At 69.9% G+C, this 57,671-nt stretch carries 47 protein-coding genes, 1 tRNA gene and 2 pseudogenes (2 of these 50 cut by a window edge); 28 read left to right on the top strand and 22 right to left on the bottom strand.

Features of this window, described 5'->3' with window-relative positions; translation table 11 throughout:
* From ABZ354_RS14095 to ssd, 6 genes are all read right to left on the bottom strand, one after another.
* A protein-coding gene (locus tag ABZ354_RS14095; protein ID WP_358656404.1) for a TadE family type IV pilus minor pilin crosses the window boundary here: on the bottom strand, window positions 1-42 show its start. The gene continues 393 nt to the left of window position 1, outside the view; the window shows 42 of its 435 coding nt (coding positions 1-42); the start codon lies at window positions 40-42; its stop codon lies beyond the left edge, outside the window.
* Between the two features lie 40 nt (window positions 43-82).
* A complete protein-coding gene (locus tag ABZ354_RS14090) occupies window positions 83-304 on the bottom strand; it encodes a DUF4244 domain-containing protein (RefSeq protein WP_358656402.1) in 222 nt (73 codons plus the stop codon).
* A 96-nt stretch (window positions 305-400) separates the two neighbouring features.
* Entirely contained in the window at window positions 401-1,189 is a 789-nt protein-coding gene (locus ABZ354_RS14085) for a type II secretion system F family protein (RefSeq protein WP_358656400.1), read from the bottom strand.
* Window positions 1,186-1,998 (bottom strand): type II secretion system F family protein, encoded by an 813-nt coding sequence (locus tag ABZ354_RS14080; protein ID WP_358656578.1) that lies wholly within the window; start codon window positions 1,996-1,998, stop codon window positions 1,186-1,188. The genes ABZ354_RS14085 and ABZ354_RS14080 overlap by 4 nt, the downstream gene beginning before the upstream one ends.
* Window positions 1,999-2,057: 59 nt before the next feature.
* Complete coding sequence (locus ABZ354_RS14075) at window positions 2,058-3,212, bottom strand: TadA family conjugal transfer-associated ATPase (protein ID WP_358656576.1); 1,155 nt, start codon at window positions 3,210-3,212, stop codon at window positions 2,058-2,060.
* A 176-nt stretch (window positions 3,213-3,388) separates the two neighbouring features.
* Window positions 3,389-4,486 carry a septum site-determining protein Ssd gene (gene ssd, locus ABZ354_RS14070; protein ID WP_358656398.1) on the bottom strand — a complete coding sequence of 366 codons (1,098 nt, stop codon included), beginning with the start codon at window positions 4,484-4,486 and terminating at the stop codon, window positions 3,389-3,391.
* A gap of 592 nt (window positions 4,487-5,078) precedes the next feature.
* On the opposite strand from ssd, the gene ABZ354_RS14065 reads away from it, so the two are divergent.
* Window positions 5,079-5,939, top strand: coding sequence for an HAD-IB family hydrolase (locus ABZ354_RS14065; protein ID WP_358656396.1), 861 nt, complete (start codon window positions 5,079-5,081; stop codon window positions 5,937-5,939).
* Between the two features lie 469 nt (window positions 5,940-6,408).
* Here the strand turns inward: ABZ354_RS14065 and ABZ354_RS14060 are convergent, their stop codons facing one another.
* Window positions 6,409-7,233 (bottom strand): oxidoreductase, encoded by an 825-nt coding sequence (locus ABZ354_RS14060; RefSeq protein WP_358656394.1) that lies wholly within the window; start codon window positions 7,231-7,233, stop codon window positions 6,409-6,411.
* Window positions 7,234-7,334: 101 nt separating this feature from the next.
* Between ABZ354_RS14060 and ABZ354_RS14055 the strand changes: the two genes are divergently transcribed.
* Window positions 7,335-8,315, top strand: a complete 981-nt coding sequence (locus tag ABZ354_RS14055) for an ATP-binding protein (RefSeq protein WP_358656392.1) — start codon at window positions 7,335-7,337, stop codon at window positions 8,313-8,315.
* A gap of 3 nt (window positions 8,316-8,318) precedes the next feature.
* On the opposite strand, the gene ABZ354_RS14050 is transcribed toward ABZ354_RS14055, so the two are convergent.
* Window positions 8,319-9,602 (bottom strand): hypothetical protein, encoded by a 1,284-nt coding sequence (locus ABZ354_RS14050; protein ID WP_358656390.1) that lies wholly within the window; start codon window positions 9,600-9,602, stop codon window positions 8,319-8,321.
* 332 nt (window positions 9,603-9,934) lie between these two features.
* On the opposite strand from ABZ354_RS14050, the gene ABZ354_RS14045 reads away from it, so the two are divergent.
* The 6 genes from ABZ354_RS14045 (at window position 9,935) to ABZ354_RS14020 (ending at window position 18,833) form a co-directional block, all read left to right on the top strand.
* Window positions 9,935-12,361: a SulP family inorganic anion transporter gene (locus ABZ354_RS14045; protein WP_358656388.1), complete on the top strand. Its 2,427-nt coding sequence runs from the start codon at window positions 9,935-9,937 to the stop codon at window positions 12,359-12,361.
* A gap of 699 nt (window positions 12,362-13,060) precedes the next feature.
* The gene (gene acs, locus ABZ354_RS14040) at window positions 13,061-15,019 is read left to right on the top strand and encodes an acetate--CoA ligase (RefSeq protein WP_358656387.1); all 1,959 of its coding nucleotides are present in this window, start codon (window positions 13,061-13,063) and stop codon (window positions 15,017-15,019) included.
* A gap of 390 nt (window positions 15,020-15,409) precedes the next feature.
* The gene (gene nhaA / locus ABZ354_RS14035; protein ID WP_358656385.1) at window positions 15,410-16,870 is read left to right on the top strand and encodes a Na+/H+ antiporter NhaA; all 1,461 of its coding nucleotides are present in this window, start codon (window positions 15,410-15,412) and stop codon (window positions 16,868-16,870) included.
* A 183-nt stretch (window positions 16,871-17,053) separates the two neighbouring features.
* Window positions 17,054-17,539, top strand: coding sequence for a phage holin family protein (locus tag ABZ354_RS14030; RefSeq protein ID WP_358656383.1), 486 nt, complete (start codon window positions 17,054-17,056; stop codon window positions 17,537-17,539).
* A complete protein-coding gene (locus tag ABZ354_RS14025; protein WP_358656381.1) occupies window positions 17,536-18,486 on the top strand; it encodes an alpha/beta hydrolase in 951 nt (316 codons plus the stop codon). Before ABZ354_RS14030 ends, ABZ354_RS14025 begins: the two co-directional genes overlap by 4 nt.
* 167 nt (window positions 18,487-18,653) lie before the next feature.
* Window positions 18,654-18,833, top strand: a complete 180-nt coding sequence (locus ABZ354_RS14020) for a hypothetical protein (RefSeq protein WP_358656379.1) — start codon at window positions 18,654-18,656, stop codon at window positions 18,831-18,833.
* Between the two features lie 45 nt (window positions 18,834-18,878).
* Here ABZ354_RS14020 and ABZ354_RS14015 read toward each other — a convergent pair whose 3' ends face one another.
* The 3 genes from ABZ354_RS14015 to nth all read right to left on the bottom strand — a co-directional run bounded on the left by ABZ354_RS14015 (window position 18,879) and on the right by nth (window position 21,733).
* On the bottom strand, window positions 18,879-20,078 hold the full coding sequence (locus ABZ354_RS14015) for a MarP family serine protease (protein WP_358656377.1): 1,200 nt from the start codon (window positions 20,076-20,078) through the stop codon (window positions 18,879-18,881).
* A gap of 13 nt (window positions 20,079-20,091) precedes the next feature.
* Entirely contained in the window at window positions 20,092-20,787 is a 696-nt protein-coding gene (locus ABZ354_RS14010; protein ID WP_358656375.1) for a CoA pyrophosphatase, read from the bottom strand.
* Window positions 20,788-20,851: 64 nt separating this feature from the next.
* The gene (gene nth, locus ABZ354_RS14005) at window positions 20,852-21,733 is read right to left on the bottom strand and encodes an endonuclease III (RefSeq protein WP_358656574.1); all 882 of its coding nucleotides are present in this window, start codon (window positions 21,731-21,733) and stop codon (window positions 20,852-20,854) included.
* 478 nt (window positions 21,734-22,211) lie between these two features.
* Between nth and ABZ354_RS14000 the strand changes: the two genes are divergently transcribed.
* Window positions 22,212-22,886 carry a Crp/Fnr family transcriptional regulator gene (locus ABZ354_RS14000; RefSeq protein ID WP_358656373.1) on the top strand — a complete coding sequence of 225 codons (675 nt, stop codon included), beginning with the start codon at window positions 22,212-22,214 and terminating at the stop codon, window positions 22,884-22,886.
* A gap of 106 nt (window positions 22,887-22,992) precedes the next feature.
* Here ABZ354_RS14000 and ABZ354_RS13995 read toward each other — a convergent pair whose 3' ends face one another.
* The 4 genes from ABZ354_RS13995 to ABZ354_RS13980 all read right to left on the bottom strand — a co-directional run bounded on the left by ABZ354_RS13995 (window position 22,993) and on the right by ABZ354_RS13980 (window position 25,450).
* Window positions 22,993-23,823 (bottom strand): MBL fold metallo-hydrolase, encoded by an 831-nt coding sequence (locus ABZ354_RS13995; RefSeq protein WP_358656371.1) that lies wholly within the window; start codon window positions 23,821-23,823, stop codon window positions 22,993-22,995.
* Window positions 23,820-24,689 carry an NUDIX hydrolase gene (locus ABZ354_RS13990; RefSeq protein ID WP_358656369.1) on the bottom strand — a complete coding sequence of 290 codons (870 nt, stop codon included), beginning with the start codon at window positions 24,687-24,689 and terminating at the stop codon, window positions 23,820-23,822. Before ABZ354_RS13990 ends, ABZ354_RS13995 begins: the two co-directional genes overlap by 4 nt.
* 135 nt (window positions 24,690-24,824) lie before the next feature.
* Complete coding sequence (locus ABZ354_RS13985; protein ID WP_358656367.1) at window positions 24,825-25,292, bottom strand: RidA family protein; 468 nt, start codon at window positions 25,290-25,292, stop codon at window positions 24,825-24,827.
* Window positions 25,289-25,450 (bottom strand): DUF4177 domain-containing protein, encoded by a 162-nt coding sequence (locus tag ABZ354_RS13980; RefSeq protein ID WP_003975360.1) that lies wholly within the window; start codon window positions 25,448-25,450, stop codon window positions 25,289-25,291. Before ABZ354_RS13980 ends, ABZ354_RS13985 begins: the two co-directional genes overlap by 4 nt.
* A 139-nt stretch (window positions 25,451-25,589) precedes the next feature.
* Between ABZ354_RS13980 and ABZ354_RS13975 the strand changes: the two genes are divergently transcribed.
* Both ABZ354_RS13975 and ABZ354_RS13970 read left to right on the top strand, forming a co-directional pair.
* Window positions 25,590-26,567, top strand: a complete 978-nt coding sequence (locus ABZ354_RS13975) for an ArsA-related P-loop ATPase (RefSeq protein ID WP_358656365.1) — start codon at window positions 25,590-25,592, stop codon at window positions 26,565-26,567.
* A 47-nt stretch (window positions 26,568-26,614) separates the two neighbouring features.
* The gene (locus ABZ354_RS13970) at window positions 26,615-28,015 is read left to right on the top strand and encodes an ArsA family ATPase (protein ID WP_358656363.1); all 1,401 of its coding nucleotides are present in this window, start codon (window positions 26,615-26,617) and stop codon (window positions 28,013-28,015) included.
* A gap of 194 nt (window positions 28,016-28,209) precedes the next feature.
* On the opposite strand, the gene wblA is transcribed toward ABZ354_RS13970, so the two are convergent.
* Window positions 28,210-28,548, bottom strand: coding sequence for a transcriptional regulator WblA (wblA, locus tag ABZ354_RS13965; protein WP_279549312.1), 339 nt, complete (start codon window positions 28,546-28,548; stop codon window positions 28,210-28,212).
* 548 nt (window positions 28,549-29,096) lie between these two features.
* Between wblA and ABZ354_RS13960 the strand changes: the two genes are divergently transcribed.
* The gene (locus ABZ354_RS13960; RefSeq protein WP_358656361.1) at window positions 29,097-31,358 is read left to right on the top strand and encodes a transglycosylase domain-containing protein; all 2,262 of its coding nucleotides are present in this window, start codon (window positions 29,097-29,099) and stop codon (window positions 31,356-31,358) included.
* A gap of 129 nt (window positions 31,359-31,487) precedes the next feature.
* On the opposite strand, the gene ABZ354_RS13955 is transcribed toward ABZ354_RS13960, so the two are convergent.
* Complete coding sequence (locus ABZ354_RS13955) at window positions 31,488-31,952, bottom strand: GatB/YqeY domain-containing protein (protein ID WP_358656359.1); 465 nt, start codon at window positions 31,950-31,952, stop codon at window positions 31,488-31,490.
* A 188-nt stretch (window positions 31,953-32,140) separates the two neighbouring features.
* Between ABZ354_RS13955 and ABZ354_RS13950 the strand changes: the two genes are divergently transcribed.
* Complete coding sequence (locus ABZ354_RS13950; protein ID WP_358656357.1) at window positions 32,141-33,067, top strand: metallophosphoesterase; 927 nt, start codon at window positions 32,141-32,143, stop codon at window positions 33,065-33,067.
* A gap of 128 nt (window positions 33,068-33,195) precedes the next feature.
* Window positions 33,196-33,269: transfer RNA gene (locus ABZ354_RS13945), tRNA-Pro, on the top strand.
* A 106-nt stretch (window positions 33,270-33,375) separates the two neighbouring features.
* On the opposite strand, the pseudogene ABZ354_RS13940 reads toward ABZ354_RS13945, so the two are convergent.
* Both ABZ354_RS13940 and ABZ354_RS13935 read right to left on the bottom strand, forming a co-directional pair.
* Window positions 33,376-33,801 (bottom strand): annotated as a pseudogene (locus ABZ354_RS13940) (tyrosine-type recombinase/integrase); the annotation flags it as partial.
* Window positions 33,802-34,010: 209 nt separating this feature from the next.
* A pseudogene (locus ABZ354_RS13935) lies at window positions 34,011-34,676 on the bottom strand (helix-turn-helix domain-containing protein); the annotation flags it as partial.
* Window positions 34,677-35,078: 402 nt separating this feature from the next.
* Here ABZ354_RS13935 and ABZ354_RS13930 point away from each other — a divergent pair.
* Window positions 35,079-36,266 carry a type II toxin-antitoxin system death-on-curing family toxin gene (locus tag ABZ354_RS13930; RefSeq protein WP_358656572.1) on the top strand — a complete coding sequence of 396 codons (1,188 nt, stop codon included), beginning with the start codon at window positions 35,079-35,081 and terminating at the stop codon, window positions 36,264-36,266.
* 697 nt (window positions 36,267-36,963) lie between these two features.
* On the opposite strand, the gene ABZ354_RS13925 is transcribed toward ABZ354_RS13930, so the two are convergent.
* Window positions 36,964-38,043, bottom strand: coding sequence for a ferritin-like protein (locus tag ABZ354_RS13925; protein WP_358656355.1), 1,080 nt, complete (start codon window positions 38,041-38,043; stop codon window positions 36,964-36,966).
* A 422-nt stretch (window positions 38,044-38,465) separates the two neighbouring features.
* Between ABZ354_RS13925 and ABZ354_RS13920 the strand changes: the two genes are divergently transcribed.
* Window positions 38,466-39,149, top strand: a complete 684-nt coding sequence (locus tag ABZ354_RS13920) for a hypothetical protein (RefSeq protein ID WP_358656353.1) — start codon at window positions 38,466-38,468, stop codon at window positions 39,147-39,149.
* A gap of 12 nt (window positions 39,150-39,161) precedes the next feature.
* Here ABZ354_RS13920 and ABZ354_RS13915 read toward each other — a convergent pair whose 3' ends face one another.
* Complete coding sequence (locus tag ABZ354_RS13915) at window positions 39,162-40,088, bottom strand: hypothetical protein (RefSeq protein WP_358656351.1); 927 nt, start codon at window positions 40,086-40,088, stop codon at window positions 39,162-39,164.
* 199 nt (window positions 40,089-40,287) lie between these two features.
* Window positions 40,288-43,698, bottom strand: coding sequence for an ATP-binding protein (locus ABZ354_RS13910; RefSeq protein WP_358656349.1), 3,411 nt, complete (start codon window positions 43,696-43,698; stop codon window positions 40,288-40,290).
* Window positions 43,699-44,881: 1,183 nt separating this feature from the next.
* On the opposite strand from ABZ354_RS13910, the gene ABZ354_RS13905 reads away from it, so the two are divergent.
* The 12 genes from ABZ354_RS13905 to ABZ354_RS13850 all read left to right on the top strand — a co-directional run.
* Window positions 44,882-46,813, top strand: a complete 1,932-nt coding sequence (locus tag ABZ354_RS13905) for a GMC family oxidoreductase (RefSeq protein WP_358656347.1) — start codon at window positions 44,882-44,884, stop codon at window positions 46,811-46,813.
* Window positions 46,810-47,916 (top strand): ferritin-like protein, encoded by a 1,107-nt coding sequence (locus ABZ354_RS13900; protein WP_358656345.1) that lies wholly within the window; start codon window positions 46,810-46,812, stop codon window positions 47,914-47,916. Before ABZ354_RS13905 ends, ABZ354_RS13900 begins: the two co-directional genes overlap by 4 nt.
* Window positions 47,913-48,437: a hypothetical protein gene (locus ABZ354_RS13895; protein ID WP_358656343.1), complete on the top strand. Its 525-nt coding sequence runs from the start codon at window positions 47,913-47,915 to the stop codon at window positions 48,435-48,437. The genes ABZ354_RS13900 and ABZ354_RS13895 overlap by 4 nt, the downstream gene beginning before the upstream one ends.
* Window positions 48,434-49,348, top strand: a complete 915-nt coding sequence (gene iolE, locus ABZ354_RS13890; RefSeq protein ID WP_358656341.1) for a myo-inosose-2 dehydratase — start codon at window positions 48,434-48,436, stop codon at window positions 49,346-49,348. The genes ABZ354_RS13895 and iolE overlap by 4 nt, the downstream gene beginning before the upstream one ends.
* A 2-nt stretch (window positions 49,349-49,350) precedes the next feature.
* Window positions 49,351-50,346, top strand: coding sequence for a TIM barrel protein (locus tag ABZ354_RS13885; protein WP_358656339.1), 996 nt, complete (start codon window positions 49,351-49,353; stop codon window positions 50,344-50,346).
* 17 nt (window positions 50,347-50,363) lie between these two features.
* Window positions 50,364-51,191, top strand: coding sequence for an MBL fold metallo-hydrolase (locus tag ABZ354_RS13880; protein ID WP_358656337.1), 828 nt, complete (start codon window positions 50,364-50,366; stop codon window positions 51,189-51,191).
* Between the two features lie 19 nt (window positions 51,192-51,210).
* Window positions 51,211-52,866, top strand: coding sequence for a thiamine pyrophosphate-dependent enzyme (locus ABZ354_RS13875; RefSeq protein ID WP_358656335.1), 1,656 nt, complete (start codon window positions 51,211-51,213; stop codon window positions 52,864-52,866).
* A gap of 20 nt (window positions 52,867-52,886) precedes the next feature.
* The gene (locus tag ABZ354_RS13870; protein WP_358656333.1) at window positions 52,887-54,725 is read left to right on the top strand and encodes a glycoside hydrolase family 15 protein; all 1,839 of its coding nucleotides are present in this window, start codon (window positions 52,887-52,889) and stop codon (window positions 54,723-54,725) included.
* 406 nt (window positions 54,726-55,131) lie between these two features.
* On the top strand, window positions 55,132-55,647 hold the full coding sequence (locus ABZ354_RS13865; RefSeq protein WP_358656331.1) for a hypothetical protein: 516 nt from the start codon (window positions 55,132-55,134) through the stop codon (window positions 55,645-55,647).
* A gap of 90 nt (window positions 55,648-55,737) precedes the next feature.
* Complete coding sequence (locus tag ABZ354_RS13860; RefSeq protein ID WP_358656329.1) at window positions 55,738-56,583, top strand: DUF4097 family beta strand repeat-containing protein; 846 nt, start codon at window positions 55,738-55,740, stop codon at window positions 56,581-56,583.
* Between the two features lie 68 nt (window positions 56,584-56,651).
* Complete coding sequence (locus tag ABZ354_RS13855; RefSeq protein WP_358656327.1) at window positions 56,652-57,647, top strand: ATP-binding cassette domain-containing protein; 996 nt, start codon at window positions 56,652-56,654, stop codon at window positions 57,645-57,647.
* On the top strand, window positions 57,644-57,671 hold the 5' end (the start) of the coding sequence (locus ABZ354_RS13850) for an ABC transporter permease (RefSeq protein WP_358656325.1). Its footprint extends 764 nt past the window's final position; the window shows 28 of its 792 coding nt (coding positions 1-28); the start codon lies at window positions 57,644-57,646; its stop codon lies beyond the right edge, outside the window. Before ABZ354_RS13855 ends, ABZ354_RS13850 begins: the two co-directional genes overlap by 4 nt.

Genomic DNA, 57,671 nt, shown 5'->3' with positions numbered 1-57,671 from the left:
CGTCAGCAGCACGGGCAGCGCCAAGGCCGCCTCCGCCGTCACGAACCCACCGTCCGCGTCCCGCCTCCCCGGCGGTCGCTTCTCACACCCGCGCATGGAGCGCTCGCTCGACAAGGTCCTGCAGTTCCGCGGTGACGGCCCCGCTCGTCACCACCTGGTGGAGCACGATCGCGAAGCCCACGGCCGCCACGATCCCCATCGCATATTCGGAAGTGACCATTCCGCTATCACTCCATGCGCCTTTGCGCGCCGTAAGCACCCCGCACACCAGGGCACGCATCCGTGCCCGCATCACCTGAGACATCACAACCCCCGTGCATCGTCATCGCTGTTCGGCTGGTTCGGTTCGAATCTGCCGTCGGCCGTCCGTGCCGGCGGCCTTCGCCCAAGTGGTCCGGCATCACCCCCCGGCTCCACGCAGCACACCGCCGGCGAGCCCGAGGACGACCGGCAGGATGCCCACCGCGATGAACGCGGGCAGGAAACAGAGCCCCACGGGCGCGGTGACCAGGACGGCAGCCCGCCGGGCGCGTGCCGTCGCCGTGCGTGCCCAGTCGGCGCGGGCTTCCGCGGCCACCCACGCGACCGGTCCGGCCGCCGGAAGACCGGACACACCGGCCTGCTCCAGCAGCCGCGCCAGCGGTACGGCACCCGGCACGGTGGCGAGCCCGCGCCACGCGTCGCCCGGTTCGCCACCGAGCCGCACCTCGGCCGCGCCGCGCGCCAGACCGTCACCCACGGGGCCGCCGAGGGCCTCTCCGACGGCCTCCGCGGCGATTACGGGCCCCGCGCCCGCCGCGATACAGGCCGCCAGCAGATCGGCCGCGAGGGGCAGTTGCCGGGCCGCCTCGGCCGCATCCCGTTCCCTCGCCGCCGTACCCGCCGCCTCCTGTCGCAGCCGCCACCGCCACAACCCGCCCGCGGCGACCAGTCCCACGGCCGCACCCGCGATCCCGCCGATCAGCAGCCATCCGGCGCACACCGCGCCCGCGAGGGGCAACCCGCGCCGTAGGACGTCCCGCGCCGGAAGCCGCCGTTCCGTGCGGCTCGTGCCGAGGGCCGGCAGGACCGCCAGGCGCCGCCGCAGCCGCCTCGCGCTCCGCATCACCGACAGCCGTCGCACGACCCATACGGCAGCCAGTGCCGTCCCCGAGGCCACCCCCAGCCTGTGGACAAAGTCCGCGCTCATGCCGCCTCCGCTCCCCGGACGATCCGCATCGCCCACCACAGTCCAAGGCCCTCCAGCACGCCGCCCACGACCAGGCAGCCGAGTCCCGCGCCGGTGTGCAGCAGCACGTGCAGCGGATCCGTACCGAGCGCGGCACCGAGCAGCAGTCCGAGCACGGGCAGCCCCGCGAGCATCGCGGCAGTGGCCCGCGCACCCGCCAACTGGGCGCGTAGATCCGCGCGTCGGTCCCTCTCGGCGCGCAGCGCCGCCTCCAGCCGGTCGAGCCCGGCGGCCAGGCCCGCCCCCTGGTCCACGGCCACCCGCCAGCAGGCGGCCAGCCCCAGCAGCCCGCCGGCGCCCGGTTGCCGCGCCGCCGACGTAAGCGCTCCCGGTACGTCACCGCCGAACCGCGCCGCCGCCAGCACCGCCGCCCGCGCGTCCCCCAGCCCGCCGGTTTCGCGGGCGGCCCGCAGCAGCGCCTCACCCGGCTGCCGCCCCGCCCGCACCTCACCGGCGAGCGCGCCGCACAGCGCGATCACCGCGTCACCCCGGCGCTCCCGGCCCCGCCCGGCCCGAGCCGCGAGCCGCAGCCGCCGTACGAGGGGCACCCCGGCCACCCCCACGACGACCGGCAGTAGCGACGCTCCCAGCAACCCCAGGACCAGCCCTGCCACCACCGCGCACCACTCGACGCGCAGCCGCCCGCGGAGCCCTCGTACGCCCTCGGCCAGCTCCCGCCAGCCCGGCGGTCCGATGTCCACCGCGCCGCCCCCGGCCAGCAGCAGCCGGGCCCGCCGGGTTCCCGGATGCCATCCGTTCGTCGAGCACATCACGGCCGCCGCGCACGCCACCGCCATGCCCGTCGTCGTCGCCCCCGCCGTCCCCGTCATCACCGTCGCCCTCCCCTTTCGCAACCGTCGCTCCGCAGGAGCCCGCAGAGCCGCTCCCAGCCCCGCTCGTACGTGAAGGCCTCCGCGCCCCAGCGCAGCGCCGGTACCGTCCGCACCAGGCCCGACGGGTCCCGCTCCAGCACGTGCACCTCGGCGATCCGCCGCCGCCCGGCCCGGTCACGCACGAGGTGCAGGACGACCGACAGGGCTGCCGCCAATTGGCTGTGCAGGGCCGCCCGGTCGAGCCCCGCCGCCGTCCCGAGCGCCTCCAGACGGGCGGGCACATCGGCGGCGGCGTTGGCGTGCACGGTGCCGCCGCCTTCATGACCTGTGTTGAGGGCGGCCAGGAGGTGGACGACCTCGGCGCCGCGCACCTCGCCCACCACCAGCCGGTCCGGCCGCATCCGCAGCGCCTGCCGCACCAGGTCCTCGAGCGTGACCAGCCCCGCGCCCTCCTGGTTGGCGGGTCTGGCCTCCAGCCGCACGACGTGCGGATGGTCGGGACGCAGCTCCGACGAGTCCTCGGCGAGCACGATCCGCTCCCCCGGTCCGACCAGCCCCAGCAACGCGCTGAGCAGCGTCGTCTTCCCGCTGCCTGTACCGCCGCTGATGAGGAACGACAGCCGGGAGTCCAGCAGCGCCCGCAGCACGCGGTCCCCGCCGGGCGGCACCGTGCCCGCCGCGACGAGTTCGTCGAGCGTGAAGGCACGCGGCCGTACGACCCGCAGTGACAGGCAGGTGCACTGGACGGCCACCGGCGGCAGCACGGCGTGCAGCCGGGTGCCGTCCGGAAGCCTCGCGTCGACCCAGGGCCGCGCATCGTCCAGGCGGCGTCCGGCCACGGCGGCCAGGCGCTGCGCGAGCCGTCGTACGGCTGCCGCGTCCGGGAAGACGACGGACGTCAGCTCCAGCCCGCCGCCCCGGTCCACCCACACCCGGTCGGGCGCCGACACCAGTACGTCGGTGACGCGCGGGTCGGTGAGCAGCGGCTCCAGCGGCCCGCTTCCCACCAGCTCGGACCGCAGCCGATCAGCCGTCCGGAGGACCTCGGCGTCGCCGAGCACCCGTCCCTGCTCCCGCAGGGCCTGTGCCACCCGCGCCGGGGTCGGCTCGGCCCCGCTCTCGGCAAGCCGTCGCCGGACAGCATCGAGCAGGTCTACGGGAATCCCGCCGCCGGCACCGCCCACGAGCCCGGCGGAAGCCCCGGCGCTCCGGCCCGCCACGATCCCGTCGGCGCCGGCGACTCCTCCGGCCCACCGCGGCCCACTCGCCCTCGGACCCGCCCCCGGGTTCGGCCTCACCGCCTGCCGCACGACTGCGCCTCCGCCCCTCACGCCGCCCCCGCCTCCATCAGCGCCCGCTCCCAGAACTGGCCGCAGAACCGCGCGAGCGGATCCCGTGCCACCGCTCCCGGTGGGCGCCGGCTGCCCTGCGGGCGGAGCAGGCCGGGCTCGACGGGGACCTCGCCCGCCAGCGGCAGTCCGAGGAGCCGGGCCACCTCTCGGGCGTCCAGTCCCGGCGCGTACGGCCCGCGTACCGCCACCCGCAGGTCGCGCAGGACCATGCCGACGGCGGACGCCACCCGCCCGGCCGCCGCGACCGCCCGCAGTTCGGCGGGGACCACGAGGAGCCCGACGTCTAGCTGGGTGAGCACCTCGGCGGCCCCGTCGTCCACACGGCGGGGCAGGTCGACCACGACCGTGCCGCCCCTGCGCCGGGCCGCGGCGAGCACCGCCCGGACGGCCTGCGGCGGTACGGCGACGCAGTCGCCGCGGTCCCAGCTGAGGACCCGCAGCGAGTGCATTTCGGGCAGCGACTCCTCCAGGGCGCCGCCGCCGACCCGCCCGCGCGAGGCGGCGAACGCCGGCCACCGCAAACCCTCGGCCGTCTCACCGCCGAGGAGGACGTCGAGCCCTCCGCCGAGCGGGTCGGCGTCCACCAGCAGGGTGCGCAGCCCCTCACGCGCGGAGGTGACGGCGAGGGCGCACGCGAGCGTGGAGGCTCCGGCCCCGCCCCGGCCGCCGATCACTCCGACGGTGACGGCGGGCCGCCCGACGCCTTCGGTGACGTCGGCGATGCGGTCGACCAGCCACTGCTCCCCGTCGGGCAGCATCAGGACGTGGTCGGCGCCGATCTCGACGGCGCGGCGCCAGACCCCGGAGTCGTCCTGGTCGCGGCCGACCAGCACCACCCCTCGCCGGCGGGCTGCCCCGCGGACCCGTCGGACGGCGTCGTCGCCGACCAGGACGAGCGGCGCGGCCTCCCAGCCGCCGCGCTCCGGCACCCCGTGGTGGACCTCGGGTGTGGCACCGGCGGCCGCGCACAGGCGCAGCAGGTCGTCGAGGAGTGCGGCGTCCTCGGTGATGATCAGTGGTCCGCCTTGTCGCCCTCCTGCGGGCGGCGGATCATGCGTAACGGATCCGGGCATGAAGAAGCTCCCCCTGTCGCTGCGTCTCGGGTCTGACGCGGGACCTTCTCGGGCCCCGTGTTTCCCGGTCTTGCGGAGAACCGACAAGCGGTCTCCTTATGTGCGGCCGACGGAAACCGGCCGAACGCGCCCGACAAACGGAACCGGCCGTGAACTGGCCGCGAGCGGGTCGCGCTGGAATCACGATGCAGCGATCCCGGAAATCTTGTGGATCTTGGTCGATAACTGTGGACAACTCGGTGCCTGTGAATATCGCCGTCACCCATACCGGTGAGCTCCGCGCAGTCCGGCGCACGCCATCCACAGGGAAACGCGGCAACTACCCAGCGTCACCGATCATGGAGTTGCGCCACATCGGGGCCGATCGCCCCGGACCACGGCCCGGTCTCCGTACGGAGGTCGGAAAACCCATCCGGACATGCGACGACCCCCGCCGGGGGGGAGAGCGGGGGTCGTCTTGCACGGCCGACTCGGGGGGGGAGGAGTCGGACCGCGTTAGCACGGTCGCGAACGATCCGTGACTTCCATGGTGTACCCGAGAGGTCTCTCAAGCAAACCCACGCGCCCACCTTACGCCGAATGGGCTCCGCCTATGCTCTGCGTTGTGGAAAACCACTCCTTGCCCCGCACAGCGGCCTTCTTTGACCTGGACAAGACGGTCATTGCGAAGTCGAGCACGCTCACCTTCAGCAAGTCGTTCTACCAAGGCGGCCTGATCAGTCGCAGGGCCGCCTTGCGTACCGCGTATGCCCAGTTCGTCTTCCTCGCCGGCGGCGCGGACCACGACCAGATGGAGCGGATGCGGAAGTACCTGTCCGGCATGTGCCGCGGCTGGAACGTCCGGCAGGTGAAGGAGATCGTCGCCGAGACCCTCCACGATCTGATCGACCCGATCATCTACGACGAGGCCGCGTCCCTCATCGAGCGGCACCACGCGACCGGCCGCGACGTCGTGATCGTGTCGACGTCCGGCGCCGAGGTGGTCGAGCCGATCGGCGAGCTGCTGGGCGCCGACCGGGTGGTCGCGACCCGCATGGTCGTGGGCGACGACGGCTGCTTCACCGGCGAGGTGGAGTACTACGCGTACGGTCCGACGAAGGCCGAGGCGGTCCGCGAGCTGGCCGTCTCCGAGGGGTACGACCTGGAGCACTGCTACGCGTACAGCGACTCGGCGACAGATCTGCCGATGCTGCAGGCCGTGGGGCATCCGCACGCCGTGAACCCGGACCGTGCGCTGCGCCGCGAGGCCGTCGCGCGCGGCTGGCCGATCCTCGACTTCCACCGGCCGGTGCGTCTCAAGCAGCGGATCCCCGCGTTCCCCGTGCCGCCCCGTCCCGCACTCGTGGCGGCGGCCGCCCTGGGAGCGGCGGCGGCCACGGCGGGCCTTTTCTGGTACGCGAGCCGGCGTCGCTCGGCGGTAGCCCGGCAGCCCGCCCCGAGCGCGTCCGTTTGAGACCTGTTTGAACCAGAAAGTAAAGAAGTGAGGCTCCGGGTTCCGCTTGTCCGTCATCCGCGGTACAAAGAAGGCGACGGCCCGCGAGACCAAGGACGTCCGAGAGGATCACCTTCACTGCGCAACCGGCCCACGGACCGAGCATGAACACCGGGAACCCACGCGACGTCGACCCGTCGATTACGGGCCAGCCGCACCAGGTGACGGGCAAAGTCCCCGGCCTGATGGGTACATATCGAGGACGCCTGGTAACCCGGTGCTCATGTCGGCGGCGGTACGAGAACTCGTACCGCCGCATTTCCGTCCGCGCCCACGCCCGGAAGCCGGGACACGCCACGTGCGTGTCGTTACGCCACTTGCGCGCGTCTCGTCACGCCACCGGGCACGCAGACCACAACGTTCCACGCGCACGGCTCACGCACGGGTCCGGACCCGATGCCAGGACCGGTCACGCCGCCCGCGCGGGGGGCTACGCCGCCCCGCGCTGGAGCGCCTCGCACACCGCCGTCGACTCGCGCGCGCCGAGCTGAACGGCCCTGCCGCAGTGGGCGATCCACGCGGCCACACCGTCCGGAGTGCCGGAGACATAGCCGTCCAGCGCCTCCCGGTACGCCTCGCGGCCCAGATCGGCGTACCCCACCTCGGCCGGGCACACCGACTTCGGGTCCAGCCCGCTGCCGACCAGGACGACCCGCTCGGCGGCGCGCGCGACCAGACCGTTGTGGGAGACGAAGGGCCGCAGCGCGAGAAGCTCGCCGTGCACCACGGCGGCCGTCACCAGCGCCGGCGCCGAACCTCCCGCGATGATCAGCTCCGCGAGTCCCTCCAGACGTCCGGAGACCTCCGTGGCGCCCGGCAGCGGCAGCGCGACGAGCGGCTCGTCCACCGGCTCGCCGTCCTGCCGGGGCCGCCCGACCGATGCGGCCTTGCCGGCCGCGGCCACCAGATGCAGCCGGGCCAGGACGCGCAGCGGCGACTGCCGCCAGATGGACAGCAGTTGACCCGCCTCGGCGGTCAGCCGCAGCGCGGCGCCCACCACGCGCGCGTCGTCGTCACCGCTGAAGTCGGTGCGCCGGCGCACCTCCTCCAGGGCCCAGTCCGCGCCGGACAGCGCGGCGGTCCCGCGCGCGCCCCGCAACGCGGCCTCTGACGTGATCTCGTTGCTGCGACGCCGCATGATCCGGTGCCCGTAGACCCGGTCCACGGCCTTGCGCACGGATTCCACGGAATCGGCCACTCCGGGCAGGGCGCCCAGGGCCGCAAGCGGATCGGCGTTCGCGCCAGTCGTACTCATGCGTACGACCCTACGCACCCGACGCCCACACCCCACGAAGGAGTGGTCTTCTTCACGTCCGTGCACAGGGTGCGGTCCTTGCTCGACTACGCTTGATGAACATGAAAATTGCTTTCGTTGGCAAGGGCGGCAGCGGCAAGACCACCCTGTCCTCCCTGTTCATCCGGCATCTCGCGGCCACCGGGGCGCCGACCGTCGCGATCGACGCCGACATCAACCAGCACCTGGGCGCCGCGCTCGGCCTCGACGACGCCGAGGCGGCGGCACTGCCCGCGATGGGCGGGCACCTGCCGCTGATCAAGGACTACCTGCGCGGCGCCAACCCGCGCATCACCTCGACCGACACGATGATCAAGACGACGCCGCCCGGCGAGGGCTCACGCCTGCTGCGGGTCCGCGAGGACAACCCTGTCTACGACGCCTGCGCCCGGCCGGTGGAACTCGACGGCGGCACCGTCCGTTTGATGGTCACGGGCCCTTTCACGGACGCCGACCTGGGGGTCGCCTGCTACCACTCCAAGACGGGAGCGGTGGAGCTGTGCCTGAACCACCTCGTCGACGGTCCGGGCGAGTACGTCGTGGTCGACATGACGGCAGGCTCGGACTCCTTCGCCTCCGGCATGTTCACCCGCTTCGACATGACGTTCCTCGTCGCCGAGCCGACCCGGAAGGGGGTCTCCGTCTATCGCCAGTACAAGGAGTACGCCCGTGACTTCGGGGTCGCCCTGCAGGTCGTCGGCAACAAGGTGCAGGGCCCGGACGACCTCGACTTCCTGCGCGCCGAGGTCGGCGACGACCTGCTCGTGACGGTCGGCCACTCGGACTGGGTGCGCGCCATGGAGAAGGGCCGGCCGCCACGGTTCGACCTTCTGGAGGACACGAACCGTCAGGCACTGCAGACCCTGCGGGCGGCCGCCGACGCGACGTACGAGCGGCGGGACTGGGAGCGCTACACGCAGCAGACGGTGCACTTCCATCTGAAGAACGCCCAGTCGTGGGGCAACGAGCGCACGGGGGCCGACCTGGCGGCGCAGGTCGACCCCGGCTTCGTGCTCAGCGAGCAGGTCGTGGCGACCGCCTGACGGTCACTGCTTCGCGGTCGGCGCCCCTGGCACACCCTTGGGCGCCGGAGCGGCGGGGCCGCCCGCGACGAAGGCGCCCCAGCCCTCCTCCGGGGCCTCGCCGACGGCCAGGGTGCGCAGTTTGTCCAGCATGTCCGGGTCCTGGGCGTCCAGCCAGTCCGCGAGCTGCCGGAAGGAGACACAGCGCACCTCGGCCTGGGTGCACACGCGCTCGACGACCTCCTCGACGGCCCGCATGTAGGTGCCGCCGTTCCAGCTCTCGAAGTGGTTGCCGATGATCAGCGGGGCGCGGTTGCCGTCGTAGGCGCGGCGGAAGCCCTCGAGGAGGCTGTCGCGCATCTGGTCGCCCCACAGTCTGCGTTTGGCCGGGTCGCCCTGGGTCGCAGTGCCGGACTGGTTGACCATGTAGTTGTAGTCCATGCTCAACTGCTCGTAGGAGTGCCCGGGGAACGGCACGAGCTGCATCGACAGGTCCCACAGGCCGTGCTTCTTCTTGGGCCAGAGCTGGCTGTTGACACCGCTGGTGTCGTAGCGGAAGCCCAGCTCGCGGGCGGCCCGCATGAACTTCTCCTGGCCCTCCAGACAAGGAGTGCGGGCGCCGATGAGTTCCTTGTCGTAGTCGAAGGGCAGCGGCGCGGCCTTCGACATGCCGGTGTTGGTCTTCCACGTCTTCACGAACTGCTTGGCCTGGGCGATCTCGTCCTTCCAGTCCTGCACCGACCACTCCCCGACACCACCGCCGCGCCCGCAGAAGTGGCCGTTGAAGTGGGTGCCGATCTCGTTGCCCTCCAGCCACGCCAGGCGCAGTTGCCCGACGGTGTCGGCGATGCCGCGTACGTCGTTGAAGCCGATGTCGGAGCGACCCGGCGAGTGGTGCGGCGGCCGGTACTGGCGGCGTTTGTCCTTCGGCAGCAGGTACACGCCGCTCAGAAAGAACGTCATGGTGGCGTTGTTGGCCTTGGCGACCTCGCGGAAGCGGGAGAACAGCCGCTGGCTGTCCTCGCCCGCGCCGTCCCAGGAGAACACGACGAACTGCGGGGGCTTCTGTCCGGGCCTGAGGCGCTCGGGCCGGGGCAGATGGGGTTGCGCCCCGGTGTGCGCCGTCGAGCCGTCGCCGATCAGCCGTACGACGCTCCTGGGTGCCGGGGCGGCCGGCTTCACCTTGTGCTTCTGCGGCGCGTCCGTGCCCTGCTGGGCGTCGTCGGCGCCGACTCCGCAACCGGCGAGGGACGCGACGCAGGCCGCGGCGACCACGGTGCCCGCCGCAATCTTGTGGGTGGCGGCCAATCCGCCCACCTTCTTCCTTCTCTCGGGCCAACGCTGGTGAGGCGATGTCTGGCACTGCGCCGAGGAGGCCACAGCGCCGTCAACGTCGCACAGCACAAAAGAAGGGATTAGTACGACAAGCCGACTAAATGATGGCTTCACTCTGTGGAGTGACCCATTAGCCCATTCACCTGGAAAAGCTATGCCGTGCCTTTACTCGCCATTACGATCTGTTTACCGAGCGTTGAATCATCCCGCCGCTGCACGCCGTGACCCACGGCCGCGACCGAGCCCCGCCACCGAGCGGGGACCACCAGTTCTGCGACCGCGCTGCCCCGGAGGAGACGGGAAACATGTCCGCCTGCGTCCCCACCCGCATCAACTCGACGTCCACGAAGCGCAATCACCCTCCCCACAGCCCGCCACCGGCCCCACGCCGGCGATTCCGCATCGCGGGCGCCGACGTGTCCGCCTCGATCGCGGTCTTCCTGATCGCCCTCCCCCTGTCGCTGGGCATCGCCCTCGCCACCGGCGCGCCCCTCCAGGCCGGCCTCGTCGCCGCTGCCGTCGGCGGCATCGTCGCCGGACGCATCGGCGGCTGCCCCCTCCAGGTCAGCGGCCCCGCCGCCGGACTGACCGTCGTCACCGCCGACCTCATCCAGCGCTACGGCTGGCGGACGACGTGCGCCGTCAGCGTCCTCGCCGGTTTCACCCAGCTCGCCCTCGGCTGCCTGCGGGTGGCGCGCGGCGCGCTGGCTGTCAGCCCCGCCATCGTGCACGGCATGCTCGCCGGCATCGGCGTCACCATCGCCGTCGCCCAGTTGCACATCGTCCTCGGCGGCACACCCCAGAGCTCCGTGCTGCACAACCTGCGTGCGCTGCCCGCCCAGTTGGCCGACGCGCCCCCCGCGTCCCTCGCCGTGAGCGCGCTGACCCTGGCCCTGCTGCTGCTCTGGCCGCGGCTGCCCGGCCGGACGGGGCGCCTGCTGCGCGCCGTGCCGGCCGCCCTCGTCGCCGTCACCGGGGCCACCACCGCCGCGGCGCTCGCCGGGGCGGGCCTGCCCGAGGTGGACCTGCCGTCCTGGCGCAGTCACGCGCTCGCCGGGCTCCCCGAGGGCCCGGTGCTCGGCCTCGTCGCCGCCGTCCTGACCACCACGCTGGTGTGCAGCGTGCAGTCGCTGCTCGGCGCGGTCGCCGTGGACAAGCTGGTCGCCGCCCGGAGTGGTCCGTCCGCCCACGTCGGACGCTCGGACCTGGACCGCGAGCTGCTCGGGCAGGGCGCCGCGAACATCGTTTCCGGCGCCCTCGGCGGACTGCCCGTCGCGGGCGTCGCCGTGCGCAGTACCGCGAATGTGAACGCGGGTGCCCTCAGCCGGAACTCGACGATGCTGCACGGCGTTCTCGTAGTGATCGCCGCCCTCCTGATGGTTCCGCTCCTGGAGTTCATCCCGCTGGCCTCACTCGCCGCCCTGGTGATGGCCGTCGGCATCCAGATGGTGTCCCTGCACCACATCCGCACGGTGACCCGCCACCGCGAAGTGCTCGTGTACGCCGTGACCACACTCGGCGTGGTGGTCTTCGGCGTCCTCGAGGGCGTCATGCTCGGGATCGGCGTCGCCGTCGCCGTCGCCCTGCACCGCCTCACCCGCACCCGCATCACGCACGACGAGCAGGAAGGAGTCCATCACGTACACGTACGAGGGCAGCTGACGTTCCTCGCGGTGCCCCGGCTCAGCCGCGCCCTGCACCTCGTGCCCCAAGGTGCCGACGCCGTCGTGGAGTTGGACGGCTCGTTCATGGACCACGCGGCGTACGAGACCCTGCACGACTGGCAGAGGACGCACACCGCGCGGGGCGGCACCGTCGGCATCACCGGCCGTCGGGCCGGGGTCCGGATCGCCGAACCCGCCACCCTCGCGGCCCTCGCCGCCCGAAGTGGCACCGACGACTTCGGGGACGACCCGGCCGTCGTCCCCCCGGTCGCGCCGGCCGGTGCCGGCTGCCGCTGCCGGCCCTGGACCGCCTGGCGCAACCACCAGTGCGAGGGGCCGCGACAGCCCGCCCCGTCCTCCGGCGACGCCCACCCGGAAGGGACCGGCAAGTTCCCGCCGAGCGGACACGAGCTGGCGCGTGGCATCAGCGCGTTCCAGCGCCACACCGCCCCCCTGGTGCGCGGTGAGCTGGCCCGGCTCGCGCGTGAGGGCCAGCAGCCGTCCCAGCTCTTCCTGACCTGCGCCGACTCACGGCTGGTCACCTCGATGATCACCTCCAGCGGTCCGGGCGACCTGTTCGTGGTGCGCAACGTCGGCAACCTCGTGCCACTGCCCGGCGAGGAGAGCGGCGACGACTCGGTGGCGGCCGCGATCGAGTACGCGGTGGACGTGCTGCGGGTGCGGTCCATCACGGTGTGCGGACACTCCGGATGCGGCGCCATGCAGGCACTGCTCAGCTCCGAGCCCGGCGGCGCCCGGACCCCGCTGAAGCGGTGGCTGCGACACGGGAAACCCAGTCTGGAGCGGCTGGCCGACGACGCCGGGGACCTGCCCGAGCTGACCGGACGGGATCCCGCCGACGCGGTGGAACGGCTCTGCCTGGCCAACGTGGTCCAGCAGCTGGAGCACCTGCACGCCCACGAATCGGTGGGCCGCGCCCTGCGAGAGGGGGCGCTGGAGCTGCACGGCATGTACTTCCATGTGGGTGAGGCACAGGCCTACCTGCTCACGGGGGCCGACGGCAGCGAGGTGTTCGACCGGGTCCGGGCGGCGGAACTGTCCGCCTGACCTGAGGGCGGGCACCTCACGGCAACAAACGGCCTCCGCCCGCACGTCCGGGCGGAGGCCTTCGGCTCCGACCGGGGCCGGAACCGACCGGCGCGAGTCCACGCGCCCGCCCACCTCCGTGCCGGCCGCCGCCGCGCGTCCTGTGGCGCGCGGCGCCGGCCGGTGTGCGGCCGAGCAGCCCGTGGCTCTCAGCCTCGGTGCGAGTCCACGCTCCCGCCCACCTCCATCCGGCCGCCGCCGCGTGTCCTGTGGCGCGCGGCGCCGGCCGGTGTGCTTCCGTCCCCGGCCCAGCCGGATGGACCCACTGGCGTCGTCGGCCCCTCCCCATGCGCGCTTGTCTCGCGCTCCCCGGACGGGCGCGCTTGCGTTGCTGACCGGTCCGGATGTGAGAGGGATAACAGGGCTGAACCCGTCCGTCGTACGGCTCGTGGGAACCGGTGAGCCCGCAGCCGCCCGCCCGATGCCGAGTCATGCAAGCCGTTCGAGTCATACGGGTCATCCGGGTGACCCAGCCCGTCCGAGCAGCCCGAACAGTCCGAGTCCACCCTCACACAGGTCTAAACCAATTGCCCGTCTGCCCTTGTCAGCGGGCCCCCGGGTCTGATGAGCTGTGGCCTGGGACACAACGGGCACCCTTCGAGAGGGAGATGTCGTGAGCAACGAAAGCCTGGCCAACCTGCTCAGGAAGGAGACGGGACGATGAGCGAGAGGTCTTCCCTTTCCAACCTGTTGAAGGAAGAGCGCAGGTTCGCGCCGCCCGCCGACCTGGCCGACAGCGCCAACGTCACGGCAGAGGCGTACGAACAGGCCAAGGCTGACAGGCTCGGTTTCTGGGCCGCGCAGGCCCGTCGGCTGACCTGGGCCGAGGAGCCGACCGAAACCCTGGACTGGTCGAACCCGCCGTTCGCCAAGTGGTTCAAGGACGGCACGCTCAACGTCGCGTACAACTGCGTCGACCGGCACGTGGAGGCCGGCCACGGCGACCGGGTCGCCATCCACTTCGAGGGCGAGCCCGGCGACAGCCGCGCCATCACCTACGCCGAGCTCAAGGACGAGGTCTCCAGGGCCGCCAACGCCCTGCTGGAGCTGGGCGTGCGGCAGGGCGACCGCGTCGCGATCTACATGCCGATGATCCCCGAGACGGCCGTCGCGATGCTGGCGTGCGCCCGTATCGGCGCCGCGCACTCGGTGGTCTTCGGCGGCTTCTCCGCGGACGCGCTCGCGACCCGTATCCAGGACGCCGACGCCAAGGTCGTCATCACGTCCGACGGCGGCTGGCGGCGCGGCAAGCCGTCCGCACTGAAGCCCGCCGTGGACGAGGCGGTCGAGCGCGCGGGCAACGTGGAGCACGTGCTCGTCGTCCGCCGCACCGGCCAGGACGTCGCGTGGCACGACAGCCGCGACAAGTGGTGGCACGAGCTGGTCGACGGGCAGTCCGCCGAGCACACGCCGGAGGCGTTCGGCGCGGAGCACCCGCTGTTCATCCTCTACACCTCGGGCACCACGGGTAAGCCGAAGGGCATCCTGCACACCTCCGGCGGCTACCTCACCCAGACGGCGTACACGCACTGGGCGGTCTTCGACCTCAAGCCCGAGACGGACGTGTACTGGTGCACGGCCGATGTCGGCTGGGTCACCGGCCACTCCTACATCGTGTACGGGCCGCTGGCCAACGGCGCGACGCAGGTCATGTACGAGGGCACGCCGGACACCCCGCACCAGGGCCGCTTCTGGGAGATCGTCCAGAAGTACGGCGTCACGATCCTCTACACGGCGCCGACGGCGATCCGGACGTTCATGAAGTGGGGCGACGACATCCCCGCGAAGTTCGACCTGAGCAGCCTGCGCGTGCTGGGCTCGGTCGGCGAGCCGATCAACCCCGAGGCGTGGATCTGGTACCGCAAGCACATCGGTGCCGACCGCACACCGGTCGTCGACACCTGGTGGCAGACGGAGACCGGCGCGATGATGATCACACCGCTTCCTGGTGTGACGGAGGCCAAGCCCGGTTCCGCCCAGCGTCCGCTGCCCGGCATCGCCGCGACCGTCGTGGACGACGATGCGAACGAGGTGCCGGACGGCGGCGGCGGCTATCTGGTGCTCACCGAGCCGTGGCCGTCGATGCTGCGCACGATCTGGGGCGACGACCAGCGGTTCCTGGACACGTACTGGTCGCGCTTCGAGGGCAAGTACTTCGCCGGCGACGGGGCGAAGAAGGACGACGACGGCGACATCTGGCTGCTGGGCCGGGTCGACGACGTGATGCTGGTGTCCGGGCACAACATCTCGACCACCGAGGTCGAGTCGGCGCTGGTCTCGCACCCCTCGGTCGCCGAGGCGGCCGTGGTGGGCGCGGCGGACGAGACGACCGGTCAGGCCATCGTGGCTTTCGTGATCCTGCGGGGTACGGCCTCGGAGACCGAGGACCTGGTCGCCGAGCTGCGCAACCACGTCGGTGCCACGCTCGGCCCGATCGCCAAGCCGAAGCGGATCCTGCCGGTGGCGGAGCTGCCGAAGACCCGCTCCGGCAAGATCATGCGCCGTCTGCTCCGGGACGTCGCGGAGAACCGCCAGCTCGGTGACGTCACGACGCTCACGGACTCCACGGTCATGGACCTCATCCAGGCGAAGCTCCCGGCGGCGCCGAGCGAGGACTGACCGGAACGTCCGCCACCGGTGCCGACACCGGCACCGGCACCGGCACCGGCACCGGCAGCCGGAACGGGCGGGCAACGGCTCAACGTGAACAAGGGGGCACCCGGCGTCGGCGCGCCGGGTGCCCTTCTGTCGTCCTCGCTGCCCGCCTGTCCCGGCCGCCTCCGCCTCCTGTTCCTCCTCTGCCGCCTCTGCCGCCTCTGCCGCCGCTCATGCTCCGGTCACCGCTGCCCGATGTGAGGACCGGCGGACCCTGCCGACCGCGCGCCGGACGTCCGAGCCGCGATTCTCCAGCCCCATTAGGTAAACTAAACAAAAAGACGTCTGTCCAAGGTGCGCCGGGAAGTCTGGTCGGCATGCGCTCCACGCTGCCCACCGACCGGGAGGTCCCCCGTGCCCGAGCCTCGCACCAGCACCCCGCCCCGCCCCGCCGCCACCCTCACCCGCAGAGCGTTCGGGCGCCTTTCGCTGCCCGAGCGACGGTTCGTCACGAACGCGCTGCGCACCGAGACCGTCGGCGGTGTCCTGCTGCTCCTCGCGGCGATCAGCGCCCTGTTCTGGGCGAACGTACCGGTGCTGCACGACAGCTACGAGCGCGTCGGCCACTACCACCTCGGCCCGGAATCCCTCGGCCTCCACCTGTCCGTCGCCCACTGGGCCGCCGACGGACTGCTGGCGATCTTCTTCTTCGTCGCGGGCACAGAGCTCAAGCGCGAACTCGTCGACGGCGACCTGAAAGACCCGAAGGCAGCCGTGCTGCCGGTCGTCGCGGCCCTCTGCGGCATGGCCGTACCGGCCGTGGTCTACGTCGTGACCAGCACCGCCGGCCACGGCTCCCTCGACGGCTGGGCCGTGCCCACCGCCACCGACATCGCCTTCGCGCTGGCCGTGCTCGCCGTGATCGGGACGTCCCTGCCGAGCGCGCTGCGGGCCTTCCTGCTCACACTCGCGGTCGTGGACGACCTGTTCGCGATCCTCATCATCGCGATCTTCTTCACCGACCGCATCGACTTCGCGGCCCTCGGCGGCGCCGTCGCCGCCCTGGCGGTGTTCTGGCTGCTGCTGCGCAAGGGCGTGCGCGGCTGGTTCGTGTACGTGCCGCTCGCCCTGGTGATCTGGGGGCTGATGTACAACAGCGGCGTGCATGCCACCATCGCCGGTGTCGCCATGGGCCTGATGCTGCGCTGCCACCGGCGCGAGGGCGAGGAACGATCCCCCGGCGAACGCGTCGAGCACCTCGTGCGCCCCCTGTCGGCGGGTCTGGCCGTGCCGCTGTTCGCGCTGTTCAGCGCGGGTGTGTCCGTGTCCGGACCCGCCCTCGGCGAGGTGTTCACCAAGCCGGAACCACTCGGTGTCGTACTCGGTCTGTTCGTCGGCAAGACCATCGGTGTCTTCGGCGGCACCTGGCTCACGGCGCGTTTCACGAGGGCCTCGCTCGGCGACGAACTGGCGTGGGCCGACGTCTTCGCGGTGGCGACACTCGCCGGCATCGGCTTCACCGTCTCGCTGCTCATCGGCGAGCTCGCCTTCGAGGACGACGCGGTCCTCACGAACACGGTCAAGGCCGCTGTGCTGACGGGCTCGGTGATCGCGGCCGTCCTGGCGTCCGTGCTGCTGAAGGTGCGCAACGCCAAGTATCGACGGCTGTACGACGCCGAGAACCGCGACGACGACCTCGACGGCGTTCCGGACATCTACGAGGAGGACGAACCGGAGTACCACCTTCGGATGGCCGCCATCCACGAGCGCAAGGCCGCGGAACACCGCCGGATCGCCGCCGAGAAGGCCGCGGAGCGCCGCAGGCTTGCCGAAGTGTCGGGCAGGGCAGGCGTGGACGAGAACGGTCCGGCATGATCTGACGAGACGGTACATAAAGACGGAATCATGAACCCGGACGTACGCGGCCGGATCCACGGCCCGTCAGACCCGCCCCGTCGCACCGCGGACGCACCGCAGACCCATGGCGAACGCACCGCAGACGGACCGCACGATCACCACGGAACGCACGCAGAACGCACGCACAAGAGGGAGACCGCGATGAGCGCACCCGACGGCAGCCCGGTCGGCGCCGAACGCAGCATCGGTCAGCTGTTCGCCACGGCGACGACCGAATTGTCGGCGCTGGTGCACGACGAGATCGCACTGGCCAAGGCCCAGCTGAAGCGGGATGTCAAGCGCGGTGCGATGAGCGGCGGCGCCTTCACCGCGGCCGGCCTGCTCCTGCTGTTCTCCCTGCCGATGCTGAACTTCGCCCTGGCCTACGGCATCCGCACGTGGAGCCACTGGAACCTGGCGATCTGCTTCCTGCTGTCCTTCGCCGCCAACGTCCTGGTCGCGGTCCTCCTCGTGCTGACCGGTGTCGCGTTCGCGAAGAAGGCGAGGAAGAGCCGCGGCCCGCAGACGGTCGCCGCGTCGATGAAGGAATCGGCGGGCGTCCTGCAGAACGCCAAGCCGCATCCGCGCCCGGCCGTCGAAGCCCCGGCTCCCGAGGCGATCGAGGCTGTGGCACGCTCGTCCTCATGACCGACCCCGGCAATTCTTCGGCGCGGCCCGCCTCGCTCGTACGGCTCGACGTGCCCGGCGGTCACCGGGTGACCCACCGGGACGTCGCCGCCAACGGCGCCCGTTTCCACATCGCGGAAGTGGGTGACGGGCCGCTCGTACTGCTCGTGCACGGCTTCCCGCAGTTCTGGTGGACCTGGCGGCACCAGCTGGGCGCCCTGGCCGACGCCGGGTACCGGGCCGTCGCCATGGACCTCAGGGGCGTCGGCGGCAGCGACCGCACCCCCCGCGGCTACGACCCGGCCAACCTCGCCCTCGACATCACCGGCGTGATCCGCTCCCTCGGCGAGCCGGACGCCGCGCTCGTCGGCCACGACCTGGGCGGCTACCTGGCGTGGACGGCCGCCGCCATGCGCCCCAAGCTCGTACGACGGCTCGCGGTCACGTCGATGCCGCACCCGCGGCGCTGGCGCGCCTCGATGCTCAGGGATGCCCGGCAGACCGCCGCCGGCTCCTACATCTGGGGCTTCCAGCGGCCCTGGGTCCCGGAGCGGCAGCTCACCGCCGACGACGGAGCCCTCGTCGGACGTCTGCTCCGGGACTGGTCGGGTCCGCGCCCGCTGGACGACGAGGCGGTCACGGCGTACCGCCGAGCCATGTGCATCCCCTCGACGGCGCACTGCTCGATCGAGCCGTTCCGGTGGATGGTGCGGTCGATGGCCCGCCCGGACGGCATCCAGTTCAACCGCCGGATGAAGCGTCCGGTGCGGGTGCCGACGCTGCATCTGCACGGCTCGCTCGACCCCGCCGTACGGACGCGGAGCGCGGCCGGCTCCGGCGAGTACGTCGAAGCGCCCTACCGCTGGCGGCTGTTCGACGGGCTGGGGCACTTCCCGCACGAGGAGGACCCGGCGGCGTTCTCCACCGAGCTCGTCAACTGGCTGAAAGACCCCGAGCCCGACCGCTGAACGCGCCCGCCCGACGGGACGATCGGACCGGCCGGCGGCCTGTCCCCCGGCGCCCGCCGTACCGGACGCGAACGCATGTCCGCCGAACGGCCACTTGCCTGACGCATAGGCCAATTGTCGCCCTCCGGGGCGGTTATCGACCATGGGTCAGGGGCAAACGTCGGGGTATGGGCTGGACGCACGACTACAGTGACGCAGCACGCAATCGCCGCTCGGGCAGTGCCCTGGGCTTTTCCCCACGAGGCAACCCGCAAGTGGCGGGCGCCGACCTCCGGGTGGGAATCCCGCGCATCCTGCGCCGCCGGGCCCGCTGGGTCTCGGTACGCCTGCGCCATCCGCGCGGCTGAAAACAACCTCTCGGCACCCGCTCGTCCGGCACCCCTCCCGGGGGCCTACAGCGCGCAGTTGTCGCTGTCGACCTGCTGGTTCGCGGTCCGTCCCCTGGCGATGTCGTCCCTGATCTCGTCCGCGGTGAGCGCGTAGCCCGTCTCGGCGTTGTCGAGGGACTTCGCGAAGACCACGCCGTAGACCTTGCCGCGGGGCGTGAGCAGCGGGCCGCCGGAGTTGCCCTGGCGGACCGTCGCGTACAGCGAGTACACGTCGCGGCGCACGGTGCCGCGGTGGTAGATGTCGGGCCCGTTGGCGGTGATGCGGCCGCGCACGCGCGCCGAACGCACGTCGTACGCGCCGTTCTCCGGGAAGCCGGCGACGATCGCGCTGTCGCCGCCGTCGGCGTCCTCTCCGGTGAACCGCAGCGCGGGCGCCCTCAGTCCGGGTACGTCGAGTACGGCGATGTCGCGCCGCCAGTCGTAGAGGACGACCGTCGCGTCGTACTTGCGGCCCTCACCCCCTATCTGGACCGTGGGCTCGTCGACACCGCCCACGACGTGCGCGTTCGTCATGATGCGGCGGTCGTCGAAGACGAACCCGGTGCCCTCCAGGACCTTGCCGCAGCTCTCCGCGGTGCCGGTGACCTTGACGATGGAGTGCTGGGCGCGGGCGGCGACCGGACTGCCCACGAGAGCCGGGTCCGGGGGCTGCACCTCGTTGATCGGCTCGTTGGAGAACGGGCTGAAGACCTGCGGGAAGCCGTTCTGCGCGAGGACGGTGGAGAAGTCCGCGAACCAGGTGTCGGCCTGCGCGGGCAGCGCCCGTGAGACACCGAGCAGCACCTTGGAGTTGCGGACCTCCTTGCCGAGCGTCGGCAGGGTCGTGCCCGCCAGGGCGGAGCCGATCAGCCAGGCCACCAGCAGCATCGCGACGACGTTGACCAGCGCGCCGCCGGTCGCGTCCAGCGCTCTGGCCGGGGACCAGGTGATGTACCGGCGCAGCTTGTTGCCCAGATGGGTCGTCAGGGCCTGGCCGACCGAGGCACACACGATGACGACGACCACCGCGACGACGGCGGCGCTCGTGCTGACCTCCGCGTTGTCCGTGAGTACGTCCCACAGGACGGGGAGTGTGTAGACGGCGACGAGGCCGCCGCCGAGGAACCCGATCACCGACAGGATGCCGACGACGAAGCCCTGGCGATAGCCGACGATCGCGAACCACACGGCGGCGACCAGCAACAGGATGTCCAGCACGTTCACGAACGCCACCCTGTCACGAGCGCCAGTCGAGCGGGACCTGCTTCTCCCGGTCCCAGGGCCGCTCCCAGCCCGCGTAGTGCAGCAGGCGGTCGATGATTCCGGCCGTGAAACCCCACACGAGAGCCGATTCGACCAGGAAGGCCGGGCCCTGGTGCCCTCCCGGGTGGACGGCTGTGGCCCGGTTGGCCGGATCCGTGAGGTCGGCCACGGGGACCGTGAAGACCCTGGCCGTCTCGTTGGGATCGACGGCGCCGACCGGGCTCGGCTCGCGCCACCAGCCCAGCACCGACGTGACGACGAAACCACTCACCGGGATGTAGAGCCTGGGCAGGACGCCGAACAACTGGACGCCGGCCGGGTCCAGCCCGGTCTCCTCCTCGGCCTCGCGAAGCGCGGCCCGCAGCGGGCCGTCGCCCTGCGGGTCGCCGTCCTCGGGGTCGAGGGAGCCGCCGGGGAACGACGGCTGGCCCGCGTGGGAGCGCAGCGAGCCGGCGCGCTCCATCAGCAGCAACTCGGGGCCGCGCGCGCCCTCACCGAAGAGGATCAGCACGGCCGCCTGCCGTCCGCCGCCCCCCTCGGGCGGCAGGAAGCGGCTCAGCTGCACGGGCTGGACCGTCTCCACGGCCCGCACCACCGGAGCCAGCCAGTCCGGCAGGCCCTCCTTGCTCAGTGTCACGGGGCCGCCCCGCGTGTTGCTCGCGTGCGTCATCGGCACCCCCCTCGTTCTGTCCTCTCCAACGCCCGGCGGTCCGCGGATCGTTCCTGGCCGGCCCTCATCGGGCCCCCAGCGGCGGGGCGGGCCGGCCGCCCGCGTCCAGATACGCCTGCGGCGGCTTCAGCCGCTGCCCCGGGTGCCCGCCCTTCTCGTACTTCAACAGCTTCGTCGCCTTCTCCGGGTCCGTCTCGCCCTCGCCGTACGCCGGGCAGAGCGGGGTGATCGGGCAGGCGCCGCAGGCGGGCTTGCGGGCGTGGCAGATGCGCCGGCCGTGCCAGATGACGTGGTGCGAGAGGTCGGTCCAGTCGCTCTTCGGGAACAGCCCGCCGACCGCGGCCTCGATCTTGTCCGGGTCGGTCTCCTCCGTCCACTGCCAGCGGCGCACGAGGCGCTGGAAGTGCGTGTCCACGGTGATGCCGGGACGCCCGAAGGCATTGCCCAACACCACGAACGCCGTCTTCCGGCCCACCCCGGGCAGCTTCACGAGGTCCTCGAGGCGGCCGGGGACCTCGCCGCCGAAGTCCTCGACGAGCGCCTTGGACAGGCCTGTCACGGAGCGCGTCTTGGCCCGGAAGAAGCCGCACGGCCGCAGGATCTCCTCGACCTCCTCCGGATTGGCGGCGGCCAGGTCCTCGGGGGTCGGGTACTTCGCGAACAGCGCGGGCGTCGTCTGGTTGACCCTGAGGTCGGTGGTCTGGGCCGACAGGACCGTGGCGACCACCAGTTGGAACGCGTTCTCGAAGTCCAGCTCGGGGTGGGCGTACGGGAAGACCTCGGCGAGCTCGCGGTTGATGCGGCGGGCGCGGCGGACCAGGGCCGTACGCGACTCGTTCCGCGGCGGCTTCGCGGCGACGGGCTTCGCCGCCGGAGCACCCTTGACGGCGGCGGTGGCCTTCTTGGGAGCGACGACGGCCTTCTTCAGGGCGGCGGCCTTCTTCACGGGCTCGGCCGCGGCCTTCTTGCCGGACCCCGCCTTCCGGGCCGGCCCGGGCGCGGTCCCCGCACCGGAGTCACCGGACCCACCGGGCTCCCCGGAAACGGCCTTCCCGGCCGGTGCAACGCGCTTGTCGGCCGACTTCGCCACCGCTGTCTTTCCTGTCGCTCTCGCCGTTTCCCTACCGCCATCAGGGCCCTGTTCGCCCACGGCGGAATCACGACGTACACCCACCCGGGCAGCCCCCTAGACCTGTGCTCACCGGCTATTTGGACACCCGGCCAGCCTAAGCCCCGGCACCGACATCCGCCCCGGACCCGGAAGATCAGCCCCCAATTGGACCCCTGCCGCTTACCCGGGCACACCAGTGCGGCATCCTTGTGACAGATCACACTGTTTGCACGGTCCGGCAAGATGGGGAGCACGGTCCCCTGTGTACGCGGGGGAGCAAGATCCCCTGAGCAGGTCGACAAGGAGAGAACTCGTGGACGACGTTCTGCGGCGCAACCCGCTCTTCGCGGCGCTCGACGACGAGCAGGCCGCGGACCTCCGCGCCTCCATGAGTGAGGTGACACTCGCGCGCGGCGACTCCCTGTTCCACGAGGGCGACCCCGGTGACCGGCTCTACGTCGTCACCGAGGGCAAGGTCAAGCTGCACCGCACGTCCCCGGACGGCCGCGAGAACATGCTGGCCGTCGTCGGCCCCAGCGAGCTGATCGGCGAGCTGTCGCTGTTCGACCCGGGCCCGCGCACGGCGACGGCGACCGCGCTGACCGAGGTCAAGCTGCTCGGCCTCGGCCACGGCGACCTCCAGCCCTGGCTGAACGTCCGCCCGGAGGTGGCCACGGCCCTGCTGCGCGCCGTCGCCCGCCGACTGCGCAAGACCAACGACGCGATGTCCGACCTGGTCTTCTCGGACGTCCCCGGCCGGGTGGCCCGCGCCCTGCTGGACCTGTCGCGCCGCTTCGGGGTGCAGTCCGAGGAGGGCATCCACGTCGTGCACGACCTCACGCAGGAGGAGCTGGCCCAGCTGGTCGGCGCGTCCCGCGAGACGGTCAACAAGGCGCTGGCCGACTTCGCCCAGCGCGGCTGGCTCCGCCTGGAGGCACGCGCCGTGATCCTGCTGGACGTGGAGCGCCTCGCGAAGCGCTCGCGCTGACGCGAGCCGCACAGCGCCGTACGACCCGGATGCCCGCCTCCCTCCGGAGGCGGGCATCCGCGCGCGTGGGGGCCACTCGGGCGCCGCCGAAGGCGGAGTGCCTGCCTCAGATCAGCCCGTGCTCGCGCAGGTACTCCAGCTGCGCCCGCACGGACAGCTCCGCCGCGGGCCACAGGGAGCGGTCGACGTCGGCGTACACCTGGGCGACGACTTCGGGGGCCGTGCGGTGGCCGTTCTCGACGGCCGTCTCGACCTGGGCGAGCCGGTTGGCCCGGTGGGCCAGGTAGTACTCCACGGCGCCCTGGGCGTCGTCCAGGACCGGCCCGTGCCCCGGCAGGACCGTGTGCACGCCGTCGTCGACCGTGAGCGACCTGAGTCTGCGCAGCGAGTCCAGGTAGTCGCCCAGGCGGCCGTCGGGGTGCGCCACCATGGTGGTGCCGCGACCGAGGATCGTGTCGCCCGTGAGGACGGCCCGGTCGGCCGGGAGATGGAAGCACAGCGAGTCGGCCGTGTGCCCGGGTGTCGGTACCACCCGCAGCTCCAGTCCGCCGACGGTCACGACGTCCCCGGCCGCGAGGCCCTCGTCGCCGAGCCGCAGCGCCGGGTCGAGGGCACGCACGCGCGTGCCGGTCAGTTCGGCGAACCGGGCGGCGCCCTCGGCGTGGTCGGGGTGACCGTGCGTCAGCAGGGTCAGGGCGACGCGCCTGCCGGCCCGCTCGGCCGCGCCGACGACGTGCCGCAGGTGCCCCTCGTCCAGCGGCCCCGGGTCGACGACGACGGCGAGGTCGGAGTCCGGCTCCGACAGCAGCCAGGTGTTCGTGCCGTCCAGGGTCATCGCGGAGGCGTTGGGCGCCAGGACGTTGACCGCGCGTGCGGTGGCGGGGCCCGATTCGACGCCGCCGCGCGGCTGGCCCGGCAGGGCGTTCGCGGCCGTCATTCGGGGGCTCCGCCGGCCGGGATGTGCTTGGTGAACTCGTCGTGGCCCGGCCAGGACAGCACGACCTCGCCGTCCTCCAGCCGGGCCTCGGCCAGCACGGGCGTCAGATCCCGGCCGGGTGCGGCGGCCAGCGCCCCGGCGGCCGTGCCGTACGGCACCAGCTGACGCAGCGTCGCGATGGTCGGCGGCATCATCAGCAGCTCGCCCCTGTCGTACGACGCGGCGGCCTCGCCCGGGGCGATCCACACCGTGCGGTCGGCCTCCGTGGAGACGTCGCGGGTGCGCTGGCCCTCCGGGAGGGCGGCCACGAAGAACCACGTGTCGTAGCGGCGGGGCTCGAACTCGGGGGTGATCCAGCGGGTCCACGCGCCCAGCAGGTCCGAGCGCAGGACCAGGCCGCGGCGGTCGAGGAACTCGGCGAAGGACAGCTCACGGCCGACCAGGGCGACGCGGTCCGCCTCCCAGTCGTCGCCCGTGGTGTCACCGACGACCGAGTCGGGGGTCGGCCCGGCGAGCAGGACGCCCGCCTCCTCGTACATCTCCCGGACGGCCGCGCAGACGATCGCCTGGGCGTCGGACTCGGGTACGCCGAGGCGGCCGGCCCACCATGCGCGCGTGGGGCCCGCCCAGCGCACGGTGTGGTCGTCGTCACGCGGGTCGACGCCGCCGCCCGGATAGGCGTACGCACCGGCGGCGAAGGCCATGGAGGCACGACGGCGCAGCATGTGCACGGCCGTACCGGTGCCGGTGTCCTTCAGGAGCATGACGGTGGCCGCGCGTCTCGGGGTCACCGGGGTGAGGGTGCCCTCCGCGAGCGCGCGGATGCGGGCGGGCCACTCCGGGGGGTACCACTGCCCATTCGCCATGGCCGGAGGCTATCCGGTGACGCGCGGATGTTCGAGAGGGGCCGGGTACGGGGGCACCCGGCGCCGCGGCTGGGCGACCGGGTGCCTGCGGGGGCGTACCCGCCGCGGACGACCGCGGGCCGGCCCCCGGTGCCGTCACGCCTGGGTCAGCTCGACCTGGATCTCGACCTCGACGGGAGCGTCCAGCGGCAGGACCGCCACGCCCACCGCGCTGCGGGCGTGCACGCCCCTGTTGCCGAGGACCTCGGCGAGGAGCTCGCTGGCGCCGTTCAGGACGCCGGGCTGGCCGGTGAAGTCGGAGGCGGAGGCGACGAAGCCGACGACCTTCACCACGCGCGCGATGCGGTCCAGGTCACCGGCGACGGACTTGACGGCGGCCAGGGCGTTCAGCGCACACGTGCGTGCCAGTTCCTTGGCCTCCTCGGCGGTGACCTCCGCGCCGACCTTCCCGGTGACGGGCAGCTTGCCCTGCACCATGGGGAGCTGGCCGGCGGTGTACACGTACGGCCCGGTCTGCACGGCCGGCTGGTACGCGGCAAGCGGCGGAACGACTTCCGGAAGCGTCAGGCCCAGTTCGGCCAGGCGCGCCTCGACGGCACTCATGCCTGCTTCTCCCGCTTCAGATAGGCGACGAGCTGCTCGGGGTTGTTCGGCCCGGGCACGACCTGGACGAGCTCCCAGCCGTCCTCGCCCCAGGTGTCCAGAATCTGCTTCGTGGCGTGGACGAGCAAGGGCACGGTTGCGTATTCCCACTTGGTCATGCGGCCGACTCTAGCCGCTGATCCGAGCCCTCCCGCCGCCGGCCACGACGGCGTTGTCCACAGCCCACGACCGCCCACGCGGCCGCGTTGTCCACAGCCTCCCGCGTGGTCCCGACTCGGACTGGTTAGTCTCGAATACGTGAGCAGGCTCCAGGTCATCAGCGGCAAGGGCGGCACCGGGAAGACCACGGTCGCCGCAGCCCTCGCGCTGGCCCTGGCCACGGCGGGGAAGCGGACGCTCCTCGTCGAGGTCGAGGGCCGGCAGGGCATCGCACAGCTCTTCGAGACGGAGGCGCTGCCCTACGAGGAGAGAAGGATCGCCGTGGCACCCGGCGGCGGGGAGGTGTACGCCCTGGCCATCGACCCGGAGCTGGCTCTGCTGGACTACCTGCAGATGTTCTACAAGCTGGGCGGCGCCGGCCGGGCCCTGAAGAAGATCGGCGCGATCGACTTCGCCACCACCATCGCACCGGGCGTGCGGGACGTACTGCTGACCGGCAAGGCCTGCGAGGCGGTGCGCCGCAAGGACAAGTCGGGCCGGTTCGTCTACGACCACGTCGTCATGGACGCGCCCCCGACAGGCCGCGTCACACGCTTCCTGAACGTCAACGACGAGGTGGCCGGCCTCGCCAGGATCGGCCCCATACACAACCAGGCGCAGGCCGTGATGCGCGTGCTGAAGTCGTCGGAGACGGCCGTACACCTGGTGACGCTGCTGGAGGAGATGCCGGTCCAGGAGACCGCGGACGGCATCGCCGAGCTGCGCGGGGCAGGACTGCCGTTGGGCCGGGTCATCGTGAACATGGTGCGCCCGGCGGTGTTGGACGCAACCGCCCTGGAACTCGTACGGACCGTGCCGCGTTCTTCCCTCGCCAGATCACTGTCGGCCGCCGGGCTCGGCGGGGCGCGGCGCGGCGGGCACGCGGAGCGGCTGGTGGACCCGCTGCTGGAGCAGGCCGCGGAGTACGCCGAGCGGTACACGCTGGAGCAGGAGCAGCGCGAGGCACTCGCCGACCTCGGCCTGCCCCGGCACGAGCTGCCACTGCGGGCGGAGGGCATGGACCTGGCGGGGCTGTACGAGCTGGCCGCCGAGTTGCGCGCGCAGGACCTGTCATGAGGCCCGCGCCCCCTGCGGCCCACCAGACGTCGGAAGCAAGGGATGTCATGAGTCCGGACCCGGACCACGCGCACGACTCCACCGCCCGTCCGCCCTCCGCCACCCGGCCGCCGTCCGCCGGGCCACTCTCCCCGGCGCGCGTGCTCGACATCGACCCGCTGCTGGACGACCCGGCCACGCGCATCGTCGTGTGCTGCGGCTCGGGCGGCGTCGGCAAGACGACCACGGCGGCGGCGCTCGGGCTGCGGGCGGCGGAGCGGGGCCGCAAGGTCGTCGTCCTGACCATCGATCCGGCCCGCAGGCTCGCCCAGTCGATGGGCATCGACTCGCTGGACAACACCCCGCGCCGCGTGAAGGGCGTCGAGGGCGACGGCGAGCTGCACGCGATGATGCTCGACATGAAGCGCACCTTCGACGAGATCGTCGAGGCGCACGCGGACCGGGACAGGGCCGCCTCGATCCTGGGCAACCCCTTCTACCAGTCGCTCTCGGCCGGCTTCGCGGGCACGCAGGAGTACATGGCGATGGAGAAGCTGGGCCAGCTGCGCGCGAAGGACGAGTGGGACCTCATCGTCGTCGACACGCCGCCTTCCCGCTCCGCGCTGGACTTCCTGGACGCGCCCAAGCGGCTCGGCTCGTTCCTGGACGGCAAGCTGATCCGCCTGCTGCTGGCCCCGGCGAAGGTCGGCGGCCGGGCGGGGATGAAGTTCCTGAACGTCGGGATGTCGATGATGACGGGCGCCCTCGGCAAGGTGCTGGGCGGACAACTGCTGAAGGACGTCCAGACGTTCATCGCCGCGATGGACTCCACGTTCGGCGGTTTCCGCACGCGTGCGGACGCGACGTACAAGCTGCTCCAGGCGCCCGGTACGGCATTCCTGGTGGTCGCGGCTCCGGAGCGGGACGCGCTGCGCGAGGCCGCGTACTTCGTGGAGCGGCTGTCCGCGGAGGACATGCCACTGGCCGGTCTGGTGCTCAACCGGGTGCACGGCAGCGGCGCCGGCCGACTGTCGGCGGAGCGGGCGCTCGCCGCCGCGGAAAATCTTGAAGAGCGCGGCATTGTGGATCAGGACGGCGGGAAAGAAGGACTTCGTAACTCCCCCGAAGCGCACGACCGTTCAGACTTTCCCGCGCCCGTGACACCAGCAGTGGACCCGGCTCCCGAGGATGGCTCCCCCGCCGCCGAAGAGATCACCGACTCAGGTCCCCCCACGGAATCCGCCCCGGGCCAGGAGTACGCCGATCGGCTCACCGCACGTCTGCTGCGGCTGCATGCCGACCGTATGCAGTTGCTCGCGCGCGAGCAGCGCACCCGTGACCGCTTCGCCTCGCTGCATCCCGAGGTGGCGGTCGTCGAGGTGGCCGCGCTGCCCGGCGACGTGCACGACCTCACGGGGCTGCGCGACATCGGACACCGTCTCGCGGCGCACCGGCACGAACTGCCGTAACCGGGCGGACGGAGGCCCGAAGGCTCAGCGCCCCGTGGTGGCTCGGCGCCGAGTGGTGACTCGGCGACCGACGATGGCTCGGCGACCGGTCCCGGCGTGGCGACCGACGGTGGCGCGGCGACCGGTGGCCGCCGGCCGGAGGTGCGAAGCCCCCTGCCGAGCCTTCCGCGAGAAGTGCTGGTCAGGGGACGTACTCACCCCACCGCCGCGTAGTTCTCGTAGACCTCGTCGTCGTCGAGAGGGACGACACCCGTCCCCCGCTCGTACTCCGTACGCGCCGTCTCCAGCAATCTGCGCCAAGAGGTCACGGTCGGCCGCCTGCGCAGCAGTGCGCGGCGCTCCCGCTCCGTCATTCCTCCCCACACGCCGAATTCGACGCGGTTGTCCAGCGCATCGGCCAGGCACTCCGTCCGCACCGGGCATCCGGTGCACACCGCCTTGGCCCTGTTCTGCGCTGCTCCTTGAACGAACAGTTCATCCGGATCGGTAGTGCGGCAGGCCGCCTGCGCACTCCAGTCGGTTACCCAGCCCATACCGGCGCCGTCCTCTCCCGAATCGAGGCTCCCCCACGGCGGCAGCGGCATATGCACCGCCGCCAGTTGAGGACGTTACGGAAGGTAGGCACAGCGCAACACCCCCGTCGGGCCCAATCTTGCATGGCCCGAACGGACTATGGGTCAGCGGCAGATCACCCGGGGGAGTGACCTGGCGACATGCGCGACCATCCCGGCACATCGGGATGGTTCAGTTACGCCACAGCGGACATCCGGCAACACATAAGGCCAATTCGGACACGGCCTCAGCACATCCGGCCGAGAAAGTCCGGGGAATCCGGAACGATCCGGGGTCGCGGTACGTATTGATTACGTGGCCGCACAGCTGTGACAGTTGAAAGCAGCTTAGGCCAACGCCTATACGTGTGTCCGGCGAATGGCAACGTCCGTCCCGACTCTGCCGCGCCGTCACGCGCCGCCGCGCCCCACGCGGACCGAAGCCCAGGTCGTACACGGGCCGAGGCCGGCCCACACGCGACGGACCGGGCACCCTCGGAACGGACACAAGTACGGATTAGGCTGCCCTCATGCCAAAGAAGCGCTCGGGCGGTGGTCTGTCACCAACGCAGCAGGCCGCCAAGTTCCTCGGAGTCAGTGTGCTCGCGGGAGCCGTCATGGCCGGTCTCGCACTGCCCGCCGTCGGCGCGCTGGGGCTGGCCGCCAAGGGGACGGTGGAGAGCTTCGACGAGCTCCCCGTCAATATGAAGACTCCTCCGCTGAGCCAGCGCACCACGATCCTGGACGCCCAGGGCGGCCAGATCGCCACGGTGTACTCACGCGACCGTACGGTGGTCGACCTCAAGGACATCTCGCCGTACATGCAGAAGGCGATCATCGCGATCGAGGACTCGCGCTTCTACCAGCACGGCGCGATCGACCTGAAGGGCGTGCTGCGCGCGCTGAACAGGAACGCGCAGAGCGGCGGTGTCGCCGAGGGCGCGTCCACCCTCACGCAGCAGTACGTGAAGAACGTCTTCGTCGAGGAGGCCGGCGACGACCCGACGAAGGTCGCGCAGGCCACGCAGCAGACCATCGGCCGGAAGATCCAGGAGCTGAAGTACGCGATCCAGGTCGAGGAGGAGCTCGGCAAGAAGAAGATCCTCGAGAACTACCTGAACATCACGTTCTTCGGCCAGCAGGCCTACGGCGTCGAGGCCGCCGCCCGCCGCTACTTCTCCAAGTCCGCCAAGGACCTGACCATCCCGGAGGCCGCGCTCCTCGCCGGCATCGTCCAGTCGCCCAGCCGGTACGACCCGGTGAACGACGAGACAGAGGCCACCAAGCGGCGCAACATCGTCCTGCGGCGGATGGCCGAGGTCGGCGACATCTCCCGGGCGGAGGCCGAGAAGGCGAAGAAGGCCCCGCTCGGGCTGAAGGTCAGCAAGCCCAAGAACGGCTGCATCACGGCCGTCTCGGGCGCCGGGTTCTTCTGCGACTACGTGCGCGAGGTCTTCCTGAACGACCCGGTCTTCGGCCGTACCAAGAAGGACCGCGCCAAAATCTGGAACCAGGGCGGCCTGACGATCCGCACGACCCTGGACCCGCAGGCCCAGCAGGCCGTGGGTGACTCGGTCCGGGAGCACGTCAACAAGAGCGACGAGGTGGCGACCGCCGCCACCATCGTCGAGCCCGGCACCGGCAACATCCTCGCCATGGGCCAGTCCCGTCCGTACGGCTTCCGCAAGAACGAGACGCAGATCAACCTCTCCGTCGACCAGAGCATGGGCGGCGGCGCGGGCTACCAGCCCGGTTCGACGTTCAAGCCGATCGTGGCCGCCGCCGCCATAGAGGGCGGCATGGCCCCGACGAAGTCCTACTCGTCGCCGTACGAGATGGAGTACCCGAACCCGGTCCGGGCCTGCGACGGCAAGACCTGGAACGAGCAGGGCGTCAAGCTCACCAACGAGAACGAGGACGAGGTCGGCCCGTACGCCATGAAGGAGGCGACCGCGAAGTCGGTCAACACCTACTACGTACAGCTGATCAGCGACATCGGCATCTGCCCCGTGACGGAGATGGCCGCCAAGATGGGGGTCCAGCGGGCCGACGGAGGCAAGCTCGCGCAGGCCCCCTCCATCGCCCTCGGTACGCAGGAAATGTCCCCGCTGACCATGGCGAACGGCTACGCCACCTTCGCCGCGCGCGGCATGCACTGCACGCCCATCGCCATCAAGTCGATCAGCCGGCGCGTCGGTGAGAAGACGCAGTCGCTCGAGGTCCCGAAGTCGACCTGCTCGCGCGCGATGTCCGAGCAGACCGCCGACACGATCAACACACTGCTGAAGGGCGTCGTCGAGGACGGCACCGGCACGCAGGCGGGCCTCGGCAGCCGCCAGAGCGCGGGCAAGACCGGTACGACCGACTTCCGCTACGCGGCCTGGTTCGTCGGCTACACGCCGAACATGGCCGGCGCGGTGTGGGTCGGCGACCCCACCCACAAGCGGCGGATGGTCGACATCTCCATCGGCGGCCGCTGGCACCCCAAGGTGTACGGCGGCGAGGTCCCCGGCCCGATCTGGCGCGACATGATGTCCGGCGCGCTCGACGGCAAGCCCGCCCCCAACTTCAACATCATCCACATCCCCGACCCGGAGAAGGACGAGGACAAGGACAAGGGCGGCGGCCGGAGCGACGGCGATGACAAGGGCGACGGCGGTTTCATCGGCGGCCTGACCAACGGCGGCGGAAACGGCGGCACCGTCCCGACCCCCACCTTCTCCATCCCCGAGGGCTGGATCCAGGGACAGGGCAACGGGGGGAACGGAAACGGGAACGGGGGACGGCGCTGACGCCCGCGGGACTCAGCCGGTAGTCCGGCAGCGAACAACGACGGCCCCGTTCCTCGTACCGATGAGTACGGGAAAGGGGCCGTCGCCGTCGTCTGCCGTGCGACCTCGGCCGCGGCGGGGCCGGGCGGCTCAGCCGGCGAGGAGCTTCTTGACGGCGGCGGCGACGCGACCGCCCTCGGCCAGGCCGACCACCTTCGGGTTCACGATCTTCATGACGGCACCCATGGCTCGCGGGCCCTCGGCACCGGCCGCCTTCGCCTCCTCGACGGCCTGCGCGACGATCACGTTCAGCTCCTCGTCCGACAGCTGCTTCGGCAGGTACGTGGCGAGCACCACGCCCTCCGCCTTCTCCCGCTCGGCCTGCTCGGGACGGCCGCCCTGCGCGAACGCCTCGGCGGCCTCCCGCCGCTTCTTCGCCTCGCGGGCGATCACCTTCTGGATCTCGTCGTCGGAGAGCTCGCGCTTCTGCGTCCCCGCGACCTCCTCCTTGGTGATCGCGGCGAGCGTCAGCCGGAGCGTCGAGGAGCGGAGCTCGTCGCGCTCCTTGATCGCGGCGTTGAGGTCATCCTGCAGCTTCGACTTGAGCGTGGTCATGGGGCCGATTGTCGCAGGTGCCCCGGCGCCGCCGCCCGGTGATTTACCCGAGGTGCCCGCCCACTGACGACAGGGGGCGCTGTCACGCCGCCCGGCTGCTGTGACCGCCGTGACTGCCGGGGCACCCGCCGGGCCGCCCGGACGGACTGCGGAACACGGCAGTTGGCGGGGTCTGACACGATGGACGTATGCGCGCGCGATACGGAGTACCTCTGTCCCTTGCGGCCGTCGGCGCCGCCGGTCTGGTGTACGCGGCGGGTTTCGAAGCCCGCTCCTTCCGCCTGCGAAGGGTGACGATCCCGGCTCTGCCACCAGGGATGCGCCCCCTGCGCGTACTCCAGGTCTCCGACATCCACATGGTCGGCGGCCAGCGCAAGAAGCAGCGCTGGCTGCGCTCACTGGCCGGCCTGCGCCCCGACTTCGTGATCAACACGGGCGACAACCTGTCCGACCCGGAGGGCATCCCCGAGGTCCTGGACGCGCTGGGTCCCCTGATGGAGTTCCCGGGCGCGTACGTCTTCGGCTCGAACGACTACTACGGCCCCCAGCTGCGCAACCCGGCCCGCTACCTGCTGGAGAAGGTCCAGGGCCGCCACGGCCTGAACGGCAACGCGCCCGCCGTCGCCGCGATCCACAACCCGTGGGAGGACCTCCGCGACGGGCTCGACTCCGCCGGCTGGCTGAACCTCACCAACACGCGGGGCACCCTGAAGGTCGAGGGCGTGTCGATCGAGCTCACGGGCCTGGACGACCCCCACATCAAGAGGGACAGGTACGCGGAGGTGGCGGGCGGACCGTCGCCCGACGCGGACTTCTCGATGGGCGTGGTGCACGCGCCGTACCTGCGGGTGCTCGACGCGTACACGGCGGACGGCTACCCGCTGATCCTTGCCGGCCACACCCACGGCGGCCAGGTGTGCATCCCGTTCTACGGCGCGCTGGTCACCAACTGCGACCTCGACACGGACCGCGTGAAGGGCCTGTCGACGCACACGGCCGCGGGTCACACGTCCTACCTCCACGTGTCGGCGGGCTGCGGCACGAACAGGTACACGCCAGTGAGGTTCGCCTGCCCGCCGGAGGTGACGTTGCTGACGTTGGTGGGGCGGGAGTAGGCGGCGGGGCGCCGGGCCGGAGGCCCTCCTGGTTCCTCCGGCCCGGCCCCCGCCCCGGCAAAACCGGATTTCGTCTACAGCCAGCCGTGGGCTAAAGTAAACGACGTCGCCGCGACAAGCAGCGACATCGGGGTGTAGCGCAGCTTGGCAGCGCGCTTCGTTCGGGACGAAGAGGTCGTGGGTTCAAATCCCGCCACCCCGACAGCTAAATGGCAGGTCAGAGGGCCCTTACCGAATCGGTAAGGGCCCTCTGACGTTGCTGCGTGTCCAACTGCGTGACTATCGATTCCTGAGTGCGTGCTGCGTGACTACGACTGCCGCGGGACGGCCCCGAAGATGCCGTCCATGACCACGGCACCGGTCTGGATCACGGGCCGGATCTGCTTCCGGTACACCTCCTCGGTCACGGCGGTCCCGGAGTGCCCGACGAGCCGGGAGATCTCCTCCAGTGGGACACCTCGGTCGGAGAGCAGGGACACGAAGCTGTGCCGGAGTTCCCGGGGCGTCCACTCGTCGGCGTCGATCCCGTCGAAATCCTTGAGCGCCTGGCGGAAGGCGCGGCGGACGTTGGCCGCGTCGAGCGGCTTGCCCACGGCCGAGGAGAACACGAGCCCGTGTTCCTCCCACTTGTCGCCGGCGGCCAGCCGATCCCAGCCCTGATCTTCGAACTGCCGCCAGAGCGCTTCGACGCAGCGCGCCGGCAGGGCGAGCGTGCGCCGGGACTTCCGGGTCTCAGCAGTTCGGGGACCAAGGGGTCGTGCCAGATGCGTGCCAGGTGTGCGGGGAACAACGGGGAATCGACCGGCGGTCCGTCCAGGCGCCGGCACCCTTCTGCGCTAGTGCTGTGACCGCGTATGTTCGCCGGGTTGGTCAGGCGGCGGTGGCGAGGGGGCGTCCGCCCCAGCGGATGCCTTTCTCGCTGCGGATGCGGGCGCGTTCCTTGGAAGTAGCGCACTCCGTGGGTGCGGTGGTAAGTGGCGGGCAGCCGGTCGGGGCGTTTGCGCGCGGCCCAGCCCGAGCCCGCGGTGGGTCTGATTCCGAGCGGGCCGAACTCGTCGAAGGCGAAGACCCGGTCGGGGAAGCGGTCAAGGACATCCTCGATCCGGTCCAGCTTCGGCTCACGGTCGGGGTCCGGCGATTCCTTCCATGTTTTGGTCCGCTGGAGGGTGATGCCACGGCGGGCGAGCAGGCACCGTAACGCCTCGCGGCCGATGAGGATCATCCGGCCGTGCGCTTTCCGCAGGTAGGCGACGAGCTTGCGCAACGACCAGCGAGTGAAGGGCTGGCCGAGTTTGGTGGGACGGGTGGTGGCCGTCTGAACGACGAAGTCTTCCTCGTCAGGGCTGAGCAGGCGGGGACGGCCTCCCGCCCACCGAGGGTCCAGACAGGCCAGGCCGATCTCGTTGAACCGATGGATCACATCGCGCACGGTGTCCTCGTCGGCCTGGACCAGCTGCGCGATCACCGGCACCCGGTTCCCGCCGGCCGAGGCCAGCAGCATCATCGCGCGCCGGTAGCGCACCGAGCTGGTGCTGCCCCGGCGCACGATCTGCTGCAGCTTCTGCCCCTCCTGGTCAGTCAGTCTGCGCACACGGACAGGCTCGGCCACCACACCTCCAGCGGTCGGACGGGACGTCACCGCCCATCCAACCGCCACGACCACCGACCCGGCGAACCTATGCGGTCACAGCACTAGGTCAGCAGTGCAGCCTCCGGCAGAAGAGCCGAGCTCCCCAAGCTGAGAGTGAGAATTCGATTCTCGTCATCGCTTCACGACAAAGGCCCAGGTCAGCGGCCCAAGCGTCTGCAATGTCCATACACTCAGGCTGAATCTACCTTTTTGCCATATTTCGCTCTCATTCGTGGAGGGTTGGGCGTCACGGCTCGGCTCGCACCAGGCCCAACTTGATTAGGCATGCCAATGATCAATTTTTACAAGCCTCACACAGAGGGCCGCTCAGTCGTAATATGACCTTGAAGGTCGAAACATGAGGAGTCTTTGTTGTCCAAGGTGAAGACCATTAGAGAACTGGCCGACGAAGCTGGCCTTGACTACGATCTCGCACTTGTAACCCTGTGGGACGCGGGTTATGAGTCGCTAGAAGACATTGACGACACGATACCTGTGCGCGATATATCTGGTGTCTGCTCAACACTAGGGGTAGTCACAGCTAAGAGATTGCAGTGTCTAGCCTACTGGGTACAGGCTTGGGAGGTGACAGAGCAAGAAGCGCGGGAGCGTCTACTGACATATGGAATTTCCGTATCTCCAGATGCACGCATGCTACCTAAAGGTGCCCTCAAAAAGCTAAGAAGATCGGGGGTTTTCTCACCGGTCCTCACTTCTCCTATTCCTACATCAAGCAGGCAGCCAGACGAACCAGAATTTATCTGGCAGATCGTCGGTCGAGAACGCGAGGCCGATTTGCTCTCGTCTGGAGACATTCGCAGCATCCACGACGCTCTTGTGGAGGATTTCAGAGTTTCTAAGGATCCAATTGATCCGCCCGGCGTGCGAGACAATAACCTTCTGGAATCTGCTGCGTTTCGCCCTGGCACCTCTCTGGGTGGTGAGCGTAAATACTCGACCGTCGAACTGGCTGGTGCGGCATTGCTGCACTCGATTATCCACAACCACCCGTTCCATAATGGAAACAAGCGTACCGCTCTCGTCTCAGCCCTGGCCTTCCTGGATCGGAATAATGTGCTTCTCACTTGCACAGAGAGCGACCTCTTCAAGTTGGTTTTGAAGGTAGCTCAACACCGTCTCGTGCCAACTGGCTGGAGTTCGGTCGCCGATCGAGAAGTTCAAGAAATTGCTCGATGGATCCTGAAAAATAGTCGGCAAATACAGCATGGAGACCGCCTGCTGAAATGGCGCGAGCTCCGTCGAATCCTTTCACGATTTGACTGTCAAATCGGCTCTCCAATGCCTGGGAACAGGATCAAGGTACAGCGTACGGTTCAAGCAAAAGGCTTGTTCGGTCTTTCAAAAGTGAGAACCTACGGCGCCACAGTCGGGTACCGCAGCGACGGCCACGAAGTAGACGCAACCCTCCTGAAGCACCTACGTAAAGAGCTCCAACTAGACGACGAACACGGTGTCGACTCCGCCTATTTCTATGGAAGCGATCCTCGCGAACCAGATGAATTTATCACTCAATATCGAACGCTTTTGAAGCGACTAGCAAAATTGTGACGGCGAACTTTGAGAGAACTTGGCTGTAAGGGCGATCCAATAGGCTTCTATATGGGTTATGGACGCTAAAGGGCACGGCCCTTGCTACTTGTACCTCCATCAGGTGACTGGACGAAGCGTGGCCAAGCTAAACTGAAGAAGGGTGCGGGCAGGCATCGCAAGAAGTGATTTGCGAGCCACACAGAACACCACCTGCGTGTCTAACTGCGTGACAACGCCGGCGTACAACGGCGGACGGGCGCGAACTTCTGCGGACCATCAGCACAGGTGAGAGCTCCGCCAACCCAAGGCAGCGCCCCCACCCAAGTTGCTTCGGGACGAAGAGGTCGTGGGTTCAAATCCCGCCACCCCGACGCTGGTCAGAGGCCAGGTACTGATATCAGTACCTGGCCTCTGTCGTGCGTGTGCTCGAGGGCTAGAGGCGTGTGATCAGGTTGCGGCGCCGCCGTCGGCTATGTCCTCGTCCTTGTCGTCTCTACGGGGTCGTCCGTCGCTGCGGGTCTTCGGGATCACGCGCCGGAGCGCAGCTCTATCGGGCGAATGCCGCTCTGCCGCGGGAGCACGAGGTAGGTGTACTGCCTCGGCAGGCTGTGGTGAGCGCGGGCTTCGTCTGCTTCGGGTTGCAGAGGGCCGGGCGGCTGTGCCGGGGCGGCGCGGTGACGCAGGGCGACGCAACCGGGGGGACCGCGAGGGAGGGTTACGGGTCCTCGTCGACGTACAGGAACTCCGGGCCGTACGTTGTGCCGCTCTCGTCCGGCAGCGGTGTCGACATCAATGCCTGGGCGGGTTCCTGCAGGCGGCGCATCTGCCCGACCGCCTGACTCAGCATCTGTGTCGCCGTGGCGGACTGCTCCGCATGCCAGGCGTGTTCCAGGAACCGGAGCAGTGAGCTGTAGTGACGGTTGAATGTGTCGAGGTCGTGTTGCACGCCTTCGGAGACGGGCACACCGCCTTTGGACCAGCCGCCTGCCGGCACCGTCCCCATGGGGAACGTCAGGGGCATGGGAATCTCGGCTCCCTGGAAATCGAACCGCGGCGGATTGTCTGATACGCGGATCAATTCGCGGCCGTGAAAGATTTCCCGGAAGGAGTAGAAATGGGCCAGCTCGCCGGTCTCGCCGGGGAACGGGTTCTCCGGCGAGACCGTGGTGCCCTCACCCTGCTCCTTGATGATCTGCAGGGCATGCTCCACATCATCGAGCGATCTGAGTGCGACGACGTCGTTTCCCTGGCCGTGGGACGCGGACATGTTTCTGGTCACCTGCCGAGTACCCTTGATCAACTCCGGCCGGGAACGGAAAGCCTCGCGGATCGCCGTGTAGAAGGCGCCGATGGACGTGTGCGTCTCCCGCACTTCGACGACCGGGGCGTCGGGCCTCTCGATGCGGGAGTACATGTCGAGCGCCTGTTTGCTCAGGCCTCTGAGAGAAACCGACAGCTCCGGCTGAACACCACCGGGAAGCGGACCTGGGTACTTCGGTACGACTTCGCTGTTGGCGATGCGCGGAAACCCGCCGATGGTCGTGAGCATGTTGCAGGCGAGGCCCATGTGTGACATTTCATCGAAGATGATTTCTAGAATCGTCTCGGAGACGTCAGATCCCTGGTCCACTTCCTGGATGGACCACAGGCCGCATGAATAGGGTGGGATCGTCGCGAGTTCCAGCATGACGGCCTGCTGCAGCGCCTCCTTCAGCCAGGTTTCGTCATGTTCTTCCGCGGGCATCCGCATGAGCTCGACGATTGCGTTGCTTCGATGTCCGACGACACCTGACACGAGCACTCCTATGGCTCAGGCCCCTCGGCCGAAATGACCAGTTGAGGCAGTCCGTACCACAGCGGCCCGCACCGCAGCACGCGGGCGCACGGCAATGGCGATAGCAGCCCCACCGGTCAATTCCCGTGCGAGGACGCAATCCCTGCATCAGGAAAGGTATCGAGACCTCTATTCAGGACATCACCAAGGCTGACCTGCTGCAACTGGGGCGATCGATGGCGAGGTGCGGCGTCCGTCGCGGATGGTCGCCGGGGGCCGTGGCCGGTGGGTGGCCAGGCCGCGGAGTAACCGGTCTCGGCGTTGTTTGAATCCGTCGTTCGAGTGGTTGGCCGGCGCCCGCGGGCTCTGTCGGCGTCATTCCCGGCCGCCCCCGTGCGAGCTTGGGCTGAACTCAGCCGAGCGGAAGCGGAGGTGCGGACGCCATGACGTCAGCGACGGTCCGGGGGCTTGCGGCGGCGGCAGCGCTGTCCGCTCTGCTGGTGACGGCGGCGTGCGGGGGCGGCGGGATCACCGGGCAGGAGCCTTCCGAGAGTGCCGGGACCACGAGGGCCGACGGGAACGAATCGACACCCGGCACCGACGAGTCGACGTCCGGCACGAAGGACGGGCACGGCGAGATCTTCCCCGGCAGCAAGACCGAGGAGCCCTCCGCGTCAGCGATCACGCTGCCGAGGACGAAGGTGGGCGAGACGGCCACCGGGAGCGTGGAGATCCCGCGTGAGAAGGCGGGCCAGACAATCCAGAGGATCGCCATCGAGATCGAGGGGGAGACCGTTCCTTCCGACGGTCGGTGCGTGGGCGAGGCGGGGTCGGGGGGCTGCACCGAGACCTTCCAGTACACGCCCAAGCGCCCGGGGTCGTACACCGGGCAGCTGACCGCCACGATGGCCGACGGCCGCACGGTCACCGCCCCCATCTACGGCGAAGCGGCCGAGCCGTCTGATTCGACGTCTGCCTCGACGCCACCCACCTGGACGAGCTCTTCGGCGCAGACATCGGACGGGCCCGACACCGGGGAATCCACACCGGACGTGCCCGAGACCGAGGAGACCACACCGGAGGTGCCTTCGGACATTCCCTCTCCGGAGGTGTCCGACCTCCCCTGAGGACAGGCCCTGTCAGGCACCGCGGATCTCCAGCCAGGCGACCCCGTCGTCGGGCAGTACGACCACGCTGCGGTCGAGCCACCTCGAGTCGTACGAGACGAGGTAGAAGCGGGTCGGCGACTTCGCGAGGAGGCGGAAACCCCGGTACTCGTACCGGTACGGCGCGCTTTCGCCGCCGTAGTCCGTGAACTCGATACTCCTCGCGTGGTGGCGGAGCGGCACGTACGCGTGGACCACCACCCACGGGGTGCCCCTGTAGCCCCCCATCGCATGCAGCTGCGCATCGCCTCGGCCGAGGCCCGTCACGTACAGCGCCATGTCGTAGAACAGGCTCAGTGTCAGCAGTCCGAGGAGCAGCGTGCCGACCCCGAGCCATGTGCGGTCGGAGGGGGAGGCCTGCCGGAGGCGGACGCCCGTGCCCGCGCTGAGGCGCAGGTGGACGCCGAAGACCGCGAGCGTGGACCCCGCCGCCACCATCAGGGCCGGCAGGAACCGGCGTGGCCAGCCTGCTGGAAAGAGGCCGACCAGGTTCGAGAAGTACACCGGCAGGCCGAGGAGCATCATGACCACGCCGACGGTGAGCAGCCAGGTGATGGCCGAGCGGCGGCGGGCCGCGTTCTCCGGGCGGGACAGTCTTCGTCCCAGCCATCCCACCGTCAGCAGCAGGATCAGCCCACCGGCCAGCAGCGCACACAGGGGGAGGAAGACCGCGTTCGTACTGTTTGCCACGATGCCCTGGATGGAGAGCTCCAGGTCCTCCACCGGGACGCCGAGTGCGGAGTAGTACGCCTTGTTGTAGAGGCTGCCGAAGTAGTAGAGCAGAGCGAAGGTGATGGTCCCCGGTGCCGCGATGACCGCCGCCTTCTCCACGAACGTGGACGCGGGCGAGCGCAGGGGCGCCGGGTCGGCGTGCGGCGGTGGCGGCGGCAACGTGGACATGGTCATCAGTCTGATCGCCGCCGGAGGAGGCCGCACCCGGGGCCGTTCCGCCCGGCTGCGCGTCTTGGGTGTCGTGGTCCGTATGGCGGCCGTGGCCGGGCCCGGATCTGCTTCGGCGCCGGCTCCCGGGGGTGGCTCCACAGGTCAGTTGAAGGCCGGGAGCCCTGAGGCCCGAGATGGCCGGGGACGGGTCTCCCGGTCAGAGCCGGTGGTCGTCCTCGTCGTCGGTCTTGCGGTTCCGGTTGGCCATCTTCTCCCAGAAGTCGTGCAGCTCCCTGACGGGGATGCTCACCCAGGGCACGGTGTGCCGGCTGACGGCGGGCAGGTGCCAACGGAAGCGGCTGTGCAGGAGCGCCTGCTGCTGCCGGCAGAACAGCTCCGCCATTTCCGTCTGTGCCTTGCCGGCCTGGGGAGGATAGGGGCACAGGCGGAACTCGCACGGGGGCAGGCAGGTGGTGCGGGAGTCGTCCCGTTCGGAGCTGCCGACACTGCGTTCGGGGTGGAGCCGGCTGCGGTCGCGGGTGAGACAGTCCGGGAGGGTGTCCTTGTTCGCGAGGTTCAGACGTTCCTCGACGTCGTCGGGGCTCCCTTTGCCCTCGGTGAGGTTGTGCAGGATGAGTACGTCGGCGAGGAGGCGTTGCGCGCGCGGGTGCAGGATGCTCCAGCCGACAGACGGGGCGATCCACAGGTTGTGCTTGCGGTAGCGGTCCGGATCGGCCGGGAGGGAACCGACGTTGTCGGTGGCTCCGTTCTCGTCGATCCAGAGGAACCGTTCGGGGTGTCCTGTCTCCAGGGCCAGGGTCACCAGGTCGCCGGCTTCGGCGACGAACGGGTGGAGGACCGTGCCGGCATGGCGTTCGTACGCGGCGCCGTGGGGAGCCGGGGTCTCGTGTGAGCTGCCCGCCATCGTGAGCCATCGGGTGACCGCCCGCACGGGCTCCATCGGACCGTTGGATGTCACGTCGTCGTCCGTCGGCGGGGCGGCGGCCGGTGGTGCGGGACGGCGGCGGTGCCCGTTCGCCTCGCCGGACCCGGTGGCGCGTCCCACGGTGTCGGGAAGCTCCCACAGGCACAGCGCATGGAGCAGACTCAGCTGGGCGTACCAGTAGCGACTGCACGTGAGCATCTTCTCCGCCTGCTTCACCAGGTGGGCCCGGGTCTCTTCGTAGGCGTCCGGGTGCCGTTTCCGGCGGTTCGCCGCGTTCTTGAAGCCCTGGGCCAGAGCGTTCTCCAGAGACAGCGGCATGAGCGGGCTCTGCCGGTCGGGTGGGGCGGTCAGGTTGCGCAGCCAGAGACTCAGCCGTTCCTTGGCCTCGTCACGGTATTTTTCGGAGACGGACCCGACGACCATGGGGACGAGCCAGGCCCGAAGGGAGAAGTGGCGCCACCACGTGGTGCGGCTCTGCTCGTACTCCTTCACGATCCGGTCATGCTTCCGCCGGCTCTCTTCCGCCGCCTCGGGATCGGCGGCGGGGTTCGCGTTCTCCTCCTCGAGCCAAGCGGTGTAGTCGTGGTCCAGCTTCTGCTTGGCCTCGCGGATCTTTTCCAGGTACTGGGAGATGGGATCGGTTCCGAGGGGGAATTCCGTGCGCAGCTCCTGGAAGGCCGCATCGCCACCGGCCGCTATCTGATGGCCGATCGCGATTCGGACAGGATAAGAGGGCTCATGCGTAGCGATCTGAAAGAGACGTTTGTAAGGAAGAGAGGGCTGCACAGGCTCCTGACCCGCGAGCGGCTCACCTCTCATGCTGCGACGGCCCCGTTCACGCAGAGCGGCCCCGAAGCTGCGCACCAGTCTCAGCTTCGCGTCCTCGATGGTGCGCTGATCGCCTCTGATGTCGAGGTTCGCCCAATGGTCGTCGAGGTCCCGGGCCAGCGTGTCCTGTATGGATGCCGGATCGACGCAGTCCATTTCCAGGGCCGCGGCGTACAGGTCGAAGTACTTCGCGTCGTGCCGTTTCGCCGCGGCATCGCTGAGCAGCCCGGACAGTCTCGGCGGCGTTCCCTGACCGTTCTGGGCGCGCGGCATCGCGTGCGGCACGGTGGCCGACCGCGCGGTGACGGGAGCCGCCCGGTCACGTGAGAGCAGCATCAGCGCGATGAGCAGTTCCCGGGACGGACCCGGGCTGTGCAGCGCCGGTTCGACGACCGCGTCGATCCTGTCGTCCTCCACCTCACTCAGCAGGCGGTAACCCAGATATGCCTGAAGAATGCTGTGCGGGAACCGGACCCTGTTCTCGCAGCCGTACACCAGCCCGAGGAGCTGGGCGTTGGCGACGTATCTCGCCAACTCGGTACGACACTCGTTGGGGTAATCGAGGGCGTTGAGCCAGGGTGCCGAGTTGCCGAACTTCCGGCCCAGTACGCCCCATATCGCGTCGCGTTGCGTCGGGGAGGCGGCGAGCAGGATTCCATGCTTTTGGGCAGTTCCCGGTGATTCCTTGGACGTGTCCTGGGAGTGCCTGCGGTCAAAAAGGTCGTCCACGTGCGCGCTGACGAAATCGTCGAACGTCACCTCGATGCTGTCCTGCAACAGTCCGAGGCAGGCCAGTGCCGACACGACCCAGATGGTCTCCCGGCGTTCCTCGCGGTCCATCACCAGCTTGTCGAATATGTGGCCGTCCTCGATGGCCTGACGGTAGGTGTTCAGGAGGCCCAGCCTGAGGGTGGAGCAGTCGTTGCTGCGCGTGTCGAGGCGGCCGCCCTCCTCACGGAGGGTCAGGTGCTCCAGCAGCCCGCGCTGCCGCAGCAGACGGGCGATCCTCAGGTAGATCGGCGAGTCCGTGACCTGGGCGGTCTCCACCACCCAGTCGAGTCGGCGCTCGTCCCGCTCACCGGACTCCCGTATCAGGTACTCCAGAGCCGCTTCCTCGCTCAGCGGTTCCAGGTTGGCGATCGCGGCCCGGGTACCCTCCAGCGGTGCGTGCGGGCGCGAGGCGATGACCAGGGGCAGCTTCTGGCGGTCGGCCCGGTCTATGGCCCGCCGGATGATGTTGTCGCGGTCCTCCTTGTACTTCTCGTCGAGGAGGGCCTCTTCCAGGCCGTCGGCGATGACGACGGCCTTGTCGTCGAGTCTCAGCTGCCGCCACGTCTTGTCGATGTTGCTGCCGGCGAGCACACCCTGGTCCGCTTGTTCCGCGAAGCGGCGCCGTGCCATCTCCTCGAAGTCGAGCGTCCCGTCGCCGTTCGTGTCGCGCAGACTGATCGGCACGGGAACGGCCGCCTGCTGTGCCAGTATCCGCGTCAGTTCCACCAGAACGGCTGTCTTGCCGACGCCCATGCCGCCGACGAGCAGATAGGGTTTACGGGTTTTCCGGTTACGGAGTGTCTGAGCCATTACCTGGGACAGTTCGCGGCGCCCGACGATGCGGTTGACGAGGGTTCCGGCTGTCGGGATCAGCTCATGCGGATTGCTGCGCGCCTTGTCCACGAGCGGTTTCTTCGTCTGGTGGTACCAGTAGAGAAGGAAGAACGCGAGGAGCAGAGAGCCCGTCAGAACAGGACCCAGGATGTGATTGACGGCGTCGAACCACAGGGAACCTAGCACTTTATGGAGCCGTGAATGATCGTCCTCCTTCAGGACGTAGAAATCATAGACGGACAGTCCCACCCAAACGAAAAGCAGGACCGTCCCGAGGAAGGCGTACGCACGCAGCAGCGGACCGAGGGAGAACCTCGAGGGGCGCCAGTTGCGATTGGGGACGATGCTCCGGTGCGCCTCCCTCTCCGTCCTGAACCTGCGCCACCTCCTGCCCGTTCGCGCTGAGATCCTGGACCACCACCGTCTCGGATACAACGTGTACCAGGGGGCGCTGTGTGGCCGTTCCTTGCCTTCCGGATGGCGGATGACCTTGGTGGACATGAGGTCCGTTCCCTCCGCGCTGCACGCTGCCGCGGGACGTCGTACGAAGGCCGAGAGTCAACCGCGAACGGAGCTGAGCGAGTTGTACCCGTGAGGTCGGTGCCACGCATCGCCTCTGCGTTCCCGGCTGCGCACGGCAACGGCGCGATATCGCGCCCCGCGTCGTCGGAGGCATCGGCGTCGCGCATCTCCGCTGTCACGTGTGCCGTCCTTCCATAAAAGCACCGGCGGGGAAGACCGCAACACGGCCGCCGGTCCGGCGGAGCCGGAGTCCCGCGCCATGGGCTTTCACGGGGGCGCCGCCGGTCGTCCACGAGGTTTGCGCTCTCCGGTGATCGCCGGCTTTCCACCCGCCGGCCCGCTCCCCCTTTTCCGACGTCACCTGTGGGAGGCCGCCCCGGGGTACGCCTCCCTCGGCTCACTCTGCGATCTCGACGGTCGCCGCGTATCGTTGGTGACGCGGCAGTGCGCGCCGGGCGTTTCCAGCAGCGGTGTCACATCGCGGCTCGACCGCCGAAGTCGTCCTGAACAATGTGCGCCCTTCAGGCCGTTCATCCGGCTCGCTCGCGCCCGAATTCTGTGTACCCGTGGCGGCAGCCCATGGACGGGGACGCACTCGGTTTTCACCCCTCCCATCCGCGTGACGCAGGACGCCGACCGGGTCCCCCATCCGCCCGGAAGACAACGGAGGTCACAGATGTCCGAGTCCCCCACGCCGGCACGCGCGCCCGGGCCGACCGGCCCCTGCGCACTCCCCGGGCGCGGGCGGGCGTCCGGTCCTCCCCGGCCCCGGGAGCAGTGGAGTCGCCACGCCGCCCGCCTGTCCGCCGTGCGAGCCCGCGCCGGGGCAGTGTCACCGTGGCCGGCCGGCTCGGACCCCGGATGCCACGCGGGTCCCGTCCGCGCCCGGCAGTAAAGGAGTGACTGCCCCATGTCGTACGAGAAGTTCCCCAAGGGAGCGGCGCGGCGCACCGACCCCGCCGCCGCGGCCGATGTTCTCTACGACGCCGTCATCGTCGGCGGCGGCATCTCCGGCGCCCTCATCGCGTCGCGGCTGAGCAGCGCCGGCAAGAGCGTGCTGATGCTCGAAGCGGGCCCGGCCGAAGACCTCACCCTCAGGGGATACGAGGAGCTCCTCGACCGGTTCTACTCCGCCATCAGCAAGGACAACCAGGCCCCCTACCCGGCCGTCGCCAACGCCCCGATGCCGCGCGGCACCGACGCACGGCGCATCACACCGGGTGAGCCCGACGCCTCGGCCTACATCGTGCAGAGCGGGCCCCTGGCCACCGACACCACCTACACGCGGGTCCTCGGCGGCACCACCATGCACTGGGAGGGCAAGACGCTGCGGATGCTGCCCGAGGACTTCCGGATGCGGACGCTCTACGGCGAGGGGGCGGACTGGCCGCTCACCTACGAGGACCTCGTTCCGTACTACAACGAGGCCGAGCGCGAGATCGGCGTCTCCGCCGACGTGGAGGACCAGGCCTACCTCGGGATGACCTTCGACGACGGCTACGTGTTCCCCATGAAGGGGCTGCCCCTGTCCTACCTGGACCGGATGGTCGCCAAGGACGTCGACGGGATGCCGGTCGAACTCGACGGGGAGCGGCGGGAGCTGCGGGTCCGCCCGTTCCCGCAGGGCCGCAACGGGATACCGAACCCGGCGTACGACGGCGGGAAGGGTTTCGTGCCGCAGGGGGCGGTGAGCGCGTACCAGGTCGAGGTCGGCGAGCGGTGCCAGGGCAACAACAACTGCGTGCCCCTCTGCCCGGTGCAGGCCAAGTACAACGCCGGCAAGACCCTCGCGCTGGCCCTCCAGAGCGGACGGGTCGATCTGGTGGCCCAGGCGGTGGCGTACAAGGTGCACGTCGACGAGCACACGCGCCGGGTGACCGAGATCGAGTACCGCCGCTACGACCGGCCCGACAGCCCCGGCTACACCACGATGAAGGCCCGCGGCCGGCTGTTCGTCCTGGCCGCCAACGCGGTGGAGAACCCCCGGCTGATGCTGGCCTCCGGCCTGCGCGGTTCGAGCGGCCTCATGGGGCGGAACTTCATGGACCACGCCTACCTGCTGGCGTGGAGCCTGCTGCCGGAAGTGGCCGGCACCTTCCGCGGCACGAACTGCACGGGCGGCATCAGCGACCTGCGCGGGGGCCGCTTCCGCAGCCGCCAGGCGGCGTTCAACGTCGACATCCACAACGACGGCTGGGGCTGGGCCCGGGGCGCGCCGATGACCGACCTGATCGACCTGGTGGACTCCGGTGGCCGCTACGGCGAGTCCCTCCGCCAGGGCCTGGTCGACCGGGTGTCCCGCCAGCTCCAGATGGCGTTCATGGTCGAGGTCCCCGCCAACCCGAGCAACCGGGTCACCGTGAGCCCGGACTTCACCGACCGGCTGGGGAACATGCGGCCCGTCCTCACCTACGACATCCCCGAGTACACGATGCGGGGGGTGGCGTACGCCCGGCAGTTGTCGAAGCGCATCTTCGCCCGCCTGGGAGCCGACGACCACACCGCGTACGACCCGAACTTCTGGGGCTACGCCGTGCACGACGGCGTGGGGTACGAGATCCGCGGGGGCAACCACCTCGCCGGCACCCACATGATGGGCCGCGACCCGTCGGCCTCGGTGGTCGACGCGGACCAGCGGTGCTGGGACCACGAGAACCTCTACATGGTCGGCGGGGGAAGCATGCCCACCGTGGGCACGTCGAATGTGACGCTCACCGTCGCCGCCCTGTGCCTGCGCAGCGTCCGGGCCATGCTGTCCCAGCTCGACTCGGAGACCGCACCGATCAACGTCGCCCGCGACCGGCGCCGGGCGGCGCCGACCTCAGGGGAGGTGGCCCGATGACCGCATCCACCATCGAAAGCCGTGACGACCTCTTCAGCTACCTGGACGCGGCGATGGCGCTCGAGCACGCGACCATCCCCCCGTACCTGACCGCGTACTACTCCATACGTTCCACCAGCAACTCCGACGCCGCCCACATCATCCGGGTGGCCGCGGTGGAGGAGATGCTGCACCTGACCCTCGTCGCCAACGTCCTGAACGCCATCGGCGGGAAGCCCGACCTGACCCGCCCCGGCTTCGTGCCGTCCTACCCGGCCTACCTGCCCGACGGGGAGAACGACTTCACCGTCGACCTGCGGTCCTTCTCCCCCGAGGCGGTGGAGACGTTCTGCAAGATCGAACGGCCGCGCAAGGCGCCCAGTGCCGGCGCACGGCTGGTGCAGGACAGCGGGACACAGCTCCTGGTCTCCAGCCCCACCGCCCAGGGGGTGCACTTCTACAGCATCGGCGAGTTCTACGAGGAGATCGCCGAAGGGCTGGGAAAGGTGGCGGCCGACGACCCCGCGCTCTTCTCCGGGGACCCGGCCCTGCAGGTGGGCCCCGAGTACTTCTACTCGGGCGGCGGGGAGATGATCGTCGTCACCGACCTGGAATCGGCCCGGCGGGCGCTCGACTTCATCGCCGCCCAGGGCGAGGGCCTCGACTCGGGCATCTACGACGCGGAAGGGGAGCTGGCCCACTACTACCGGTACCGGCAGCTGCAACTCGGGCGCTACTACCAGGTGGGCGACCACCCCGATGCGCCCACGGGGCCCGCGCTGAGCATCTCCTGGGACGACGTGTACCAGGTGAAGGCGAGTGCCCGGCTGGCCGACTACCCGGCCGGATCGGAGCTCGCCCGGGTCGCCCGGGACTTCAACGCCGACTACGGGGACCTCCTCGCCCTGCTCACCCGGGCGTTCAACGGGCAGCCGGGACTCCTGCAGGAGGCCGTCTGCGAGATGTTCCGCCTGCGCGACGGGTTCAACCGGCTGGTGTGCAACCCCCTGCCGGGCAGTGGCGGCCTGCACGCCGCCCCCACCTTCGAAATCCCGGCCGCGGTCGAGGCCGATCCGCAGGCCGCGCCCGGTGCCGGCCGGACGACCCCGGCGGTGACGCGATGACCGCGCCGTCCTTCGAGAAGTTCCTCGACCTGTCCGTCGACCTCACCGCCTTCGAGGAGACCGATCTGCTCGGCACCGGCATGGCCCGCCCCTACCTGGCGAAGGTGCGGGCCGCCTGCGGCGACGAGGTCGTCACCGCCCTCCTGGACGCCCACCGGGCAGCCCGGGCCGACGCAGCCGGTGATGCCGGACACCACGGCCGGCGACCGCTCGACCGGGATCTGCTCGACCGGGCCCTGCGCCACCGGGTTTTCAGCGACGACCGGCTCGGACCGGTGGCCCGCAACGTGACCAAGCTCTGGTACGCCGGGATGTGGTACGCGCTGCCACCCGAGTGGATCGACCTCTACGGGGCCCACACCGCGGCGGAAACCTCCACGATCAGTGCCGCCTCCTACCAGGAGGGGCTGCTGTGGCGGGCCATCGGGGCCAATCCGCAGGGTGCCAAGGCACCCGGATACGGCTCCTGGGCCCAGCCACCCCGCATCGCGGACCGCTACCTGAAAGGGGCGACACGATGACGACTCTGGCCAACCGCCTCAGCCCGGACAAGGTGAAGCTCGGCGTTTGCTGCACCGTGTGGTGGAACGACGACTTTCCCACCATCGACGCCGACATCTCCTTCGGTCAGGCCGTCAGCGAGATGGCACTCGCCGGCTTCCAGGGCTGCAGTATCGGGCACAAGTACCCCTCGGACGCCGCCGAGCTCAAGGCCGCCCTCGACCTGCGCGGCCTGCGCGTGTCCGAGCCCTGGACGAGCACGTACTTCACGATCGACAAGATGCGGCAGAAGACGGTCGCCGCTTTCGAGGAGACGCTGGCCCACATCAGGGCGCTGGGCGGGAACGAGCTGGTCGTGGCCGAGTTCGGCGCTTCGTCCCACCTGCTCCCCGTGGACGTGTTCGCCAACCGCCCCGTCTTCACCGACGCCCAGTGGGACGCCCTGGCGTCGGGCCTGGACGAGCTCGGCAAGATCGCCCGCTCGGCCGGGATGAAGCTCAGCTACCACCACCACATGGGCACCGGCGTCATGACCCGGGCCGACATCGACCGGCTGATGGCCTCGACCGATCCGGACCTGGTCCACCTGCTGCTCGACACCGGCCACGTGGCCTTCGCCGGCGACGATCCGCTGGACCTGGCCCGGGCCCACGCGGGTCGCATCGGCCACGTCCACATGAAGAGCGTCCGGCCCGAGGTGGTGAGCCGGGTGCGTGAAGAGGGCCTGTCGTTCCAGGAAGGCGTGGAGCTCGGCGTCTTCACCGTGCCCGGAGACGGCGCGATCGACTTCCGGCCCATCCTCGAAGTGCTGGCCGACGCGCGGTACGAAGGGTGGCTGGTCGTGGAGGCGGAGCAGGATCCGAACAAGGCCGTCCCGCTCGAGTACGCCAAGAGGGCCCGCACCTACCTCGCCGACGTCTTGGGGTGGTGACGATGAACGCGACACTCGGACGCGACGTGTTCTTCAGCTTCTTCATGTTCACGGCCGATCTGCGGCCGCAGGACGCGCGGTACACCCGGACCCTGGTCCATCACCTCAAAACCCTGACCGACATGGGCTACGACGGCTTCGACGTGCACATCGCCGCCCGGCCCAGCACCGTCGAGCACAAGCTCGAGGTCGACCGCTACATCGGCCTCAGGAAGGCATTCGACCAGGCGGGGCTCGGGGAGGTGAGGTTCACCACCAACGTGGGGACCACGCGGACCTTCGACCCGACGTCGCCCTACGAGGAGCAGCGCAGGCAGGCCCTGTCCTACCTCAAGTCGCGCGTCGACATCACGCGGGTCCTGGGCGGCGACTCGATCATGTCCGGGCCGTTCATCTACCCCTACGGGGTCTTTCCGCTCACGGACACCGATGAGCCGATCTGGAGCGACGCCCTGCAGGACTGGATGAAGCCGCGCTACCACGCGGCGCGTTCCGTCTTCGAGGAGCTGCTGGAGTACGCCGCGGCGCGAGAGGTGAAGCTCGCCGTGGAGCCCGTCAAGAGCTGGGAGACGCCGCCGCCCAACATGGTCTCGGAGGTGCTGGACTTCCTCGAGGGCCTCGAGCACACGCAGGGCGGCGTCACGATCGACACCGCGCAGGTCGTGATGGAAAGTCAGGGTCCGTCGGTCCTGAAGGAGAACGTGGCGCGGGCCATACGCCAGGACCGGCTCTACTACGTCCACATATCCGCACCCGACCGGGGCGCGGTGAAGGACAGCTGGATCCCGTGGCACATCATCGCGAACGAGATCGAGCCGGTGTATCGCGGGCCGTACCTGATCGAAGTGTTCAACGCGATCCCGCCGTTCGACAGTTCCATGCGCATGGCGCGCCGGCGTTTCTGGCGGCCCGGCGAGGACGATCCCGTGCCCGACAGGGACAGCGCCTACGACGTCGCGGCGGCGGCGCTGGAGGAACTGCGAGAGCGGATTGCCTAACCCCGGAGAGGTCTCGCATGGCAGCTCAGGTGTCAGATCCCATCTTCATGGTCGTGAAGCAGACGGGCGACGTCCGCATTCACACCTGCGTCGCGTCCTTCGCGTACGACAACATCGCGAACGCCACGCACATCATCGAGACCAGGAACCAGCTGGTTCTCGTCGACGGGCAGTTCCTCGCCCCCTGCGCGAAGGCATTCAGGGACTACGCGGACAGCCTGGGCAAGCCCATCGAAAGGCTGTACGTCTCTCACCGGCACCCTGACCACTGGTTCGGTCTGGGGACCGCGTTCACCGACATCACGGTCTACGCGTTGTCCGAAACCAGGACCTTCATCCACGATCACGGGGAAGACTCGAGAAGTGACCACCAGAAACTCGGTGACCTCGCCCCGGAGCGCATAGTCGTTCCCGAACAGGTCGCCGGTCCGGGTGAAGAGACCATCGACGGGGTCACCTACGTCTTCGACCGGGTGACGGACACCGAGATCGATTACCACCTCACCATCAGGCTTCCCGAGGTAGGTGTGTACGTCACCCAGGACCTGGTGTACAGCGGCACCCATCTGTACCTGACGAAACACATGGACCACTGGGCCCAGGTACTGCAGGAAATGCTGGTGTCGGACTACGAGTTGTTCATGCCGGGCCACGGCCTGCCGGCCGACAAGAGCGAGGTCGCCCGCAACATCGAGTACCTTTCTGCCGCTCGGCAGGCAATCGACAACGGGCTCGCAGACGACGCCTTCAAGAATTTCATGCTGCAGCGGTATCCGGAACGCAAGTGCCCGGGGATCTTCAACATCTACATGCCCCGGCTGTTCGGCGGCGCGAGCGAATACTGAGCACGGAGGTGTTCCCACCATGAACGAGAGCTGCACTGTAGGACAGTACCTGGTGGACCGGCTCCGCCAACTCGGACTGGAGCACCTGTTCGCCATCGCGGGCGACTACTCGATAGAGTGGCTGAACCGGTACGTCGCGCCGAACGGCATCCAGATCGTCGAAGAAGTCAACGAGGTCAACGCCGGGTATGCGGCGGACGGATACGCCAGGATGAAGGGAATCGGCGCCCTCTGCCTCACCTACTCCGCAGGCGCACTGTGTGCCGTGAACGCTGTCGCCGGCGCCTATGTCGAAAAGGTGCCGCTGGTGCTGATCAACGGCACACCGAGCATCAAGAAGACCATCACCTTCGAGCAGACCGGTTTCAGCGCCCATCACTTCATCAGCGGACGCGAGACGGATCTTCAGTCGTTCGAGCACCTGACGGTCGCAGCCATACGGATCGAGAATCCGGACCTCGCACCGACGCTGATCGATTACGCACTGACCCAGTGCATAACAGAACGGCGCCCGATATATATCGAGCTGCTCCAGGACATGGTCGACCTGGAGTGCGAGCCGCCGCAGGGTGTTCTGAAGCCGGCCAGGGCCCTGTCGGACGAGACCAGCCTGGAGCAGTCCGTCACCAAGATCTGCGCCGAGCTCGAAAACGCCGAGAATCCGCTCATCTGGCTCGGCGTGGAGATCGACCGGCTCGGCCTTCAGGACAGGGCCATGAGCCTGATCCGGCAACTGAACGTGCCGTTCGTCACGGAACTCCTCAGCAAGGCCGTCCTGGCCGAGGACGACGAGCTGTTCGTCGGCGTGTTCGACGGCCAGGCATCATCGGCGGCCGTGATGGATCTGGCCGACAAGTCCGACTTCATCCTGGCCCTCGGTGTGTGGCTGACAGACATCAACGCGCTGGGCTGGGAACCCGACTACGACAAGACCGCATTCGCGTCGTTCGACGCGGTCAAGCTCGGGACCTATTTCGGCGGGCAGGTCGCGTTGGAACACCTGCTGGACGGCATCCTGGCGGAAAAGATCGCGCCCAAGACACGGAAACTGCCGGACATGCCGGCGCACAGCGCGCCGAGCGTGGACGAGGCCGACGTCATCACCTACCAGGGCTTCTACCACTACATCCAGCAGTACGTCGACAAGAACACCATCGTCGGCGCCGACGCGAGCATGAACTACTTCGGCAGTCTGCTGCTCGATGTGCCCAGCCCGGGAGGGTTCGTCGTCCAGTCGTCCTATTCGGCGATCGGCTACAGCGCGCCGGCGGCGACGGGTATCTGCCTGGCGAAGAGCCCCGACCAGAAGGTGCTGGTCTTCTCGGGTGACGGCGGCTTCCAGATGACCGCCCAATGCCTCTCGACGCAGACCCGGTTCGGGCTCGACCCGATCGTCTTCGTCATCGACAACGGCGTCTACGCCGTGGAGCAGTGGCTCGCCGACGCCGCGGTGTTCCACTCCGACGAGCCGTTCTACAAGCCGTGCAGGCTGCACCGGTGGAATTACAGCGCGCTGGCGGACGTCTTCGGCTGCCGGGGGTGGGAAGTCGGCACGTACGGAGAGCTGAAGGATGCCGTGACGGGTGCACTGGAGAACTCGGGCAGCCCGTCCGTCATCCAGGTGCGGGTGCCCGACAAGACGATCCCTGACAACGCCGCGTGGAAGGCCCATTGACCTCCGAAAGGGGCGCCCCGATGAACGGCTACCCACTGATCGAGAACCACGGCCTCATCGGCGATCTGCAGACCGCGGCGCTGGTGACCACCGAGGGCGCGGTCGACTGGTTCTGCTCCCCGCGGTTCGACTCGCCGAGCGTCTTCGGGGCGCTGCTGGACAAGGAGAAGGGCGGGCACTGCACGGTCCGGCCCGCGCACCGTACTCATACGACCAAGCAGTTGTACCTGCCCGACACGGCCGTCCTGGTGACCCGGTTCATGACCGAGGCGGGCGCCGGTGAGGTGGTCGACTTCATGCCCGTGACCGGTACGACGGTCACCTCCTGCCACCGGCTGGTGCGTCTGGTCCGCTGTGTGCGCGGCAGCATGACGTTCCAGGTGGAGATCGCCCCACGGTTCGACTACGGGCGCGGGAAGCACGAGTTGCACATCACCCAGCACGGAGCGGTCTTCGCCGCGGAGGACGGCACGCAACTCACCATGAATCCCATCCGTGAACCGGAGGACGAGCGGCTCGACGAGGTTCTCACGGACCAGGGTGCCGACCTGCACCTCTCGCTGACCCTGAAGGCCGGTCAGCAGCGCGGGCTGATCCTCGAAATGGGCGCCGAGGGACCACCCGCCGAGGTCCGTCTGGACGCCTACCAACGGCTCTTCGACGAGACGGTGGCGTTCTGGCGCTCCTGGCTGGCGCAGTCCCGCTACACCGGGCGCTGGCGCGAGGTGGTGGAGCGTTCCGCGATGACGCTGAAGCTCATGACCTTCGCTCCCAGCGGCGCCGTGGTGGCCGCCCCGACGACGGCTCTCCCTGAGCAACTGGGCGGCGAACGCAACTGGGACTACCGCTTCACCTGGATCCGTGACGCCTCCTTCTCCGTGTACGCCCTGCTGGGACTGGGCTTCACGGAGGAGGCACGGGCGTTCATCGCCTGGCTGAGCGACCGGGTCAGGGAGCGGGCGGGCAGCGGCGGGAACACGGGCCCGCTCAACATCATGTACAAGGTCGACGGCTCGGCCGACCTGGACGAGCGGATCCTCGGCCACTGGGAGGGCTATGCGGGCTCCGCGCCGGTACGGATCGGCAACGGCGCCGCGACGCAGCTCCAACTGGACATCTACGGCGAGGCGCTGGACAGCATCTGCTTCGCGCACCAGCGCGGATTCGAGGTCGGGTACGAGGGATGGAACTCGATACGGGCGAACCTGGACTGGCTGGCCGACCACTGGGACCAGGCGGAGGAGGGCATCTGGGAGACCCGCGGCGGTCGCCAGGACTTCACCTACGGCCGGGTCATGTCGTGGGTGGCGTTCGACCGTGCCCTGCGCCTCGCCGCGTCGAACGGCTGGCCCTCGGCGGCCGGACGGTGGCAGACCCAGCGGGACGCCGTGTACGAACAGGTCATGGCCAAGGGGTGGAACGGACAGGAGCGGGCCTTCGTCCAGCACTACGGCAGTGACGTACTGGACTCCTCGCTGCTGCGCATGGCGACGGTCGGGTTCCTCAGCCCCGAGGACCCGATGTGGGCATCGGCCCTGGACGCCATCGAGCGCGAACTGGTCAGCGACAGCCTCGTCTACCGCTACAACCCGGGGGCCTCGCCCGACGGCCTGCGCGGCTCCGAGGGCACCTTCTCGCTGTGCACGTTCATGTACGTCGACGCCCTCGCCCGTGCGGGACGGACGGACAAGGCACGGCTGGTGTTCGAGAAGATGATGGGGTACGCCAACCACCTGGGCCTGTACTCGGAGGAGATCGACCCGACGGGCCGCCAACTGGGCAACTTTCCGCAGGCGTTCACGCACCTCGCCCTCATCGACGCGGCCCTCACCCTCGACAAGGCACTCGACAGGCGGTAGCCCGGCCCCGGCCCGCCCGGCCGCCGACGCGTACCCGGCTGGCGCGTACCCGGGAGGCGCGTGCCCGGGAGGCGCGTGCCCGGGAGGCGCGTGCCCGGGAGGCGCGTGCCCGGGAGGCGCGTGCCCGGAGAGCGCGTGCCGCCCGTCGGTGGCACGGGGACGTGGAGGCGGACCTGATGGCACCCGGCGGCACTCAGTGGCCCGCAGTGGCACCACTCGAACGCCACTCTGCGCCACACGACGCCACACTCGGCCCCCCAGCCCCGCGACCTTCCACCCGGCTCCACCAGCAGCCGGACGGGCATCACGCCATTCGCGCAGGTCACGCGCGTTCCACGCGCCCTGCCCGCACGGAGCGCCGCTAGGACGCTTGCCCCTGGCGCCATAGTGATGCCATCATGGCGTCATGGACCTCACCCCGTATGTCGACACCCTCCGCCGTGAGCTCGCGGTGGCCGCCGAGGCCGGCGGTGGCGAAGCCCGTGAGCTGGCCGAGAGGCTCACCGCGCCGCTGGAGTCGGCGGCGCGGCTGACCCTGCTCAACGTCCTGTCCGCCGCGATGGACGAGATCACCCGCGAGCTCGCCCCGGGCTCCGTCGACGTACGACTGCGCGGGCTCGACCCCGACTTCGTCGTGACGCCGCCGCCCGGCGCCGACACCCCTCCCGCGGCGCCTGCGACCGCACCCCTGGAGTCGGTCAGGGTTCCGGCCGACGGCGACGAGGGTGGCACCGCCCGCGTCAATCTGCGCCTGCCCGCCCACCTCAAGGCGCGTGCCGAGGAGGCCGCGGGCCGCGAGGGCCTGTCGGTCAACGCGTGGCTGGTGCGCGCCGTGTCGGCCGCGGTCGACGGCGGCGCACGGCCTCGCACGACGGAGAAGACCCAGACCCTCGGACAGAGCTTCACGGGCTGGGTGCGCTGACCCGCGCCCGCCCGCGGTACGTCACTCACGTCACTCACACCACGTCCCACCAGCGGGGACGCTCCGAAGACCCAAGAGGACGAGACAGCCATGCCTTCTTTCGACACTCCCGAAGCGATCTCCGCCACAGTCCACATGGAGGCCGGTTCCCTCCAGCTCATCGCGGGCGACCGCCCCGACACCGTCGTCGACGTGCGGCCCCGCGACCCGAAGAAGGACCAGGACGTACGGGCGGCCGACCAGACCGAGGTCACGTACGTGAGCGGCGTACTGACCGTCAGGACGCCCAAGCAGCGCTACCTCATCGGGCGCACCGGCACCGTCGACGTGACGGTCGAACTGCCCACCGGCTCGCGCCTCGACGTGACCGGCGCCTGGGTCCAGGTGCTCGGCGAGGGCCGGTTCGGCGAGGTGCACGTGAAGACGTCGTCGGGCGACGTCCGCCTCGACACGACCGGGCCGCTCCGGCTGACCGCCTCCCACGGCTCGATCACCGTCGGCCGGGTCGAGGGGCCGGCCGAGATCACCACCAGCTCCGGCAGCATGCGCGTCGGCACCCTCGAGGGACCCGCCGTCCTGAAGAACTCGCACGGCACCACCACCGTCGGCGCCGCGACCGGCGACCTGCGGGTGAGCGGCGCCAACGGCGACATCGACATCGTGCGCGCCGAGGGCTCGGTCTCCGCCACCACCGCCCACGGTGCCCTGCGCGTCGCCGACGTCGCGCGCGGCTCCCTCCGGCTGGAGACCTCCTACGGTGGCATCGAGGTCGGCATCCGCGAGGGCACCGCCGCCTGGCTGGACGTCAGTTCCGGCCACGGTCAGGTACGCAACACGCTCACCGCCTCCGACAGCCCCGACGAGGCCGAGGACACCGTCGAGGTCCGCGCCCGCACCCGCTTCGGCACCATCGACGTCCGCCGCGCCCAGGTCTGATCCCCCGTCCTCCCACCCCCGGTCCGTCCTTGTCCTCAGTCCCCTCGGCCTTCGAAAGGGAGGGCCCCATGCCCGCTTCTGTCATGCCCACCTCATTTTCGTCACGTGAGCCGCGGCCCCCCGCCGCCGTCTCTGCGACCGGATTGCGCAAGTCGTACGGCGGCAGGACCGTCCTCGACGGGATCGACCTGCACGTCCCGGCCGGGTCGGTGTTCGCACTGCTCGGGCCCAACGGCGCCGGCAAGACCACCGCCGTCAAGATCCTCTCCACTCTCGTCCGGCCCGATGGCGGTGAGCTGCGCGTCGGGGGGCACGACCTCGCCACGGACCCGCAGGGCGCTCGCGCCGTCATCGGCGTCACCGGACAGTTCTCCGCCGTCGACGGACTCATCACCGGCGAGGAGAACATGCTCCTCATGGCCGACCTGCACCATCTGCCCAGGCGGGAAGGGCGGCGTATCGCCGCGGAGCTGCTGGCACGGTTCCGTCTCGGTGACGCCGCGCCGCGGGCCGCCTCCACCTACTCCGGCGGCATGAAGCGCCGGCTCGACCTCGCCATGACCCTCGTCGGCAGCCCCCGGATCATCTTCCTCGACGAGCCGACCACCGGGCTCGATCCCCGCTCCCGGCACGACATGTGGCAGATCATCCGCGGGCTCGTCAGCACCGGCGTCACCGTCTTCCTCACCACCCAGTACCTCGAAGAGGCCGACGAGCTCGCCGACCGCATCGCCGTACTCGACGGCGGGACGATCGTCGCCGAGGGAACCGCCGACGAGCTGAAGCGGATCGTGCCCGGCGGGCATGTCCGGCTCCGCTTCTGCGACCCCGCCGCCTACCGGGCAGCCGCCCTGGCCCTGCGCGAGGCCGGCCGCGACGACGACGCGCTCGCCCTCCAGATCCCCAGCGGCTGCACCCAGCGCGAGCTCCGTTCCCTCCTCGACCGGCTCGACGCCGCCGGTGTCGAGGCCGACGGACTCACCGTGCACACCCCCGACCTCGACGACGTGTTCTTCGCCCTGACCGGCGGCGCCGACCGGCCCGCCGAGGAGGATGTCCGATGAGTTCCCTCTCCCTCGCCCTGCGCG

The sequence above is a fragment of the Streptomyces sp. NPDC005925 genome (assembly GCF_040638805.1).
Lineage (GTDB): Bacteria > Actinomycetota > Actinomycetes > Streptomycetales > Streptomycetaceae > Streptomyces.
Note: the sequence above shows the minus strand (reverse complement) of the source record. Positions and strands in the feature narration are given on the sequence as shown.

Bases quoted from the DNA above. Each gene is read 5' to 3' on its own strand.
- ABZ354_RS13895 (WP_358656343.1), top strand. From the start codon at position 47,913: ATGACCGCGCCGTCCTTCGAGAAGTTCCTCGACCTGTCCGTCGACCTC.
- ssd (WP_358656398.1), bottom strand. From the start codon at position 4,486: ATGCCCGGATCCGTTACGCATGATCCGCCGCCCGCAGGAGGGCGACAA.
- ABZ354_RS13950 (WP_358656357.1), top strand. From the start codon at position 32,141: ATGCGCGCGCGATACGGAGTACCTCTGTCCCTTGCGGCCGTCGGCGCC.
- ABZ354_RS13915 (WP_358656351.1), bottom strand. From the start codon at position 40,088: ATGTCCACGTTGCCGCCGCCACCGCCGCACGCCGACCCGGCGCCCCTG.
- ABZ354_RS13865 (WP_358656331.1), top strand. From the start codon at position 55,132: ATGGACCTCACCCCGTATGTCGACACCCTCCGCCGTGAGCTCGCGGTG.
- ABZ354_RS13995 (WP_358656371.1), bottom strand. From the start codon at position 23,823: ATGACGGCCGCGAACGCCCTGCCGGGCCAGCCGCGCGGCGGCGTCGAA.
- ABZ354_RS13855 (WP_358656327.1), top strand. From the start codon at position 56,652: ATGCCCGCTTCTGTCATGCCCACCTCATTTTCGTCACGTGAGCCGCGG.
- ABZ354_RS13985 (WP_358656367.1), bottom strand. From the start codon at position 25,292: ATGAGTGCCGTCGAGGCGCGCCTGGCCGAACTGGGCCTGACGCTTCCG.
- acs (WP_358656387.1), top strand. From the start codon at position 13,061: ATGAGCGAGAGGTCTTCCCTTTCCAACCTGTTGAAGGAAGAGCGCAGG.
- ABZ354_RS13920 (WP_358656353.1), top strand. From the start codon at position 38,466: ATGACGTCAGCGACGGTCCGGGGGCTTGCGGCGGCGGCAGCGCTGTCC.
- ABZ354_RS14090 (WP_358656402.1), bottom strand. From the start codon at position 304: ATGTCTCAGGTGATGCGGGCACGGATGCGTGCCCTGGTGTGCGGGGTG.
- ABZ354_RS14025 (WP_358656381.1), top strand. From the start codon at position 17,536: ATGACCGACCCCGGCAATTCTTCGGCGCGGCCCGCCTCGCTCGTACGG.
- ABZ354_RS13900 (WP_358656345.1), top strand. From the start codon at position 46,810: ATGACCGCATCCACCATCGAAAGCCGTGACGACCTCTTCAGCTACCTG.
- ABZ354_RS14080 (WP_358656578.1), bottom strand. From the start codon at position 1,998: ATGTGCTCGACGAACGGATGGCATCCGGGAACCCGGCGGGCCCGGCTG.
- ABZ354_RS13905 (WP_358656347.1), top strand. From the start codon at position 44,882: ATGTCGTACGAGAAGTTCCCCAAGGGAGCGGCGCGGCGCACCGACCCC.
- ABZ354_RS14010 (WP_358656375.1), bottom strand. From the start codon at position 20,787: ATGACGCACGCGAGCAACACGCGGGGCGGCCCCGTGACACTGAGCAAG.
- ABZ354_RS14065 (WP_358656396.1), top strand. From the start codon at position 5,079: ATGCTCTGCGTTGTGGAAAACCACTCCTTGCCCCGCACAGCGGCCTTC.
- ABZ354_RS14055 (WP_358656392.1), top strand. From the start codon at position 7,335: ATGAAAATTGCTTTCGTTGGCAAGGGCGGCAGCGGCAAGACCACCCTG.
- ABZ354_RS13880 (WP_358656337.1), top strand. From the start codon at position 50,364: ATGGCAGCTCAGGTGTCAGATCCCATCTTCATGGTCGTGAAGCAGACG.
- ABZ354_RS13960 (WP_358656361.1), top strand. From the start codon at position 29,097: ATGCCAAAGAAGCGCTCGGGCGGTGGTCTGTCACCAACGCAGCAGGCC.
- ABZ354_RS14020 (WP_358656379.1), top strand. From the start codon at position 18,654: ATGGGCTGGACGCACGACTACAGTGACGCAGCACGCAATCGCCGCTCG.
- ABZ354_RS14045 (WP_358656388.1), top strand. From the start codon at position 9,935: ATGTCCGCCTGCGTCCCCACCCGCATCAACTCGACGTCCACGAAGCGC.
- ABZ354_RS13885 (WP_358656339.1), top strand. From the start codon at position 49,351: ATGAACGCGACACTCGGACGCGACGTGTTCTTCAGCTTCTTCATGTTC.
- iolE (WP_358656341.1), top strand. From the start codon at position 48,434: ATGACGACTCTGGCCAACCGCCTCAGCCCGGACAAGGTGAAGCTCGGC.
- ABZ354_RS13875 (WP_358656335.1), top strand. From the start codon at position 51,211: ATGAACGAGAGCTGCACTGTAGGACAGTACCTGGTGGACCGGCTCCGC.
- wblA (WP_279549312.1), bottom strand. From the start codon at position 28,548: ATGGGCTGGGTAACCGACTGGAGTGCGCAGGCGGCCTGCCGCACTACC.
- ABZ354_RS14030 (WP_358656383.1), top strand. From the start codon at position 17,054: ATGAGCGCACCCGACGGCAGCCCGGTCGGCGCCGAACGCAGCATCGGT.
- ABZ354_RS14085 (WP_358656400.1), bottom strand. From the start codon at position 1,189: ATGAGCGCGGACTTTGTCCACAGGCTGGGGGTGGCCTCGGGGACGGCA.
- ABZ354_RS13980 (WP_003975360.1), bottom strand. From the start codon at position 25,450: ATGACCAAGTGGGAATACGCAACCGTGCCCTTGCTCGTCCACGCCACG.
- ABZ354_RS14060 (WP_358656394.1), bottom strand. From the start codon at position 7,233: ATGAGTACGACTGGCGCGAACGCCGATCCGCTTGCGGCCCTGGGCGCC.
- ABZ354_RS13870 (WP_358656333.1), top strand. From the start codon at position 52,887: ATGAACGGCTACCCACTGATCGAGAACCACGGCCTCATCGGCGATCTG.
- ABZ354_RS13860 (WP_358656329.1), top strand. From the start codon at position 55,738: ATGCCTTCTTTCGACACTCCCGAAGCGATCTCCGCCACAGTCCACATG.
- ABZ354_RS13970 (WP_358656363.1), top strand. From the start codon at position 26,615: ATGAGTCCGGACCCGGACCACGCGCACGACTCCACCGCCCGTCCGCCC.
- ABZ354_RS13990 (WP_358656369.1), bottom strand. From the start codon at position 24,689: ATGGCGAATGGGCAGTGGTACCCCCCGGAGTGGCCCGCCCGCATCCGC.
- ABZ354_RS13955 (WP_358656359.1), bottom strand. From the start codon at position 31,952: ATGACCACGCTCAAGTCGAAGCTGCAGGATGACCTCAACGCCGCGATC.